Here is a 42595-nt window from a genome sequence, read left to right on the forward strand (position 1 = left end):
TTTTTTTGCGTGAAATTTAATAGCTCTATACTTTATTATAACTCTAAAAGAGCTTGTAACTGATTTAAACTAGCTACGGTATAGGTTGGCTTTATTCCGTCGGCTAATTGCTCACCAGGGTGTTGTAACCAGCAAGTATCAATACCTGCATTGTTGCCGCCAAGTATGTCACTTGCAGCAGTATCACCTACCATAAGTATCTCGCTTTTATCTGGGTTACCCATTAGCTCAAATGTGTGCTCGAAAATCGCTTTATTCGGTTTTGCTATACCAACAAGTTCAGATATAACTAACCATTCAAACATATCTTTTAAGGCAGTATGCTCAAGGCGTACGGTTTGTAAGCGGGCAAATCCGTTAGTAATAATACCTAATCTAGCATTTGGCTTAAGTTTATTTAAAAGCTCAATAGCACCAGGTAATGGCTCGCAAATTTGCGCCATAGAATCTAAAAAAGCATCGTTTAGCTCTTTTGCTGGCACATTAAGTTTTGAAGCCCACTCATTAAAGCGTGTTACTTGTAAGTAATCTGCGCTAATAGTGCCATTTTGATAATCAACCCACAGCTGCTTATTGGTTTTTTGATAATGAATATAATCGTCTTGGCTAAAATCTACGTTGTAAGCTTTAAACATGCGAGTCATGCCCGCTAAAATATCAAACCTAAATAAGGTTTCGTCTGCATCAAACAATACATAGTTGTACTTCATTAAACTTCCTAAATTAATTTGTTTGGCCGTATAGCTCAGGGTGTAAAAAAGGCGCCATAGCTAAAGTGAGTGCTTGTGTATAGGTACTTTCGCGCGTGGCATGATTGTTGGTAAGTAGACCAATAGCGCCACCTTTTTGTTTAACGTTGGTGGTATTAAATGCTTTGTCCATTACATCGCCAAGTTCTTCACCTTTAAGTAATGCATTATAAAGTACTTGGGGTAGAGGAAGGTTGCTGCTACGCCCTACAACTTGATTTAAGGCATTATCAATAACAACGTAAGCAAAGGTTGCTGCACCATAGCTAAATTGCTCTGCACCGCCTTCCATTGCAACGTAATAGTGAGCTTGGTGGTGCTTTTTGCAATAATTAACACGGTTTTGCGCGCCAATACGTGTTTCGTCTTCGCCAATAGGCTGATCGGGCACGCCTGAGGGAGCATTCACACCTTCACAGTCAATGATACATTCTGGAAAATACATAGTAAAAATATGTTTAGCGGCATTTATTTTTACAGGATTTTTAGAACCGACAATAATTTTTAATTGTTGTGACATGCTGATCTCACCTTGAGCAAAATCAGCAGTGTACGTGAGTTAGCTTTAACAAAAAAGAGTCGGTAATCAAATAGGTAAATCGAGTGGTGCTAGGTTTTCCAGTGCACGCTTTTTCAAAATAATATCTTTAATTAATGGGGTAAGCACAAGCTCCATAGCCAAGCCCATTTTACCGCCTGGTACTACAAGTGTATTTATACGAGACATAAAACTGCCTTCGATCATCCGTAAATAATAAGGAAAATCAACATCATCAATACCCCTAAAGCGAATAACTACAAAGCTTTCATCAAGAGATGGAATATCTTTGGCGCTAAATGGATTTGAGGTATCAACAGTAGGCACCCGCTGAAAATTAATATGGGTACGAGAAAACTGCGGGGTAATATGATTTATATAGTCATCCATACTGCGCACAATAGAGCCCATAACCGCTTCGCGAGAATGGCCTCGTTCGGATGTGTCGCGTATTAATTTTTGAATCCACTCAAGGTTAATAATTGGAACCATGCCTATTAATAAATCGACATGCTTTGCTACGTCTACATCTTGATCAACTACGCCGCCGTGTAACCCTTCATAAAACAATATATCAGTATTACTATCAAGGTCTTGCCAAGGAGTAAATGTACCCGGTAATTGATTATATGGGACGGCTTCATCAAAGGTGTGTAAGTATCGGCGTAACTTACCTTGGCCTGTTTCACTATAGTTTTCAAACAACGCTTCTAAAGCACCAAAGTCATTTGCTTCTCGGCCAAAGTAACTAATGTGTTTATTTTCTTGTTGTGCTTCACGTACTTTTTTATCCATTTCAGGGCGAGTGTAACGATGAAAGCTATCTCCTTCGATAAAAGCCGCTTCAATATTAAGGCTACGGAAAATATGTTTAATTGCATTGGTTGTGGTGGTTGTACCCGCACCAGACGAACCCGTAATCGCAATAATAGGATTTTTAGCTGACATGTTAATTCTCTTTTTTAGGACCAGGTTTTATAACCAGACTAAACTTAACATTATTTTAAGCCGTTTGGGTATCTTAAGAGTTGACTGACTTAGCTCAAGTGACGTCATCAGCAAATAACGTTATCATGAGGTGCTTAAAATTAAAACGAGAGAAAGCATGAAACTTATTAAACCATTACTTGGGATATTTTCTATAGCAGCGCTTAGCCCAATTATGGCGCAGGCTAGCATGCCAAAAAGCCAAGTATTACTTGCTGATTTAAATACGCCTTTCGGGGTACAAGTTAGTATAGTGAGTGATAAAAACAGTTATAACAACCAACCGCACTTAACAAGTACAGGTTTATACTTTACTCATGAGGTGATTGCAGATGAGCAAAGCCAAACCGATATTGCTTATTACGATTTAACATCAAAAAAAGTTATTAATATCAGTAACTCTCCCGTAAGCGAATATTCACCAACGGTTATGCCAAGTGGTGATGCAGTATCAGCGATTGTTGTAGAGGCAGATGGTAAGCAAAAACTGTGGCAATACCCACTCAAAAGCGAAGATGCACCAAGTCGTATTTTTGATTGGATTGAACCTGTTGGGTACCATGCATGGGGTGTTCAAAATGATTTAGTAATGTTTATTTTAGGAAAGCCTCATACTCTTCAATATACTTCTGTTGCACAAGCGAAGGGGAAAATAGCTGCCAGTAATATTGGCCGAACGCTTATTTATAACAACTCTACAGCTGCATTTTTATTTAGTTACACTAAAAACGAGCAACATATTTTAGCGAGTTTTAATCCACAGGATAAACAAGTTGAAGACCTACTAAGGTTACCTGCTCAAGTTCAAGATTTTATTTTGAAAGATGATGAAACTATCGCTTATGCTATTAAAAACCGCGTTTATCAGCGTAAACTTGATGGAAGTGATGAAGTATCGCAATGGCTTAATTTAAGCACCTACTGCGAAACAAATATAACAAGAATGAGTTACAACAATGAAAAACTCGCTTTTGTATGTGATATAACGCAGTAAAGCAGACAAATAAATTCAGATTTTATTGTGTGTATGCGTTAATCTAATACGCAAATTAACTAATAGGGATTACACGTGGCTTATAGTGCAGACGAGCTGACAGAACAGCTCATTAAATTACAGTGTAGAAGTAATTTTAAGATTAAAAATATTGCAGAGTACATGTTAGTAAACTCTAAAGAAGCATTTTATACCCACAGCGAAAGCGGCAAGGGTAAAATAGTAATTCGCCCAGCATTTGAGGTGTTTAGCGATGACTTTAGTGATATTGATGGCGTAACTCGTGCGCAAGGCTACTTTCATAGCAGCGAGATGACACGCTTTCCTACACGTATTTTTAAAAGTGCTCAGCCTATTCACTACGGTGTGGCGTTTAAAATAAATTCTGAGCAAGCAGCAAAAGACTTTATTGCTAAGCTAACGATGATTATTGGTAATTAATAAAGCAAAAATATAAACGTAAATATAAACGTAAAAAGCCGCTGAATTTATATTCAGCGGCTTTTGTGTTTTTATAGCTTAATAAACCTAAGGGTTACTTACTTTTTAAGAAGCTATTAACCGATTCAAGTTCACGTGTTTTAAGCGCAATACAATCGTTTGTGCTTTCTTCAAGCTTACTTAATGTACGAGCGTAACCGGCTACATCGGCTACTTTTTCGTTAAAAAAGGTCTTTGTTTTAGCTAAGCTTTCTGCATTACAACTCGCCGTTGTAAAGTACGGTAAGTTAGGAATAAAGAAAGGCGGTAAGCTTGCTGTTACTTTATCGTAGTTACTGAAAACCCAGTCAATAAATAACGCTTGGCGCTCATCTGTATAACTTTGACCTGACAAAATAGTACGCATGTCAGATGCAGTTACTTCATCCGTTAAGCTATAAGCTAATACCGCTTTTTGTAATTCAGGTTTGCCAAAAAAGCCCATTGCAGCAAGCATGTTAGTGCGTACTTGTGGATCTTTCGTTGTTTTAAACGTTGTCATGAATTGATCAAGCAGCGCTTTGTCACCATGAAAAGCAGCAAGAGTTAAGTACGTACCGGCTAAGTAAGGGTCTACTTTTTGTGGATCATTTAAATAAACTTGTGTTTGTTCTTTCGCTTTACTGATTACGTTTTGATCTTCACCATCAAAACCTAAGCGTGATACAACGGCCGCACGAAGTTGTGCAATAGCTCCGTCTTCTCCCGCTTTAGCTTCTAAACCATATTTTTTAGCTGCAGGCGTTACTGCATTACGAATAAATTCAGGCCATAGGTCTTTATTGCTATCGTCTTTAAAAGTACGTTGTTGCGATACTAAGTAACCTAGCGCGGTATTTGCTACGCGAGGGTGGCTATCGCTTACGAACACTTCAAGTGTTTGCATTAACTTAGCAGCAGATATAACACCAGCGTCAAGTAGTGCATCAGTAGCCGATAACAACGCTAAGCGTTCACGGTCACTCAGTACGCTTGGCGCCTTTTTAACAAGTGCGCTAAATTGTGCGTCATCCATTACCCAGCGGTAGTAGCCTAGTGCACCCTGATCTGGATAAATCCATTCTGGCTCAAAGTCTAAGTCTAGCGTTTGGCTTTGTTTATTAAGTAATACATTTGCTGTTTTTACTTTATCGCCAGCACCATATTTAATTGCAACCGGTACATTCCATAACTGCTCTGGCGCATCAACGCCTGCATTTACAAAGCGGCTTTGTGAAATAGTTACTTTGCTACCTTGTTGAGTTACTTTAACTAGTGGGAAAGAAGACTGTTCAATAAACGATTTTAAAACACTCGCTACGTCTTTATTTGATGCTTTACCAAGTGCTTCCCACAAATCTGCCGCTTCAGCATTTTTATATGAAAACTCTTTTAAGTAGCTTTGAATACCTTTTTGAAATGCATCTTCGCCAATCCAGTTTTCAACCATAGCAAGTACTGAGCTGCCTTTACTGTAAGCAAGACCTAAACCATCCATAATGTCAGCTTCGGTTTTAATTGGCTTACGAATAGGCTTGGTGCTTAGGCGTGCATCAAGTGCCATTACGTTGTTTTGTGGCAGGTCTAAGTGCGATTCAAACTCAGGGTTAAGCTGCTTAGTAATTTTTGCAGCCATCCAGCTAGCAAACGCTTCGTTTAACCATAAGTCGTTCCACCATTTCATGGTTACTAAGTTACCGTACCATTGGTGAGCAAGTTCGTGAGCAATAATTGATACATTACGTTGTTTTTTACTGCGTGTTGCGGCAGCTAAATCAACCAATAAAATATCTTCTCTGTAGGTCACTAAGCCTGAGTTTTCCATTGCGCCAAATGGAAACTCTGGTACCGCTACTGAGTCTAGTTTTTTGTAAACGTAAGGGATACCAAAATACGCTTCAAGTGCGCCCAGTACTTTTGGCATATTTTCTTTTGCGTATTGGGCTAAGTGAATTTTACCTTGAGGGGTAATTACACGTCCAGGAATTGGCATGCCTTTAATTTCTAATTCTTCAAACGGGCCAACAGCCATAGCTACTAGGTATGAAGGGATTGGCGGTGTTTTATCAAAAAAGTGTGTGGTCATATCGCCATTAACTGTTGTTTTTAACTCTGGCGTATTTGAATATACTTTTTGTGATGTAGGTGCCGTAATCGTTAACTGAAATGGAATTTTGTAACTTGGCTCATCAAAAACAGGAAATGCACGGCGTGCATCACTCATTTCAAATTGAGTAAATAAGTAAGGAGTGCCTTGGTCTAATGTTTTGTATAAACCAACACTTTGACGGTTATATGGCGCTGAAAAATCAACTTTAAGTGTGTATTTACCTGGTTGAATTTGCTCATCACAGCTAAATTTTACTTTACCTGTTTTAAGCATTTCATTGTTTAAATCACAGTTTTCATCACCAAGCAGTTGCGCCATTTTAACAGCGTAAGCTACGCCATTTAACTCAATGTATTTTGTTGGTTTTAGTACTTCTAGGGAAATCTCAGTCATCCCTGTGAATGTATCTTGGCTCGGGTCGAGTGTTAACGACACCTGTTGTGAACTTGGTTTTGCGAGTTTTTCAATAACGAATTCGTTAGCGTTTGCAGCACCCATTGCCAAAGCAACGCTCACTGTTAAGAGGCTTTTAAGAAACATAGTGATCCCTAGATTGTTGTTGTTAGAAACTACCCTAAATAGGCTTTTTTATGCTCATATAATTAGGGGGTTAGATATCCTAACAGTTTTTTTAAATAGAGTAATTGATTATAACGGTGACTTTAAGGGGAAATAGTAACAAAGTTTGTCAGTGGCTTTCGCGCGTTATAAAACGCTGCCAATGCAGGTGTGAGTTAATAATACGTATTTGTTGGATAACGGTATTTAATAAGTGGGTATCGCTAAACACATCGTATGGATACTCGTTAAAACCCATCAAGTAATTAAAAGCGTCTTTAGAGTTAGCTTGTAGGGCGTATATACGCACTTGTTGCTCAAAGTTAAGACGAAGACTGCTTATTGCTGTTTTCATACCGAGTTGATCTACGTTTGGTATATCACATTTTTGCAGATAACCGGCTCGCTCACCTTCGCCTGAAAACCAAATGCGGACTTTTTCACTGTACCTGCCAGTTTTAGCCGGTAAGTCGAACATTAATCGGTGCTGGTTTTGCGATTTGATGAACGTTATATATTCATTAAATCCAGCATTTATAAGTGCTTGATGTACAGGAACTAAGCGAGGTTTTATTTTACCGTGGGTATGAAAATTAAAGCATAAGACGTTTTTTTCAAGGGACAGATCATCAAGCGTTAAATAACCAATCTCATCGCTATAAGCACCACTATAATATGCAATTAAAGGGAGCCAAAAATGCCAGTGTTTTGGTTGCTCTCGTGCAACTTTAAAATCACCGTATATATATCCATTATAAAGAGTGTGCAGTTCCATGGCTGAAAAGGGCCGGCGACCAAGATGGGTTTTCAACGTAATACCTTGAAAATAATGATGTGTTTTATTTTATACCCAACTAGCAGTAGATGCTAGTCGGGTTTTATCCGCTTTTAGAGTAAAGCGTATAAAGTATTATTCACTCAATGCGCGAGCTAAACCTGTAGGTTCAATTTCTGCACATACTTGGTCGTCATTCCAATTGATACCAACAAGTGCGTTATCTTCATTTAAGTCTTCAACCCATGCATCTAAAAATTCATCAAGGTTGATTTCTACTGGGCTGTAATCTTTCCACTCTTCTTTACACTGTGCTTTAGCTGCTGCTTCACTTTCCCAAAGCAGTAGTACGTCAGTTTCGTCAAATTGGTTAGAATCGCACACTACAAAGCCATTATCTTCTGCACCAAGTGCCCAAATTACTTCGCTAACACGTACTTTTTCTACGAAGTTAACTAGTTGTGATTCAATTTCGATATCGCTCATGTGTTTACCCTTTTAAATTAGTGACGAGGATTGGTGTCTATTGCTGCTTGGCGCTCGTCATATTGCTTATGAAAAGCAACAAGCGCTGAATGCTGACTAAAGTCAGCTAATTCGCGAAAGCAAATCCAATCAAGCAGGCAGTATAAACTGATGTTGAGGTATTCACAGCTTTTAAATTCTTCATCGCTTAAATGGGTATTTAAAAAGCTTAATGTTTGTTCAATACGTTCGTTTTGCAGATTAAAAAATAATTTATCGCTTTTGGTGTCAAATCCAGAACGTTTACATAACACCATTTCTACTAACGAATCGTTACAAGCATTTATAGTCGTAAGTAAGTGCTCTTGAGGCCACGTTAGTTTTGGCTGACCTGTTTTTTCAAGTAAATAACGCAATATAGAATTAGAGTCACTAAGAGTTAAGTCGCCATCTACCAGTATTGGGATTTTTCGAGCTGGATTTTTACTGGCCATAGTAGGGCGATCTTGCTCAGAAAATATATCGAGACTTACAAGCTCTAGTTTGCAGCTGTTTTGTTGTGCCCAAATTCTAATGCGGCGCACGTAAGGTGAAGGTACAGAACCAATTAATTGCATAATTACTCCATAAAAAAGCCGCATAAGCGGCTTTTATCAAATGTTACTTACAGTACAGTTAAATTTATTCTGAACGGCTAGTAACTTCAAGTAAATGATAACCAAATTGAGTTTGCACAGGGCCTTGTACTTGATTAATTGGCGCAGAAAACACAACTTTATCAAACTCTGGAACCATCATACCAGGGCCAAACTCACCAAGAGCACCGCCATCCTGACCTGAAGGACAATTAGAATGTGCTTTTGCTAGTTCAGCAAAGTCTTCGCCTTGCTCAATTTTTGTTTTTAAGTCTAAGCATTGTGCTTCACTGTCTACAAGTATATGTCGTGCGCTTGCTACTGTCATAAAATCTCCCGAGTATAGTGTGGTGTTTTTTTAACCGAATTGAAATATCATTCTAGTTAGTTTCAACTAATTGTACCAGTATAAACTTATTTATCAGAAAACGCAGTTTCAATTGCAGTAATCATTTGCTCTGAATTAGGTGCCACTTTACTGTTAAACCGTAAAACTGTTTTACGATCAGCAGACACTAAGTATTTATAAAAGTTCCAATTTGGAGAGCTAGTTTGCTCATTCAAATATTTAAAAATTGGATTTGCTTCGCTACCACGAACTTTGCTGGTGGCAAACATGGGAAAAGTTACACCATAATTTACAAAGCATACTTTCGCTGTTTCTTTTTCATTGTCTTCTTCTTGAAAAAAGTCATCAGAGGGGAACCCTAATACGACTAAACCTTGCTCTTTGTATTGTTGATATAGCGCTTCAAGGCCTTTAAATTGATATGTAAAACCACAATTACTTGCCGTGTTTACTATTAACAAAGGTTTATTTTTAAATTGGCACAAGTTAATGGATTCTTTTGAGCGAAGCTTTCGTATATCTACATTGGTAAAATCTTGGCAGTCCTGTGTAGAGATTTTATTTATGATTGATGGTGTTTGAGCTTGAAGGGGAGCATTAATAAGTAAAGCCGTTAAACCTATTATAATTATTTTAAGCATTACATTACCTAAACTTTACGATTGTTTGATTGGATAATCATACGCTAATATGGAACAAATTGATCAACCCTCTAATGACCTATGACAATCCGTTTAGCAACTATTAATGATCTTAATGAAATTGTAGCCATTTACAACGAAACTATTGCAGGGCGAATGGTAACTGCAGATACGCAAGAAGTGAGCGTTGACGAAAAGCGTGACTGGTTTAATAGCCACAACGATAAAAGGCCTATTTACGTTTACTGCGAAAATAACCAAGTACTTGCATGGGTAAGTTATAAATCGTTTTATGGGCGCCCAGCTTACGACGGCACAGTAGAAATGAGCATTTACATTACCAGTAAAGCGCAAGGTAAAGGGCTTGGTAAAAAGCTAATGATATTTGCTCAAACACAAGCTAAGCAATTAAATATTAAAGTATTACTCGGCTTTATTTTTAGTCATAACTTACCGAGTGTTAAATTGTTTAAGCATTTTGATTTTGCAATATGGGGTGAGTTGCCAAGCGTTGCCATAATGGATGATAAGGCGTATAGCCTTACTATTTTTGGAAAACATCTGGAATAAATTATTTTTCATAATGTTGTAATATTTTTTTACAAAATAAGACGAAGGGTTTATGCCAATTAAATAAAAATAGTCTACGCTATTAACATATTAAGTTTATTAATTTGAAGTGTAGCTTGATGATTCGAAAAATATTAATTGTTGATAGTAGCAGTGTCATCGCAATGCGTGTGAAAGTGCTTTTAGAATTAATAGGATGTGAAGTCGAATTAATTCATTTCAGCATGCTAGACATGTATACCAATATAGGCGACTACGACTTAGTTGTTGTTGCCCATGGTGTGCCTGTTGATTCTATAAAACCGCTTGTTAGCCAAGTAGCGCAAGAGCGTTTTATGCTGCTTGCTCCAAAAGCAGAAAGTGGTGAGCAACTAACTGCGTTTAGTGAGCTAAATCATGTTGCGCCTGACGCAACCGTGATCTACCCGTTTTTTTCTAATAAAGAAATTACTTCTCTTTTAGAGAGCCTACTAGAATTAGGCTCTAATCATATTTTGCAATTACCCGCTATTTTACTCGTCGATCATGTTCCTGAGCGCCTCGAAAAAATGAAAAACAGCTTGATAGGTGCTCATATCGAGACCCATACAGCAACCACCTCTGCAGAAGCTTTAGAAATTACGAAAGAAAAGCAAATCGATATACTGATAAGTGATTTTGTTTTAGATGACGGAACCGGTTTAGAAATTTTTTCAAACTTAAAAATAATGCAACCACATTGCCGTTGCTTATTATTTACCTCACGTCCCGATCAAGTTTCAATGATTGAAGCTATTCGTCAAGGTGTAGAAGACGTACTTATTAAGCCATTGAACGACAGCTCATTATTACAATCAATACATAAACTGTGGCAAACAGAGCTATTAAAACGCCATAACGCAGAACTCGTCGAAAGGCTACAAGATACAGTTGATGCCCTGATTGAAAAAGACAGCCTACTTCAGGTTATTTATAAGCATACGCCCGATGCAATTATGTTGTTTGAGAAATGCGGTAGAGTGATAGAAGCTAATGATGCTTGTTTAAAACTATTTAACTTACCGTTTAACGAACTAGAAGGTAAATCAGTATTTAGCTTTTTAGATGATGATTCAACGTTAGGTATTAAAAATAAAATTTCGACATTAAATAGTAATCGCCAATTTAGCTGCGACTTACGTTTATCTAAAACTGCAGGGGGATATATACCGTTAGTGGGATCTTTTAATGAAATAGATCACCATGGCGAAATAGCACTTGCCGTAATATTTAAAAATGTAACCCACCTCAAGCAAAAAGAAGATTTACTACTTGAAGCAAAAGATATCCTTGAAGAGCAAGTAAGAGCGCGTACTTCACAACTCGAGCACGCTAAAAACGTCGCTGAGGCTGCAAACTTAAGTAAATCAGAGTTTTTAGCAAACATGTCGCATGAACTTCGAACACCTATGCACTCTATTTTAAGCTTTTCACGTTTTGGTTTAAGCAAGCTAGAAACTGGAGATTTTGCAAAAGAGAAACTCATTAAATACCTATCGCGAATAGAGAGTAGTGGTGAGCGTTTACTGTCGTTACTAAATAATTTACTCGACCTATCTAAGCTAGATGTGGGTAAGTTTCCATTTAATCCTCGTCCATATAATTTAGCGAACATTATAAAAACAAGTATTGATGATGTATCTGGTACGGCAATGGAAAAAGAAATTGAGGTTGTATTTACCGCGCAGCCATTACCTGTAATTGCGCAATGTGATGAAGAGCAAATAAATCAGTTACTTCGAAACGTATTAGGTAATGCACTTAAATTTAGCGAACCCAAAAGTAAAATACGGGTAAATTTAGAGTCAGATAATAAGCTTGCTACTATAGAGGTTACCGATAATGGGGTCGGTATACCAGAAGATGAGCTGGAACATATTTTTACTAAGTTTGTACAAAGCAGCAAAACAAATAGCGGTGCCGGTGGTACCGGATTGGGCCTTGCATTGTGTAGAGAGTTTGTGTCTTTACATCAAGGTGAGATCACTGCACGTAACAACGAAAATGGTGGTGCAACTATATCTATACAGGTGCCATTAGAAATAAATCTAGATGATCATTTGGCTGAAGATCAATTTATACAACACAGTAATTAATTGTTTTTTGGCAAGCCAAGTAACTTTTTTGAGAATTTGAATGGATGATAAATTATGGCCTTAACTAAAATACTTGCCGTTGATGACGAACCCTTTAACCTTGAAATTATTGAGGAAATTTTAGAGGAGCTTGATTTTGAATTACAAGTAGCAACGAGTGGTCCTGAGTGTTTAAACATGGTTGAAGGCTATATGCCTCAGGTTATATTGCTCGACGTAAGTATGCCGCAAATGAACGGCTATGAAGTATGTAAGGCACTTAAAGCAAACCCAAATACAGCACACATTATTGTTATGTTTGTGTCTGCTCGTGGCACAGTTGAAGAGCGCATGGAAGGCTACTCGGTTGGTGCAGAAGACTATATTGTAAAACCCTTTGGCCATGATGAACTTAAGTCAAAGCTTAAAAATTTAAACCAAGTACTTGTTGAAAAACAAAGCCTTGAAAAGCAAGTTGAAGATGCTACATCAACTGCATTTAATGCCATGGCTAACAGCAGTGAAATGGGGCAGATAGTTAACTACGTTGAAAACATAGGCTTTATTAACGACCCTCAAGAGCTAGGTAAAGCGCTTATAGATTGCCTACAATCTTTTGATTTGCAAAGTAATGTTGAGTTTAGAGAGAACGATGAAATTAGTCACTTTGCATTAAGTGGCGTGTGTTCACCTATTGTGGTGGAGCTATTTGAAATGCTTAAAAACAAAGGGCGTTTACATGAATTTTCGCATCGAATTTTAGTTAACTATGAATTGATTAGCTTACTTATTTTAAATATGCCCGATCACGATCCAGATAAACACGGGCGTATACGCGACCACGTATGTTTTATTGTCAGTGTTACCGAGCAGCAGCTACGCGCCATCATGACTAAGAAAATGCTTGAATCACAACAAGCAAAACTTAATGCCGTAGCAAGTACAGTTCACAGTAAGTTTCATGGCTTAATTAGCTTATTGAATGACAACCGTCAAAACAACGAAAAAGTGTTTAAACAGTTACAAGAAGAGCTCGAAGAACGTATCCCATCAATGGGGTTAGATGAAGATCAGGAGGTGTTTATTTATAAAAAAGTAGATGAAACTATCCAAAACTCAGTGGCCAGAGAGGAGTCTGTTAAAAAGGTAAAAGCAGCTTTTGCTGAAATTGAGCAAGACCTGTCATTGCTTTTAAAGAGCTAAATATACTTAATCAAATAATGTTACTTTAAGGCTTACTCCAACTGCATTATGCATCTCTGGGTAAGCCTTTTTCTACGATTCTGATTAACCTAGCCGTTTTACGAATTTGTAATCGTTGTTTATCGTTTTGTTGAGCAAGCGCCCATTCAATATGTTCTAAAACAAGCTCGCTGCATATTTGGCTTTTATCTTGTAAGGCATGAATAATAGCCGGGCTAAACTCTGCATTACCTAAACCGACCGCTATATTACGTAACCAACGTTCGTGACCTATGCGGCGAATAGGGCTGCCTTCGGTATTTTTTAAAAATGTAGGCTCATCCCAAGCAAATAGCTCAAGTAAATCTTTATTTTTTAATTGAGTACGGGGATGAAAGTCATTTTCATCCGTTATTTGTCCATAACGATTCCAAGGGCATACCAACTGGCAATCATCACAACCATAGATACGGTTGCCTAATAAAGTTCGGTATTGTTCGGGTATAGGGCCTTGGTGTTCTATCGTTAAGTACGATATGCATTTACGTGCATCAACAACGTAAGGCTCTACAATTGCACCTGTTGGGCAAAGAGTAATACAAGCAACACATTTTCCGCAGCCTTCAAACGTGTTCTCTGCATCTATTGGTAGGGGTAAATCAATAAATAGCTCGCCTAAAAAAAACCATGATCCTGCTTCTTGATTAATTAATAACGAATGCTTACCGCGCCACCCTAAACCGGCTTTTTCGGCAAGTTGACGCTCAAGTACCGGGGCTGAATCTACAAAGGGCCTAAAGCCATATTCGCCAATTTCTTGCTCTATTTTTTGGCCAAGTTTTTTTAAACGATTACGCATTAATTTATGGTAATCACGACCCAGTGCATAACGACTTATGTATGCTTTTTCTTTATTTTTTAAGGTTTTTGCAAAGCCAGCATCGGGAGGGAGATAATTCATTTTTACGGATATAACACGCTGTGTACCAGGTACTAATTCAGCAGGGCGAGCGCGTTTCATGCCGTGAGCAGCCATATAATCCATCGAGCCGTGGTAGCCAGCATCAAGCCAGCGTTGCAATTGGGCTTCGTGCTTAGATAGGTCAATATCAGTAATACCTACTTCGCTAAAACCAAGCTCTTGCCCCCAGGTTTTTATTTGTAGGGCTAATTTTTCATAGTCTGGGGTAGGGTTGCTCACACACTTCACACACTTAAATTAATAGCTGCGTAATTTACCATATTTCTCTGAGCCCGAAAACGCTTCTTAGCGCACGAAGCGCTTTAACTGTTGTTGGGTCTGTAAGCTTAACTGTTGAGATTGCTCGCTATCGGCTAATGCCGTATCTATTTGCTGTTTAGCTTGCTCACCTAAAGCTACTATTTGCTCTACCGATTGGTGAGTATTAGTTTGAGTGCCCTCAAGCATATGTACAGCACTGGCTATTTGTTGTAGTTGCTGTTGGTTGTGCTCAAACTCACTAAGCATTTTTGTAAAACCCTCACAGGTTGCACTAATTGAGCTTTGTGCATTATTGGAGTGAGTCATTAATTGCTCTGACTCTTTATTTGTTTCATTTACTAGCTCATTCATTTGAGTAATAAAGTCGCTTATTTGCCTAGTTGCGCCACTTACCTTTATTGAAAGTGTGCGTACTTCGTCTGCAACTACGGCAAACCCTCTGCCAGCTTCACCCGCTCTAGCTGCTTCTATTGCGGCGTTAAGGGCTAACAAATTAGTTTGATCAGAAAACTCTTCAACCATTTTTAAAATACTACGAATGTTTTCACTGTTCTCTTTCAGTCCCGCAATTGTATTTGAAAAGCTACCTAGCATATTAGTAATAAGTTTAACCTGCTTTACTAAAGCAGCGAGCTCTGATGCAGATAGTTTTACAAAGTTAAGGTGTTCATTATTAACGTTATGCACGCTATCTGTATTATTTACTATGTTTTGTAAGCTTTGGGTTATTTGCATACTGGCATTAATAATACTGTGGCTTAACTGTATTTGTTGCTCGCTTGATTGCTCAGTATTTTTCATCGATTCAGTGACTTGTATATTACTGTGTGCACTAGCTTGAGCACTGTTATATGTTGTGCTGAGTAACTCACTTAAATGGGCAGTAAATATATTATATTGTGTACTTAAATCTTTAAATTCGTCATACGAAAAGTGAGGAAGTTTTGCTGCTAAATTTGCATCTTGTTGGTTTATTTTTATCAAAGTATCGCGCATAGCAGTAACAGGGCGAACAATTAAAAAACGCATATAAAAAAGAGTAAAAATAAAACCAGATATAATAACAAGCGTAAGCAGCCAAAATAGCCCTGTGCTTTGCTGTTGTTCGCTTAAACTCTGATGCAGCCAAAATAATGTAATTGCTTGGAACAATAATACAAAACTTAAATTACCGATTATTTTACGCGTTAACGTAAAAAAGAATGTTTGCTCTATATAGTTATAAATTTTCATAAAACTACTCATTATGCTTAAGCCCTACGATTCTTATTTTAGTTAGGGAGGTGTAAGTTAGCTTCTTTGTAACGATAACAAGTAAGCTTTGGTTCGCGCTGGGTAATTTGTAAAAATTCCGTCTATGCCATACTCCAGCATTAGCGCTATATCTTGTTCTCTATCGACCGTATAAGCATAAATCTTTAAGCCTCTTTTTTTTGCATCATCGGCAAAAGCCTTATTTATAAAGGTTTTATCTGCATGTACGCTATAAGCGTTTAAATCACTTGCAAACTTTGCATAGTTAATTGGAATAGAAGAAGTAAGGGCGCCTATTTTAAGCCATGGTAGCTTGCTTTTAAGCCACTGTAGTTGATGATGATCAAACGATGATACTAAAATATTTGCTTTCGATATTTTGTTAGCTTCAATATTTTCTTCAAGTTGAGCCACAAACCTTTCTAGTTCAAACGTATGTTTAAGCTCAATATTTAATAAAGATTTATTGTTATTCCAATCAAACAGCTGCTGAAGAGTGGGAATTTTTTCACCATTTCCAGCATCAAGTTTAGAGAGTTCATGTGCCGTAAAGTTACTCACCCTACCTTTACCGCTGGTGGTTCTATCGAGCCATGAGTCGTGTATTACCATGTAATCATCGATGGAACTTTGAATATCTACTTCAATACCATCAACACCTACTTTTAACGCTTCTAAAATAGCGCTTTTGGTGTTTTCAGGAAAATCCCCACTGGCACCACGGTGTGCAAATACTTTCATTGTCGAGCCTTTTTAGTGATTGACCACGTTTCAAAACAAGCGGCACTAACAATAAGTGCTCCACCAACTAACGTCATAACAGTAGGACGTTCATGAATAATTACTATAGCCAGTATGGTGCCATAAAGTGGTTGCAAGCAAGAAATTAACCCTGCGGTTGCCGCTGATAAATGCTTTAAACTTGCTGCAAATAATGAATGAGGTGTAGCCGTAAAAATAACACCCGCTATGGCAATTAAAATTAGGTCGTGATTACTAACCTCATATACCGGCACTTCTATAAATGCGCACAGCATAATGCTTGCCACTAAGGTTTGATAAAACATAGTTTGCGGGCCACCATATTGGCTAAAGTAGCGCTTATGGGTAATGTTTCTGATTGAAAAAAACAATGCCGATATAACACCTGTTATTACACCTAAGGTTACATCGTCGCCTAAGTTTGCACTTGGTACTAATAAGTAAATACCTAAAACAACCACCGCTGCACTTATTATATCTTTTGCTTTTGGCCTGCTTTTATTAAATAAGGGTTCTAAAAACACCGTCATTACGGGATAGCTAAAAAATGCCAGCATTCCAATAGTTATACCGGCCATTTGCATACCAGCAAAATAGGTAACCCAGTGAATACCCACCGCAACACCTAAAAATAATGCAATAAGGTAGTCTTTAGGCTTGTTTAGTTTAATTTGTTTTTTCTGAAAATACAGCATGGCTAAAATAGCCATTCCTGCAATTGCTGTTCTGTAAACGGTAATATCTAAAGCATTTAAACCAATAAGCTTGGCAAATAGAGCGGTTCCGCCAAAAAGTAATACCGCTATGTGCAAATAAATTAAACTTTGCTGCTGAGATTGCATTTAGTTTCCTTGTTGTACTTTTTGAACATATTAACATTGCTTAAAAATTCTTAAGATGAATTTTTTTATCGCATGACAAATGTCACAAAAGTTGATGACACTTCACACTCTTATTATTTTTGTACGCTGGCATAGTTACCTTACTCAACAGGGGATAATTATGAATTCTTTAATTTTAATCAGCTTAACTATTAATGAAGTGCTAGAGGCGTTAAGTTTTACGATTACGTACGCAGATTGCTTTATGCTGGCATGCATTTTTATGTTATTTATATTTATTAATAAAAATAGTCCTATAAGTAAAAATAATATGCCTGAGGTATTAGTATGAGCTCGCTTAACTCCTTTTCTCAACAAAGTGATAAAGGTTTTTGGAAATATGGGCATTTAATTTTTACAGGCTTTTATTTACTCCCACTAATAATTAATTTTGCGAGCTTTACTGCTAACCAAATAACGATGTCTTTAGCCTTTTATGTTGCTTTTATTCTTCTATATGTAAAAGCAATAAACTGTAAAAGTGCAGGGGTGACCAAGTTGTTTGTAGCCATGCTATTAATTTGTTTTTGCGCCACGTTTTACACCACAGGTACTCCTACTTTATTTGGCTTTGCAGCGTACGTAGCAGGCTATGCATACAGTTACCATCAAAGAATTTATGCTGCACTCGCGATTATATCTATGGTTTTATTAAGCGCATATATTGGTGATATAGGGAAGGTGCAATACTTTTTAGCCGTTGCTTTGATTTTATGTGCAGCCTTATTTAGTTACGGTATTGCAGCTAAAAGAGAGAGCCTGTACAAAAAACGTGAGCAAGAAAACGCTAACCAATTAGAGCAATTAGCAGCAATTGCTGAGCGTGAACGGATAGCCCGCGACTTGCACGATATTTTAGGTCACTCATTGTCATCTATTGCTTTAAAAGCTGAGCTTGCCAATAAATTAAACCAAGGCGAGCGTTACGCTCAAGCAAATAGCGAAATTGCACAAGTGGCCGATCTGGCAAGGCAGTTACTCAGTGATGTAAGAAGCGCCGTTAGTGATTTAAAACAGCTTAACCTTGTTAGCCAAGTAGCACAGTTAAAACAAAGATTAATAGAACAAGACTTTAACGTTTCATTTAATGTAGTTTTAAATACTCTACCCGCTAAAGTAGAGGGCATCGCAGGCCTTATAATTAAAGAAGCCGTTACCAATTTGCTACGTCATAGCAGCACAAAAAATTGCGAAATAAATATAGAACAAACAGCGCAGCAGCTACTCATTACCGTTATTGATCGTGCACCGTGCTCTACATTAAATTCGGGCAATGGCCTAAATGGTATTAAAGAGCGAGCAGAGCAACTAAATGGCAGTGCAGCATTTACCTGTGGCGATAATTTTACTTTAACAGTAGTGCTGCCAATTACAGCTAAGGATTTATAATGATCAGAGTGTATTTAGTGGAAGATCAAGCGCTTGTGCGCGACGCAGTAGCAGCATTGTTAGGGCTTGATTTTAATATTGAGATTATTGGGCAAGCAAGTAACGGGCAAGATGCACTCAATGCAATTGAAGCGCTTGATAGTGATTTACATCCCGATATAATTTTAACTGATATAGAAATGCCGACCATGAATGGTATAGAGCTTAGCGAAAAAATAGCCGCTAAGTTCCCTGCTATAAAAATGGTTATTATGACCACATTTTCTCGTGCAGGTTATATTAGGCGAGCGCTTACGGCAGGTGTTAAAGGTTTTATTTTAAAAGAAGCACCCAGTGAAGAGCTAATAAATGCGCTTAAAAAAGTAATGCAGGGGCAAAAAGTGATAGACCCAGAGCTTGCTATTAATGCATTGGACGACGCAGATCCACTTACCGATAAAGAACGCAAAGCACTTAAACTTGCAAGCGACGGCCTTAAAACAAGCGACATAGCCAGGCAGTTATTTATAAGCGAAGGTACTACACGTAATTATTTATCAGACGCTATTGCTAAGCTAAACGCCACTAACCGTATAGATGCTGCGCGTATAGCTAAACAAAAAGGATGGCTTTAAATAGTGGGTTTATAAATTATAAGCAAAGTATTACTATGATATGTAAAAGTAACGAACAGCGTTTAAAACTAGCTTAAAAAGCGTTAAAAGAGGGTTTAATGGCAAATCTAATAGAACTAACAACTAAAAATAACACCGCTATACTCACCATGAATACCGCTGAAAACCGTCACAATCCAGCGTTTTTGGCCGAGTTTAATTTACACCTTGACCACATTGAAGCAGATCAAAATATTAAATCAGTTATTTTAACGTCCTCGAGTGACAAAAACTGGTCATTGGGTGTCGACCTTCAATGGATGTCCAATCCAAGTATTTTACCTGCAGCTATTTCTGACTTTATGATTCAAATAAGTGACTTGTTTAAGCGCATAGTTACTTTTCCTATGCCTATTATTGCTGCGTTAAACGGGCATACCTATGGCAATGGTTCGGTGCTTGCGTGTGCGTGCGATTTTAGATTTATGAAGTCAGATAAAGGCTTCTTTTGTTTTCCTGAAGTGGACGTAATGGTGCCGTTTGTACCGTCGATGTTTCCTATAATTAATAAAGCTATTTCGCAAACATTCTTTAATCGTTTAGCTATGTCAGGAGAGCGTGTTGGTGCACAGCAGTTGCTAGACAATAAAGTGGTTGAAGCTGTGTTTGCAAATAACGACGAACTACAAGCGGGTGCACTTGAGTTTGCCCAGCAGTTTAATAAAAACCGCTGGATTTACGCTCAAAATAAATCACAAATGAATAAGCAGATTTTACTTACGATGAAAGAAGAAGACCCAAGCTTTATTGATAATATAAGCAAACTGCTGTGGGAAAATCTACAAAAAAAATAGTATAAGTTTTAGTATTGCTACTAGATGAAAACACTTTGCAGTTAAGGGGTCGTTAAGCCCCATTGCGCTAGATTTTTAAACTATACAGCAAGATAAACAGCAAGGTAAAAGTGCTTTCTTAAAAGTTTAATCGCTTTTACCTGTCTCATTATAACTATATGGGTTAAAATACCTACATAACCAACTAACAAGATAGTGAATGTCAAACCAAGATCCAAATCTCAGTCGAGAACAAGAAAAGTACGAAAACCCAGTCCCTAGTCGTGAGTTTATACTTACTCACCTTCAAGAGCGTTCAAAACCTGCTAACTACGCGCAATTATGTGAAGAACTAGCAGTAAACGATGACGAACGCCAAATAGCATTTAAACGCCGCCTTCGCGCTATGGAGCGTGACGGACAGCTGTATTTTAATAAATTTAAATGCTATGCCCTAATTGACGAAGCCGGTTTAACCAAAGGCAAAGTAATAGGCCACAGAGACGGTTTTGGCTTTTTAGAAGTTGAAGGCGAGAGTAAAGATTGGTTTATTGCTAAGCACCAAATGAATATGGTGTTACATGGCGACATTGTACTAGCTAAAGGCACTAAACGTGGCTCTGGCTCAAAATGCGATGCACGTATTATAAAAGTGCTTACTAACGAGCGCGCGCCAATTGTTGGCCGTTACTTTGTAGAGCATGGTGTTGCCGTTGTGGTAGCTGAAGACCCGCGCATAACGCAAGATATAATGATTTTACCAGGCAACGAAAACGGTGCCCGCCATAACCAAATGGTGCAGGTTAAAATCACTCAAAATCCAAGCCGTAACATGAACGCGGTAGGTAAAATTATTGATGTACTTGGTGAGCATTTAGCCCCAGGTATGGAAATTGAAGTCGCACTGCGCAATCACGATATCCCACATGTATGGCCAGAAGAAGTTGAAGCACAAGTTGCTCACCTAGGTGAGTTTGTTGAAGACGCTGACAAAAAAGGCCGCGTAGATTTACGTGACTTACCACTTGTAACCATTGATGGCGAAGACGCTCGCGACTTTGATGACGCCGTGTACTGTGAACCTAAAAAATCGGGTGGCTGGCGCTTATGGGTTGCCATTGCCGATGTATCGCATTACGTAGGAATGAACACGCCGCTTAACAAAGAAGCAATTTTGCGTGGTAACTCAGTGTATTTTCCTGAGCAAGTAATTCCGATGCTACCAAAAGTGCTTTCTAACGGATTATGTTCGCTTAATCCAAAAGTAGATCGCTTATGTATGGTTGCCGAAATGACCGTATCGAGCGCGGGTAAACTTTCGGGCTATAAGTTTTACGAAGCGATAATGAACTCGCATGCACGTTTAACTTACACCAAAGTAAATGCCATTTTACAAAACGACGAAAAACTACGCGAAGAATACTCAGCCGTAGTGCCACATTTAACTGACTTACAGCAAATGTATATGGCACTTAAAGCTGCACGCCAAGACCGTGGTGCCATTGAGTTTGAAACCCTAGAAACACGTTTTGTATTTAACGCTCAGCGTAAAATAGAATCAATAGTGCCTGTTATTCGTAACGATGCGCACAAACTAATTGAAGAATGTATGATTTTAGCCAACGTATCGGCGGCTAAAATTCTTGAAAAGCACGAAGCAAGCGCGCTTTATCGTGTGCATGACGAACCAGACAGCGAAAAACTAGGTAACTTTACTAAGTTTTTAGGCGAGTTAGGTATCGAAAGCACATTAAGCGACGAGCCAACACCAAAAGAAATAACCCAAGTATTAGCGCGACTAGGTGACCGCCCAGAAGCCGAGCTTATTCAAACTATGCTACTGCGTTCAATGAAACAAGCTGTATATCAGCCAGATAACATTGGTCACTTTGGTTTAGCGTTATCGGCTTATGCGCACTTTACATCGCCAATACGTCGTTACCCAGATTTAGTAGTACATCGTGCTATTAAAGCAGTTATAAAAGCACAAGGTCAGCAAACGTCTGGCGAATACGCTTATACCGACGACGAAGTTGATCAACTTGGTGAGCAGTGTTCTACCACAGAGCGCCGCGCCGATGATGCAACTCGCGAAGTAGCGGATTGGCTTAAATGTGAGTTTATGCAAGATCACGTAGGTGACGAGTTTGACGGTGTTATTTCATCGGTCACTAACTTTGGTTTGTTTATTCGTTTAGACGATTTACAAATTGATGGGCTTATTCATGTTACTAATTTAGGCGACGAGTTTTTTGCGCATGATGCTGCAAAACACACCCTAATAGGTGAGCACTCTCACAAAGTTTATCGCCTTGGCGATAAAGTAACAGTAAAAGTTGCGTCGGTTAGTTTAGACGATCGCCGTATCAACTTAACGCTTAAAGGCGATGTTGCACAAGACAGATACTCACGTCGTCGTGCGCCAAAAAAAGGTTCAGGTAAATCTGAGCATGCGCCAGCAAGTGTGCGTTCGCAATTAAAAGCAGGCAAAGTACCGGGTAAAAAGTCGCACAGCGATGACAAACCAAAAGGTAAAAAAAAGCCAGCAAATAAAGATAAAGGCAAGCCTGCAAATAAGTCTGCAACTAAACCCGCAGATAAAAAAGCAGCAGACACTGCCGTAAAGAAAAAGCCTAAGAAGAAGGCAGTTAAAAAGCCTAAAAGAGCTGGCAAAAATGCCCGTAAAAGTACTAGCCCAGGAGCAGATAATACGTGAGTAATGAATTAATTTTTGGCTTTCACTCTGTTGAAGCAATTTTAGAAAGCGAGCCAGAGCGCTTTGTAGAAATTTACGCCCTTAAAGGTCGTGACGACAAACGCTCAACTCCGATTATTGATGAAGCACGTAAGTTTGGTATTTCAGTACAGTTTATGCAGCGTAAAGCCCTTGATAGCAAATCAAAGGGTGAGCAGCATCAAGGTATTATTGCCAACGTAAAAGCAGCGCCAACGTTTAACGAAAAAGATCTTGATGCGATCATCGCTCGTGAAGACACACCGTTTTTACTTGTGCTTGATGGTATTACCGATCCGCATAACTTAGGCGCATGTCTACGTAGTGCTGACGCTGCAGGTGTTCACGCTATAATTGTACCTAAAGATCGCTCTGCCAAGCTTAACGGCACAGCACGTAAAGTAGCTTGTGGCGCAGCCGAAACAGTACCGCTTATTCAAGTGACTAACCTTGCACGTACGCTTCGCGAAATTAAAGATGCAGGCGTATGGGTTGTAGGTACTGCTGGCGAAACTGATAACCACGTATTTGATGCAAGCTTAACGGGCCCAATGGCGATTGTTATGGGCGCAGAAGGCGAGGGCATGCGACGCCTAACGCGTGAGCATTGCGATATGCTCGTTAAAATCCCAATGGCGGGTACTGTTTCAAGCTTAAACGTATCGGTAGCCACGGGTATTTGTTTGTTTGAAGTATTGCGCCAACGTAACGCAAATAACTAATACCTAATAAATAATACCTAATTTAAATTAAGTATTAAAAAGCCGAGATTGAAATTCAATCTCGGCTTTTTTGTGTCTGTAATTTACGCTTTTAACTTTGCACCAATTGTACTGAATTGATGCTCTATCATAGCGATAGGAAAATAACCCTATAGCAAGACAAAAATAACGAAATATAGTTGTTCTTATATGAGTTATTTTTAACGTAGCTAGTGAACCATTTCTCCTATACAAAGCGCAGGTAAACGGTTTAATAACAAGGCAATAATTTAGATGTGTAGTGTTCTTACATAAAAAATTATTAACGCTGTTAGTGAACCGTTTATCTCATACAAAGCGCAGGTAAACGGTTTAATAACAAGGCAATAATTTAGATGTGTAGTGTTCTTACATAAAAAATTATTAACGTAGGTAGTGAACCGTTTAACCAGCTTTAAGCTTAAAAGCTATAAGTGTAGCCCATCTGTACAGTACGTGGCTTACCTGGTTGAATGCCACCGTTTGAACGGTTAGCAACGTATGTTTTATCAAACAAGTTATCAACGCTTAGGTATACTTTTTGATTTTCATCGATTAAGTATTTAGCAGCTAAATCCCATACTACGCGGCTATCAATTGCGTTTAAGCCCGACTGCGTTAAGTTAGCATGCGCGTCAGATACGTAACGTATTTGGCTGTTAACTACAAACGCAGAAAACTCAGCACCTAACGATAACGCTACTTGGTTTTCTGGTACGTAAGGCATTGCATCGCCTTTTTCTACCGTGCCCCAAATTTCTGAATCAAAATCGTTTTTAAACTCAGAGTCTGTGTAGGTATACGTTAATTTAACTGGGAACATAGCTGTATCAGTTGCAAACGTACGTGCTGCACTAAATTCAAAGCCCGCTACTTCTACTTCACCGTAGTTGTATTGGTCGCCAATGTTGTCGTCGCTACAACCAACCGCTGCAGTACAGTTACCGTGCATGTTGTTGTAGTCAGAGTAAAACGCAATTACTTCACCGCTAAAGCCATCCATATTAAAGCGAGAGCCAAACTCAATGTTTACACTTTCTTCTTCTTCTTGGTCAGCATTACCTGGTGCTGCTGGTGCATAACCTTTTTGAATGCCCGCAAGTAGCGTTACGTTTTCGTTAAGCGTGTAAGTAGCACCTAACGACGGAACTAAAATTTCAGTGTCGTTCGACACATCTTTAGTTAAACCGTTGCTGCGTGTTGGATCTGATTTAGACCACTCTTCACGCGTAATAGTAATGTCTTCATAACGAAGGCCTGCACTTACTACTAATGCATCAATTGTCCACTCGTCTTGAATAAACAAGGTACTTGCTTCTGCGCTATCTACACGGTTGCTGTCAGAGCCCGGAACGCCTTGCTCTGTAAGCGTTAAGCTTAGGTCTTGATTAAGCGTGTATTTGTCTTCCCATTGAAAACGATCCATTTCGTCTTCGTGGTAACGTACGCCAACAGTTACATAGTGATCGCCTGCAGGAATATGTAATTCAGACTGAATACCTTTAGCTTGGTAATCGCGGTTATTAGCTTTAATACCAATACCTTCAATACCTTCGCTTGTCGGGTTTGCTTCAAATTCACTGTATTGCTCAAGGTAGCTTTCGCTTACTTTGCTGGCTTTATACCAGTTACGATGAAAATCGTTTAAGTAAGCCGTAGCTAAAAACTCATAGCCATCACCAAAACGGTACGCGTAGTTAAGTTGGTATGCGTTGTGGCGAGTATTCATTTCATCGTTTTGCGATGCAGCATAACGACGGTAAGGACTTTCTTGATAGTCTTCGTCAGTTAAGCCCATGTATGTTTCGTCTGATGTTTCGTCAGAGTACTTAATTTTTAGCTCAAGATTATGCGCATCGTTTTGACCAAACGTATGACCAAACTTTAATAGTAAATCTGTTTTTTCAAAGCCGGTGTTGTCATTACCTACTGGCAGCTCTTTAAAGCCGTCTGCGCCGTAAGTAAATACTTCAATTAAGCCTGCTGTGTTGTTTTTTTCTTTACCGAAGTAAGCGTGACCTTTGTAGTAACCATCACCACCAAGGGCAGCATCTACCATACCCTTTGAGCTATTTGGCTCAGTAGGTAAGCTGCGCGAAAGTAAGTTTAAAACACCGCCCGTAGTACGCGGGCCATACTTAACTGATGCCGCGCCTTTTAATACTTCAATAGACTCCATACGACCCGTAGTAGGGAAGTAGTAAGCAGATGGTGCTGAATATGGTGCTGGTGCAACCAATACACCGTCTTCCATTACTGATATTTTATCGTTACGGCCAGTACCTGTGCCGCGCATACCAATATTAGGACGAAGGCCGTAGCCGTCTTCTTCTTGCACGTAAACGCCCGGAACAGACGCTAAAACGCGAGAAATATCAGTAAATTTGAATTTTTGAAGTTCTTCATCAGAAATAAACGTAGCCGAACCAGGAATATCGTTAATTGCTTGTTCTGAGCCAATAACGGTAATTTGTTCAAAGCGTTGTTCTTTATTGCTGGTGTCTTTTGCTATTGCAGTAGCACTAAAAGACAAAGCAACCGCAGTTGCTAGGGTAGATACTAAAAACTTAGGGTTCATTGTGTTCCTAATCATGTCAATTATCTTAATTGGCGTAATTTGAACACGTTAACGAATACGAATCAATGTTATTAAGTATTTAATTATTCAGTTTAATAGAACTAAAAGCACCTACTTATGCAACTTTGTTAACTAAATTGTTTCTTTTGTATTACTTTGTAATTGCTTTACTCGTTATAAAGTTTTGATTAGCTATAACCTAAACGTAGCGCTATAAACTCCGCGAGCTTATCTACTGCATGATCAGATTCACCCGAACTTTTAATTAAACTAATACCAATATTACCAAGAGTGGGTAAATGTTTGGTTTGAACTTGATAGTTAAGCTCACTCGGTACTGTGCTTTTAGCAAGTACGGTAATACCTAAGCCTTCTTTTAATGCAGCAATAAGGCCGGTTAAATCGGCGTTGCTATATACAATTCGGTATTTTATGCCCGCACTTTTTAATGCATCAATTGCGCGGCGACGATAAATACACCCCTCTGGTGCGGTAACTAGCGTAACCACGTCGTTTTGCGCAAGTGACAGGTCGCCCACCCACACCAGCTCGTCTTGCATAAAAATAGGAAACTTATCAGAGTTAAGTCGCTCATTTAGCGCAAGTACTAAATCGAACTGATCTTGGCGAGAAGCCGAAAGTAAATGTTTACTTAAACGCGACTTAACTTCTAACGACACCTCAGGGTAGAGCGCCACAAAGTCGCCAATAATAGAAGGTAAAATACGCGCAGCAAATTCGCTCGGGATACCCAAGCGCACTTTACCTGCGATGTTTTCTGATGTGAACTGCTGCAAAATAGCATCGTTGTGTTGCATCATTTGTTTTGCCATAGGCAATAATAGCTCGCCGTACTGGTTTAATACTTGGCGCTGTCCTTGTTTTTTAAATAGTTTATAGCCAAGCACGTCTTCTAAGCGCTTTATTTGCAAACTTACAGCAGGTTGCGACAGGCCAAGTAAATCGCCTGCTTTAGCAAAGCCGCCTATTTCAACTACCATCACAAAAGTACGTAAACCATCTGTTGATATGTTTTTCATATTTAAAATTACAATTTATATAGCTATATATATAAGTATTATTTATCAATTGATAAAAAATTACAATTTGTTGTTGGTAGGCGTGGGCAATATACTTTTGTAATCGAAAATACACAGGTGTTTGTTATGACTTTTAACCCAATAATGTTTGCCCGCCACAGCAACGCAAGTAGTGCGGTTACTAATGCTTTGCAAACTAACAACAATCACGTTGTAATGGATTTTAGCGGCACCGAAACCAGTGTATTTTTAAGCACTATTTTAGGGCTCGATTTAACTAAGCTTACCGCCAGCGGTTTAGGCTTAAAAGGCACGCTTGATGGCGACTATAATTCTGACTACAGCTTTGCTGTTTATTACTTTAGCGAAACCGCCTTTAGATTTGTACTGCCACATAACGCAAGCCTTCAACTACAAGCACTTATAAACGAGCAACAGCTACGTTTTGATATTGATTATGTAGTACGCACCGACCTAGCAAGCTTTATTTTAAGTGGCGACAACGCGTTTGATACTCTAGTAAATGCTTTTAAATTAACACCAGGTTTGCGCCTTTCTGACGCGCAACTATGCTACGGTACGCAAAGTGGTGATGTATTTATTACCGCCATTGATAAAAACGACGAACAACACTTTGTATTAGTCGCTAAACAACAAGAATTACAAAAATGGCAAAGCTACATGCAAGCGCAAGGTTTTGCACTTATGCATAGTGAAGCCGCATAACGAATACAAACAACAGGTGAACATAACAATGTTTACCTGTTTTTAATTGCGATTAAGCAATTAAAGTCTATTTAAGCCACGCCCTAAACAGGGTTAATTTAAACGTGAAGGAATGTTATGACTTCTAAAACTGTACTACATGCTAAGCACCTAGAAGCGGGCGCTAAAATGGTTGATTTTCATGGCTGGGAAATGCCAATCAACTACGGCTCACAAATAGAAGAACACAATAGCGTACGTACCGACGCAGGTATGTTTGATGTATCACACATGACTATTGTTGATATTAAAGGGCCTCAAGCACAAGCATTTTTACGTAAGCTAGTAGCTAACGACGTTGCAAAATTAACCGTACCAGGTAAAGCGCTTTACACAGGCATGCTTAACGAGCAAGGCGGTGTAATAGACGACTTAATTATTTATTTCTTTAGCGAAACCTTTTACCGCCTAGTTGTTAACTCAGCAACGCGCGAAAAAGACCTAGCGCATTTAGCTAACGTATCGAGCGACTTTGACGTAACGGTTACAGAGCGCCCTGAGTTTGCAATGATTGCAGTACAAGGCCCTAACGCTAAAGCAAAAACAGCCACTCTTTTAAATGCCGAGCAACAAGCAGCTGTTGAAGGTATGAAGCCGTTTTTTGGTGTTCAAGTAGGTGATTTATTTATTGCCACAACGGGTTATACTGGCGAAGACGGTTACGAAATAGTAGTACCGAACGACCAAGCAGCCGATTTATGGCAACAACTGCTAGACGCAGGGGTTAAGCCTGCTGGTTTAGGTGCACGCGACACGCTACGTTTAGAAGCAGGTATGAACCTTTACGGCCTAGATATGGACGAAAGCGTATCACCACTTGCAGCTAACATGGCATGGACCATTGCATGGGAACCAGAAGATCGCGACTTTATTGGCCGTGATGTACTTGTTAAGCAACGCGCAGAAAAAAGCACTGACAAACTAGTTGGCTTAGTGTTTGAAGAAAAAGGCGTTTTGCGTAGCGGTTCTAAAGTAATTGTTGACGGTGGGATAGGTATTATTACTTCTGGTACTTTTTCACCAACACTTGGTTTTAGTGTAGCCCTTGCACGTGTACCACGTTCAACAGGCGATACAGCTCAAGTAGAAATGCGTAAAAAATTAGTAAACGTTAAAGTAGTAAAGCCTAGCTTTGTACGTAACGGAAAATCAATAATTTAAATAATTTGGTTATACCAATCACAATAATTATTGTGATTGGTATCCTCCCAATATAAACCAAAGGACAAATAAAATGAGCAACATTCCTAGCGAGTTAAAATACGCACCTTCACACGAGTGGGTTCGTAACGAGGGCGACGGTACATTTACTGTTGGTATTTCTGAGCATGCACAAGAACTTCTTGGCGACATGGTATTTGTTGAATTACCAGAAGTTGGCGACGAAGTAGACGCTGGCGAAGACTGTGCAGTAGCAGAGTCGGTTAAAGCAGCATCAGACATTTACGCACCAATTAGTGGCGAAATTGTTGCTATTAACGAAGAGCTTGAAGATTCACCTGAAACAGTAAACAACGACGCTTACGGCGACGGTTGGTTATTCCGTATTAAAGCATCTGACGAGTCTGAGCTAGACAACTTATTAGACGCTGAAGGTTACTCGCACACTATCGACGAAGAATAATCATTTTTTGAAGATAACTAAAAGCCCCGTTTAATGTATAAAAATGGGGCTTTTATGATTTTACAGCATACAACCCCATACTGAGTGAGCTGTTAAATCATCAAATATTTTAATTAATGCTAGTTACCCATTAGCATTTAGGATCATAGGAATCTGGATTCATGTCAAACGCCAAATCTCTTGAAGAACTAGAGCAAAAGCAAGATTTTATTCGCCGCCATATTGGGCCAAGCCCAGCACAAGTAAGCGATATGCTAAGTGCTTTAGAAGTATCGAGTGTGCAAGAGCTCATTGACCAAACTGTACCGGCTAGCATTCGTCTAGAACAACCGCTAACAGTTGGCGAAAGCCGTACTGAAGTTGAAACACTAAGCTACCTAAAATCAGTAGCCAGCAAAAATAAAGTTTTCAAATCGTACATTGGCCAAGGCTACCACCCAACTAACGTACCGCACGTAATTTTACGTAACGTACTAGAAAATCCAGGTTGGTATACAGCGTACACACCGTATCAGCCAGAGATTGCACAAGGGCGTTTAGAATCATTATTAAACTTCCAGACTATGACCCTAGATTTAACTGGTCTTGATTTAGCAAGTGCATCACTACTTGACGAATCAACAGCGGCTGCAGAGGCTATGGGCCTTGCAAAACGCGTATCAAAAGCTAAAAAAGCCAATGCCTTTTTTATTGCCGACGACGTACACACACAAACAATCGACGTAGTAACAACGCGTGCCGAGCAGTTTGGTTTTGAAATAATTGTAGGTAAAGCAGAAGATGCCGTAAATCACGACATTTTTGGCGCATTGTTCCAATACCCAACTACATCAGGCGAAGTGGTAGATATAACTGACCTAATTGCTGGCGTACAAAGCAAAAAGGCCATTGCCTGTGTTGCTGCTGACATAATGAGTTTATTACTATTAAAAGCACCGGGTAAATTAGGCGCAGACGTAGTACTTGGTTCGGCTCAACGTTTTGGCGTACCTATGGGTTACGGCGGTCCACACGCTGCATTTTTTGCAACACGTGACGCATACAAGCGTTCATTACCAGGTCGTATTATTGGTGTATCTAAAGACCGTTTAGGTAACGACGCACTACGTATGGCAATGCAAACGCGCGAACAACATATTCGCCGCGACAAAGCCAACTCAAACATTTGTACAGCGCAGGTATTACTTGCCAACATGGCAGCGTTTTACGCGGTGTACCACGGCCCACAAGGCTTAAAAACTATCGCGCAGCGTATACATCGCTTTGCTGATATTTTAGCAAGTGGTCTTAAAGCTAAAGGCATCGCACTTAAGCACAGCACGTGGTTTGATACGCTAACAGTAGTAAGCGACAGCAAAAACGACGTAACAGCACGTGCAATTGCAAAAGGCGTAAACTTTGCTACAAACCACGAAGGCGAGTACTCAATTTCGGTATCAGAGACAACAACACGTGCCGATGTAGCTGAGTTATTCGATATTATTTTAGGCGAAGGCCATGGCCTAAGTGTTGACGCTATTGCAGCCGACGTTGAAGCAAATGGCAGCGAGTCAATTCCTGCAAGTTTAGTACGTGACGACGAAGTACTAACGCATCCAAACTTTAACAGCTACCATAGCGAAACAGACATGCTTCGCTACATTAAGCGACTAGAAAGCAAAGACTTATCGCTTAATCACTCAATGATCTCGTTAGGCTCATGTACCATGAAACTAAACGCGACTGCTGAGATGATCCCAATTACGTGGCCTGAATTTGCAAACCTTCACCCATTCTGCCCGCTAGATCAAGCAGAGGGTTACCAAATAATGATTGGCGAGCTACACGACTGGCTAGTAAACATTACTGGTTACGATGCAGTATCACTTCAGCCAAACTCTGGCGCGCAAGGTGAATACGCAGGCTTAATCGCGATTCGTAAATACCACGAGTCACGCGGTGACGCACACCGTAATGTATGTTTAATCCCAAGCTCTGCGCACGGTACTAACCCTGCATCAGCGCAAATGGCAAGCATGAAAATTGTGGTAGTTAACTGCGATAAAAACGGTAACGTAGACATGGTTGACCTTAAAGCGAAAGCTGAGGAAGTGTCTGAAAACTTATCGTGTATTATGATCACATACCCGTCTACGCATGGCGTATACGAAGAAACAATTCGCGAAATTTGTGACATTATTCATGAGCACGGCGGCCAAGTTTACATGGACGGCGCAAACATGAACGCGCAAGTTGGCGTAACAAGCCCAGGCTTTATTGGCTCAGACGTATCGCACTTAAACTTGCATAAAACGTTTTGTATTCCACACGGCGGCGGCGGTCCAGGTGTTGGCCCAATTGGTGTTAAATCGCACCTTGCGCCATTTATGCCAAACCACAGCGTAATTAACGTACCAGGTACTAACATTGGTAACGGTGCGGTATCGGCAGCGCCTTACGGCTCAGCCGCTATTTTACCTATTTCATGGGCTTACATCACCATGATGGGTTCAGAGGGCTTAAAACAAGCGACTGAAATGGCAATTGTTAATGCTAACTACTTAACGCATGAGCTAAGCAAGCACTTCCCAATTTTATACCGTGGTCGTAACAACCGTGTTGCTCACGAATGTATTGTTGACTTACGCCCACTTAAAGAGCTATCAGGCATTACTGAAATGGACGTAGCTAAGCGCCTGCAAGATTACGGCTTCCATTCACCAACTATGTCGTTCCCAGTAGCTGGCACATTAATGATTGAGCCAACTGAGTCTGAATCAAAAGGTGAGATTGACCGCTTTATCGAAGCAATGGTGTCAATTAAAGGCGAAATTGAAAAAGTAATCTCTGGCGAATGGTCAATCGAAAACAATCCGCTAGTGTTTGCACCGCATACACAAGGCGACGTATTAGGTAACGAATGGGACCGCGCGTACGACCGTTTTTACGCTGCATTCCCAGTGCCTGCAGTGGCTAAAAACAAGTTCTGGCCAACCGTTACACGTATTGATGACGTATACGGCGACCGTAACTTAGTATGTTCATGCCCAGCGGTTGAGACTTATCGCGACTAAGAGCAGAGACTAATTTTTGAACTTTAATGGGAAGTAAGTTCTATTATAGTTTGGGAATTTATCAAAATTATAAAAGCCGTTGCAGCAATGCAACGGCTTTTTTGTGTGTGGTGATAAGCCATAAATTATATGGGCGTAGGTTGGGAAGAGTGAAACGAAGCCCAACAAGTCCCAAATATACTTACTCGCTCAAAAGCCAAGAGTATGTGTTATTTATTGTAGGCGTTTAGCTTGCTGACGCGTTGATTGTTAAATCAAAATTCGGTATCCCTTAAATAAAATTGCACGTATGTAGCCTTTGGGCTACAATGGTTTTATGAAATATCGTATTAAGAAAACCAACGAGTTCGATAAATGGCTTAAAAAGCTCAAAGATCGTCAAGCTTTTATGGCAATAGCTAAACGTATTACACGTGCCATAAATGGAAACTTTGGCGATAGTGAATCTGTTGGTGGTGGCATATCTGAAATGCGAATTTTCGTAGGGAAAGGCTATCGTGTTTATTACATAATTAGAGGCGGTGAAGTTATTTTACTACTCAATGGTGGACACAAAGGTACACAAGGTAAAGACATTACCAAAGCAAAAGCCCTTTTAAGAGAATTGGAGTAATTATTATGGCGCTACAAACATCAGATTTTAACCCGTTTGACTATATGGAAACACAGCAAGAAATTAATACATTTTTAGAAGAGTGTTTAGCTGATGATGATCCAAATACCTTTATTGAAGCACTTGGCTTATTAGTTAAAAAGCATGGCGTGAGTGATATTGCTAAAGCAACGGGGTTAAACCGTGAAAGCTTATATAAAGCAGTTAACGGTAAAACTAAACCACGTTGGGAAACTATTTTTAAAGTGATGAAAGCACTTAACTTTCGCCTTACAACACAAGTTGCATAGGCTAGGTAGAGTGAAACGAAACCCAACAATTCACAAATATACTTACTCGCTCAAAAACCAAGAGTATGTGTTATTTATTGTAGGCGTTTAGCTTGCTTACGCGCGGGCGGCAGCCCGAATAAGTATTTGAATAGGTGTTTGAGGTTATCATCACCGATAACGTGAATACGTTTGGCACTTTTTAAAGATTAGAAACCTTATTCAAGGTTTTGTCGCGCTGGCTTGGTGAGCCAAAGAGGGGCTATAGATTTTTAAATTTTACTCTGCTGCAAGTAATTCATCCTTGAAGCTGGGTTACTGTCGGCATCCATGCCTTCACTTCCTCATACTGCGAAGCTGCGCTTCGGTTATTCGTCACCTCTCAGCGCCACCCGAGCATCACGCTTGATCCTTCAATGCACAATTGATGTGAACGTAAACGCCATGAAAGCACATCCATGTGCAAGCATGGCTTTCATTTCATCCATGAAATGCATTACTCATCAATTGCTTATTTTCAGGGCGTGATGACGGGGGAAGGGTGTTAAACGTGAGGTTGGTGTTTGGTCTTGGCAAGAAACAAGACCTGCACCTCTCTGTAGTTCCTCTAGGCTGGGTAGAGTGTAACGAAACTCAGCAAATCCTAAATATACTTATTCGCTCAAAAGCTAAGAGTATGTGTTATTAGTTATAGGCGTTTAGCTTGCTGACGCGCGGGCGGCAGCCCGAATGAGTATTTAAATAGGTGTTTGAGGTTTATCATCACCGATAATGTGAATACGTTTGGCACTTCTAGAAATTAAAAAACCTTATTCAAGGTTTTGTCGCACTGGCGACGGCAGCCAAAGAGGGGCTGCCGCTGGTCCCTCTCTGGACACTCTCAGCGCACCCGAGCATCACGCTTAATCCTTCAAACCACAATTGATGTGAATGTAAACGCCATGAAAGCACATCCATGTGCAAGCATGGCTTTCATTTCATCCATGAAATGCATTACTCATCAATTGCTTATTTTCAGGGCGTGATGACGTGGGAGGGTGTTAAACGTGAGATTGGTGTTTGGTCTTGGCTTATAAAAATAGGAATGACTAAAGTAATTTTTGATATTTGCACAGTTTTATATTCAGCTAGTGTTAACTTATTGCTTTTTAAACACCTTTTTACCTGTTAATATTTATTTTTTAAAAACCTATGTTTTAAGGAAGTCATATGGCAGAAAGTGGGCTCATTACATTTTTTGAAGTTACAGAGTGCGGACTACATAAACTTGAAAAAATAAATACACTTAACGGGAAAACTAAAAATAAATATAATCATGTTAGTGGCGGGCTTACTGAAACTATAAATGAGGTTGCTAAGTGGGTTGCAGATGTAGGGAAGGACAGCTTTAAAAATACATTACCTTGGGATGCAGATTCTAACCCTAATAGAGAAAGAGTTTATTGCGCAGATTTTTTTCAAGATGAAAAGTCTGGTGATGCATTATTTGTATTTTGCAAAGCCTTAGAAAATGGCGATGATTCATTAAATGGCTTTGTGGAAGATGCTAAGTTTGGGGATAAAGCCGGAAGTGTAGTAAGGGTTGATAAACAAGTCAAAGGTAAAAAATTAATTTATGCAAAGCCAATGTATTATTGGTTTATTCCTCGTCTTGGGCTCATTGCGAGTATTAAATTTCCCCATTCTGTTGCTGCAACAGATTTGATTACTGACTACTTTAAGCGGTGTATAGATAATTTTATCCCTAATGAATGTAAGAGAGTTACTCAGTACCAACAAGATGCACCTAATGGAAAAGAAGTGACTGTAAAAAGAGTTAGATATAACGATGCTAATGACAATGAGATGACTTACTTATTTAGAGCTTGCAAAAAAGAGCTTAACATTAAAAATGTAAGTTTGAAGTATCTCGCTGATAACATAACTCACCTTGTTGTACGAGATACTATTTCTTATAAAAAAGAAATAGAAGAAGATGGTCTGTTTTCTTTTTTTAATAAGATAAAGAAGAAACAACCAAAGTTAAAAAGAGATCAAGAGGTAGAAATAATTGAACCAACACGTTTGGATGAGCATCAATTGAAAGGTATAATGGAAGTGCAAGTCGAGGAGCATGTAACCTCTGGCTGGAACAATGTTGGTTTTAGGCTTAATGATGAAGATTCTACAAAGTGGTTTAATAGCTATGTTGCAAGAAAGCATATAAAATTAGATTGTATTAAAGTCTGCGATACTTATTTCCAAGCTATTGATGTATTCGATTGCTTAGATGCTCAAAGAGAAAAGCTGTTAGTTGACTTTGAAGAAACTGCTAAATTAGCTTAAGGTTAAAATATGGATGCTTTTATTTGGACATTAAAACAAGTTGCTTTCTTAATAATAGGTATTGCTGTTGCTGCTACTTTTAGTGATACAGTTGCAGTTTCAAAGTTTTCACCAGTATTGGCCACTCTTCAGAATATTTCAGCCGCTGTTTTTACACTTGCAGGAATTTGGGTTGCGTATCTATACCCCGAAGCTATAACTGCCTTAGCTAACCCCAAAAAAGTAAAGCTTTTAGAAGGGATTGAGGCAACACAAAGAATCAAAATGCTCGTTTTGACTATATTTACTTCAGCTTTTGTTCTTATTTGGATTTTAATGCTGAACACACTAAAACCTATATTTGAGTCATTTATATTTGTTAAAGAATATTCATATTGGTTTAAATTATTTTATTTTGGTTTTATTTTATACTTAGTGCTTAATCAGGTTTGGTCGGTGCTTAGGATTATGGGTGCGAATATCGACTTTATTCATAGTCTAAGTTACAGGAAGACAGAGCAAGAAATTCAGGATAAGTTAAATAAATAATAGGGTGTCAGTATCCGTGATCCCACTTTCGAAATATAAAAAACTCATCCATTAGAAAGTTCCGGTCAAGCAGGCTACTGTTTTTGCTTGACCTTTTTATTCAAAACTAAGCGTTCTTATTATTTAAACTCAATTTAAATATGACTACGCACATAGTCATGACGTCGATTGGTGTGAATATGAATCGTGGCTTGAATAAAGAACGCCATATAAATTAGTCCCTTGGCTTGCCCCACAGTTATCGTTTAGCGCCAGTATCAGCCCAAACTACAAATATCTTGAAATTATACTTTTAAGCTCTATAATTACGCGTAACAACACCCCTCCCGCTACCCGTAAGCTCAGCGCCCTGCGAGGGGTTAATTATTTCTATAGCATGATAAAAGGATTTAGCCTTCATGCAGTTCCCTAAAGCCCCCATAACATTTGCGCAGCAAGTCGACTTACTAGAAGATCGCGGGCTAGTAATTAATGATAAAGAATCAGCAGCCTTTTATCTTAGCCATATCAATTATTACAGGCTAGGCACTTATTGGTGGTCGTTTATTGAAGATCATCAAAACCATACTTTTAAGTCTGCTACTACGTTTGAGCAAGTGTTAAATCTGTATTCTTTCGATAGAGAATTAAGACTGTTACTACTTGATGCCATTGAGCGAATAGAAGTTTCTCTGCGAACTCAGTGGGCATATCATTTAGCAAAAAAGCATGGTTCACATGCACATTTAAATCCTACTGCATTTACTTCTAAATTTAATCATAATGACTTCGTTAGTAATATTTGTGCTGAAATTCAACGAACGTCAGATACAAATATAAAAAAGCAAAATCACAAATATAATGAAGAAACACCCGCTATTTGGATTATTGCTGAAGTAATGAGCTTCGGCTGGCTTTCAAGAAGTTATGATGCAATAGGGCGACGAGCGCTAAAAAATGATATTGCAGATTCATATAAAGTAAAAGAAACAATACTTTCATCTTTTTTACACCACATAACGACGGTGCGTAATATCTGTGCCCACCACAGCCGTTTATACAACCGAGATTTTACATTTACCATGAAGCTGCCAACAAATGGCGACAGTGTTTTACTTAATAGTTTTAGTGATACAGCTAAGCAGTTATACAACACACTCGTTATGTGTGCTTATTTTATGGATTTAATTAGCCCTAATCACCATTGGAAACAAAAGTTAGCTAGCTTGATTGAGGTGTATAATATTGATGTAACCGAAATGGGCTTCCCTGAAAATTGGAAAACGTTACCTATCTGGAATAGCATTAAATAAACTAAGAGCTAATTAAGCCCTCAGTTAACTGTAAAAACCAGAGGCACTATATTTTTATTACACATCAAGTACTTAGGTTTTTAGTTTGTTACTCATTGAGTTAATTACTTTGACGAGACCACGGCGAGCAGAGTTTAATAATGCGTTTACCATGTGATTAACCGTGGAGAGTGCGTGAGAAAATAAAGGGCAATATTATTGCCCTTTTTACGCGCTTAAATTGGTCGTTATAAACTATAGCGCGACTAAGCTTTGCGCTAGCATTGCCTTTATTTGTTTTACTATTTTAGCTTCTGTTTCAGGTTCGAATTGTTGTATTCGTGGAGTATGGATATGCCCTGTAGGTATACTTGAATTAAGCGCATCGCGCAGGCGAATACTTCGGTACGATATTTCGTTGGATAGGTAACCACCGCCGCCGCCATTAACCGCAATACTATTTTTAAGCTCGCCGTACGAACCCGCTTTATAGGTTTTTTCAAGCGTGGTGACTTCGTGATTGTCGATAACTTTATAAGGGCCTTTGGCTTGTTGCATGTAAGTTACAGGCAAGCTAAATTTTACAAACTCGTTGCCCGGGAGTGGTCGGCCATTAAGCTTTGGTATTACTGGGCTTGTTTGCGTTCCACCATACACAATATTGGCATTATCGGGGGCGGTTACACTGCGGCGTTTACCCGGAAAGTGCTCTAAATCAAATTCTGTTCTGCCCATACTTACGGTTACTACCATGTCTACATTATTAAGTGCGTAGTAGGGGGCAAGTAGCGACTCTATTATACCTTCATCAAAGTCTTCGTAGCGTACAGGCACCATAACGGTGTTAATTTCTGCGCTTATGCCGTTGTAATTAATAACTTGGCCGTCGAGTAATAACGCTGCAACACCTGAGGGGTTACTTTGGTTTATGTTTTTATCGAGTAAAAAAGGGTCAAAGCCCGTTAGTAATATTTTTTTAGTGCTGCCTGATGAAAAAGCAAGATCGGTACGGCCTCTGCTGCCTTCCTCAAGTAGGGTTAGTAAAGTATTTAGTTGAGCCTGCGTAATTGAAAATTTAGGCGATGTTGTGCGTATTACTTTGCTTGAAAGCAGGCGTGCCCAGTAAAGCTCTCGGTCGTCGTAGTTATTGGTTTTTACTATGCGTTGTTTTGCGTTTTCCCACAGTTCAAAACTAAAGTTTTGTACTAATATTTTTGCACTTTTAAAGTCGTTTAATTCTTTAAATTGCTGTTCAAAACTTGATACTTGTGGGGTAAATGCATTTAAAACATTTGGCATTGCTGATTGTGCTTTGTTGATACGCTGTTCTTCAACAGTTAAAGGATTACTTAAAGCAGCGAATGAAGAGGCAATTAAGCTGGTCGCTAATAATACTTTGATCATAATACTCCTAAGATAAAGCTATTGTTTTATGTGTAATTTACTATCCTACTATTGCTAACTTAGGGCAACCAATTAACGTTGAATCGACTGAAATTTGCTTTTGCCGTGCATTAGTATTGTTTAACGGCCAATTAGTATCACCGGCTAATAAAAATCCCTGAGTCAAAAATTGATCTTTATAGGTTCTACTTTAAGCTCTAATAAAAGTAAAAAGCCGTTATAGGAATGCAACGGCTTTTCATTATGGTTTTATGCGCTTCGGCTACACGAGCGAAAGGCCTTATATCCCTTTAAAACCCTCTATTAATCGTCAGGTCCTTTTAAGGTAAACACTAAATGTTTACGCATATCTTTTAAAATCACGCCCTTTTTAAGCATTGCGCCGCTTAAGCGTTTTTGCCACTTTAATAAGTCAGGCTCTGCGGCCGCTAAGGCTTGCTCGTTTTCAAACTGAAAGCACAGCAGTAGTGTACTTGGAAATAAGTGGTATTCCACATCAAACCAGCATTGCAGCATGCCTGGGAGCTCAGCGCGGCCTTGTTCTTCTAATTTTTCAGCAGTATTAAGTACAAGTGCTTGCTGCTTTATTTGCACTGCAGAGAGTTTTTTCATTATTAAAATCCAAGTTAGCGGCTAAAAAATGCAGCCGGAATGCGTGCATTATACGCAAGCTTGTAGGCAGGCAACAACTTTGAAAGAGAGTTAATGTTTAATAGGTTAATGTTCAATAGAGTGTATCTGTTTAAAATCTAGGGGTCTTGTTGGAAGGCGCCTTTGGCTTTTTCAACCTACGTAGGTTGAATAAGCGGCGCAGCCGTGCCATCCGACATTTTAAATTTAACCACAGAACCCCTTTTTAGATATTAATTTTAACGCGTGTTTTAACTCAATGATAAAAAACCTTATTCAAGGTGTTTGCCAGGTTGCTTGCAACAACTAAGGAGTAGCTGTCGCAAGCCGCTCTTAGAGCCTCACCGCATTACGCTTAATACTTATAAGAGGTATCAATCGGGTCGGTTTATTTAGATCGGCGCTTGTCTAGCACATAACGTACGGCCATTCTTGCAACACCCGCACCAATACCTGAGACCACTGCCCATGTAACGGCCTCTTTAAGATCAGTTTCTTCGCTTGGTCTATCTTTTGGTGCTGGTTCGTTGGTAACCTTTTCCCACGATTTTTGTAAAGTTTTCCTTGTTAACATACCTGCTGATGCAGCGGCCAGACCTATACCTATCGTCGTAATTAGCTGTTTATTACTCATATTACCCTCGATTATTTAGTTGTAGCGTGAGTTATCAATATGTAACTCTTTAAGTAAGAACAGTAGTACCAGCAATTTACATACCGATAGGTTGAGGAGCTTTTAAATTAGGGCGTTTTGTATTTGTGCAAATTAGTCGTTTAAAACCACGCTCACACACAAGCTAAATAATCAATGTAGAGCGTGCACAACCCTACTTGAAATATTTTTTAGATATTAACCCTGCAATTTAACTTACCTTCTAGCCGGCTTATCGCACTCATTGTTGTACAGATAGTAAACACTTTTATCCTATGCTTTAATATTAAAAACAAGGGAGGGCGTTATGAGTAAAAATAGATTTTTATTTAATAAATACGTTGCGGTAATGGCTGTGTCGGGCACTTTGGCTGCACCGCTACCAGTGCTGAGCAACGATAGGGGGCCGCTAGTTGAGCAGCTTTGTGCTAGTTGCCATAGTTTAACTAACCTTGAGCGCAGCGCGGGTTATAGTCAGCAGGACTGGCAAACATTAATAAGCTATATGGTTGATACGGGCGCAGATACTGCGCTTAATAAAGATATAAGCGCTTATTTAGCTGAGCATTATCCTGTTAATACCAAGCGCGAATCTAAGGTTGTTACGGGCGATTTAAAGCTTAGCTTTAAGTACTGGCAAGTGCTTACGCTTGGGCAGCGCGCTCGCGATCCGGTACAAGGTAAAAACGGACTTATTTGGTGGGTTGGCCAGTGGGGTAATATTTTAGGTAGGTTAGACCCTAAAACCGGCGATATGAAAGAGTACACACTGCCAAGTGGTACCTATGCGCACAGTGTGTCGCTTGATAAAAATCAAACTCCTTGGTTTTTAGGGAATAAAAATGGCACGGTTGGATATTTAGATTTAAAAACCGAAAAATTTAAAGTATATAAAATGCCCGATAAAAACGCCCGCGACCCGCATACCGGTGTATTTGACGAGGCAGGTATATTTTGGTTTACCCTCCAACACAGTAATATGATTGGCAAGCTAGACCCTACAACTGGCGATATTAAACTCGCTACTTTACCCACTAAAGGCTCACGGCCATATGGTATTAAGCTTGATTCAAACGGGTCACCGTGGGTCTCGTGTAATGGTAGTAACTGTTTGGTTAAAGTTGATAAAAGCTCTATGGAGCTTAGCGAAATTAAACTCCCGGGTGCTAAAACGCATGCAAGGCGACTTGCCATTACGCCTGACGATATGGTTTTTTATGTGAACTCTGGCATGGGTAAACTTGGCCGCTATAACCCAAAAACCAAGAAGATCACCCAGTGGGATAATCCCAGCGGTGAAAACAGCCACCCGTATGCAATTGAATATGCAGATAACGCTATTTGGTTTAACGAGTCAGCTAAACGCCCTGAAACCTTAGTAAGGTTCGACCTTAATACCGAAACCATGCAAAGCTGGCAAATTCCGAGTAAAGAGGGGGTTTACTCAGGTTTAATTAGGCATATGCGCATGGGGAATAACGGGCTGATTATTCACCAAACAGCGACTAACCAATTAGCTGAAATTACATGGTCTAAGTAATAATTTTAATTAATATATTTATATTAAAAACGGCATACCGCTTGTTAGTAAGTTTGTTTATGTAGATAGGATTTTTTTACAAAATTTAGCAATTTTTACTCTAATAATAAGAGTGTTAGTACTGGGGTGTGTTTTATCTTTTTGATTTTAAATGATAATTTACTTGGTTTGAGTTTTGCTTGGTAGTAAGTGTATTTTCTTAAATAAATAAATAAAGGAGTTATTATGAGTACCGTTATTACTGGGTTATTCGAAAGTGCATCACAAGCAACACTCGCAATTTATAGATTAGAAGCTTTAGGTATTAATGAAGCTGATATTAGTATTGTAGCCAACGACTCATACGCAAAGGAAGATTTTGCTGTAGACGAAGGTACTAAAGCTGCCGAGGGCGGCATTATAGGCGCGGCTTCAGGTGGTATTCTTGCTGCAATTATTGGCGGATTTACTGCCGTAGGGACTGTAGCAACAGGTGGTACGGGCTTATTAGTTGCCGGTCCATTAGTCGCTGCATTTGCTGCTGGTGGAGCAGGCGCTGCAGTAGGTGGTACTTTAGGTGCCGCAGTTGGTGCGTTTATCCCCGAGCACGAAATTAAGTACTACGAAGACGCCATTGAAAAAGGCTCTATATTAATTGGTATTAAGTACGATAGTGACAACAAAAACGCTATTGAAGAAATACTTAACAATGCAGGCGCAAGTAACGTTTCTACAGCGTAATGCTAGCTAATTAGTTTCAAAATTAATAAAAAAGGTGAAACTTAGTTTC

The 42595-nt window shown here is 39.2% G+C and carries 39 protein-coding genes; 21 read left to right on the forward strand and 18 right to left on the reverse strand.

Annotated features, from left to right (window positions below):
• Positions 1-35: 35 nt before the first annotated feature.
• From yjjG to P20429_RS18630, 3 genes are all read right to left on the reverse strand, one after another.
• Complete coding sequence (yjjG, locus tag P20429_RS18640) at positions 36-710, reverse strand: pyrimidine 5'-nucleotidase (protein ID WP_007579902.1); 675 nt, start codon at positions 708-710, stop codon at positions 36-38.
• Positions 711-723: 13 nt separating this feature from the next.
• Positions 724-1269, reverse strand: coding sequence for an inosine/xanthosine triphosphatase (gene yjjX, locus P20429_RS18635; RefSeq protein WP_007579903.1), 546 nt, complete (start codon positions 1267-1269; stop codon positions 724-726).
• Positions 1270-1335: 66 nt separating this feature from the next.
• Positions 1336-2235, reverse strand: coding sequence for a phosphoribulokinase (locus P20429_RS18630; RefSeq protein ID WP_007579904.1), 900 nt, complete (start codon positions 2233-2235; stop codon positions 1336-1338).
• A 157-nt stretch (positions 2236-2392) separates the two neighbouring features.
• Here P20429_RS18630 and P20429_RS18625 point away from each other — a divergent pair, with 157 nt between their 5' ends.
• Entirely contained in the window at positions 2393-3268 is an 876-nt protein-coding gene (locus P20429_RS18625; protein ID WP_007579905.1) for a hypothetical protein, read from the forward strand.
• Positions 3269-3343: 75 nt separating this feature from the next.
• Positions 3344-3709, forward strand: coding sequence for a hypothetical protein (locus tag P20429_RS18620; protein ID WP_007579906.1), 366 nt, complete (start codon positions 3344-3346; stop codon positions 3707-3709).
• A 94-nt stretch (positions 3710-3803) separates the two neighbouring features.
• Here the strand turns inward: P20429_RS18620 and P20429_RS18615 are convergent, their stop codons facing one another.
• The 6 genes from P20429_RS18615 to P20429_RS18590 all read right to left on the reverse strand — a co-directional run bounded on the left by P20429_RS18615 (position 3804) and on the right by P20429_RS18590 (position 9260).
• Positions 3804-6377 (reverse strand): M1 family metallopeptidase, encoded by a 2574-nt coding sequence (locus tag P20429_RS18615; RefSeq protein ID WP_007579907.1) that lies wholly within the window; start codon positions 6375-6377, stop codon positions 3804-3806.
• A 148-nt stretch (positions 6378-6525) separates the two neighbouring features.
• Positions 6526-7206 carry a hypothetical protein gene (locus tag P20429_RS18610; RefSeq protein ID WP_033026184.1) on the reverse strand — a complete coding sequence of 227 codons (681 nt, stop codon included), beginning with the start codon at positions 7204-7206 and terminating at the stop codon, positions 6526-6528.
• Between the two features lie 99 nt (positions 7207-7305).
• Positions 7306-7656 (reverse strand): DUF2750 domain-containing protein, encoded by a 351-nt coding sequence (locus P20429_RS18605; RefSeq protein WP_007579911.1) that lies wholly within the window; start codon positions 7654-7656, stop codon positions 7306-7308.
• A 17-nt stretch (positions 7657-7673) separates the two neighbouring features.
• Positions 7674-8252 carry a glutathione S-transferase family protein gene (locus tag P20429_RS18600; RefSeq protein ID WP_007579913.1) on the reverse strand — a complete coding sequence of 193 codons (579 nt, stop codon included), beginning with the start codon at positions 8250-8252 and terminating at the stop codon, positions 7674-7676.
• A gap of 64 nt (positions 8253-8316) precedes the next feature.
• Positions 8317-8598 (reverse strand): peptidylprolyl isomerase, encoded by a 282-nt coding sequence (locus P20429_RS18595; RefSeq protein ID WP_002958009.1) that lies wholly within the window; start codon positions 8596-8598, stop codon positions 8317-8319.
• Between the two features lie 86 nt (positions 8599-8684).
• Complete coding sequence (locus P20429_RS18590; RefSeq protein ID WP_007579915.1) at positions 8685-9260, reverse strand: glutathione peroxidase; 576 nt, start codon at positions 9258-9260, stop codon at positions 8685-8687.
• An 81-nt stretch (positions 9261-9341) separates the two neighbouring features.
• Between P20429_RS18590 and P20429_RS18585 the strand changes: the two genes are divergently transcribed.
• From P20429_RS18585 to P20429_RS18575, 3 genes are all read left to right on the forward strand, one after another.
• Positions 9342-9830 (forward strand): GNAT family N-acetyltransferase, encoded by a 489-nt coding sequence (locus tag P20429_RS18585; RefSeq protein WP_007579917.1) that lies wholly within the window; start codon positions 9342-9344, stop codon positions 9828-9830.
• A 119-nt stretch (positions 9831-9949) separates the two neighbouring features.
• Positions 9950-11944 carry an ATP-binding protein gene (locus tag P20429_RS18580; protein WP_033026187.1) on the forward strand — a complete coding sequence of 665 codons (1995 nt, stop codon included), beginning with the start codon at positions 9950-9952 and terminating at the stop codon, positions 11942-11944.
• A gap of 54 nt (positions 11945-11998) precedes the next feature.
• Entirely contained in the window at positions 11999-13126 is a 1128-nt protein-coding gene (locus P20429_RS18575) for a PleD family two-component system response regulator (protein ID WP_007579920.1), read from the forward strand.
• 46 nt (positions 13127-13172) lie between these two features.
• Here P20429_RS18575 and queG read toward each other — a convergent pair whose 3' ends face one another.
• The 4 genes from queG to P20429_RS18555 all read right to left on the reverse strand — a co-directional run bounded on the left by queG (position 13173) and on the right by P20429_RS18555 (position 17206).
• Complete coding sequence (gene queG / locus P20429_RS18570) at positions 13173-14306, reverse strand: tRNA epoxyqueuosine(34) reductase QueG (RefSeq protein ID WP_007579922.1); 1134 nt, start codon at positions 14304-14306, stop codon at positions 13173-13175.
• Positions 14307-14372: 66 nt separating this feature from the next.
• Positions 14373-15593: a methyl-accepting chemotaxis protein gene (locus P20429_RS18565; RefSeq protein ID WP_007579924.1), complete on the reverse strand. Its 1221-nt coding sequence runs from the start codon at positions 15591-15593 to the stop codon at positions 14373-14375.
• A gap of 45 nt (positions 15594-15638) precedes the next feature.
• A complete protein-coding gene (locus P20429_RS18560; protein WP_007579927.1) occupies positions 15639-16343 on the reverse strand; it encodes a glycerophosphodiester phosphodiesterase family protein in 705 nt (234 codons plus the stop codon).
• Positions 16340-17206, reverse strand: a complete 867-nt coding sequence (locus P20429_RS18555) for a DMT family transporter (RefSeq protein ID WP_007579930.1) — start codon at positions 17204-17206, stop codon at positions 16340-16342. Before P20429_RS18555 ends, P20429_RS18560 begins: the two co-directional genes overlap by 4 nt.
• A 327-nt stretch (positions 17207-17533) precedes the next feature.
• Between P20429_RS18555 and P20429_RS18550 the strand changes: the two genes are divergently transcribed.
• From P20429_RS18550 to rlmB, 5 genes are all read left to right on the forward strand, one after another.
• Positions 17534-18634 (forward strand): sensor histidine kinase, encoded by a 1101-nt coding sequence (locus P20429_RS18550; RefSeq protein WP_007579934.1) that lies wholly within the window; start codon positions 17534-17536, stop codon positions 18632-18634.
• Positions 18634-19248 carry a DNA-binding response regulator gene (locus P20429_RS18545; RefSeq protein WP_007579935.1) on the forward strand — a complete coding sequence of 205 codons (615 nt, stop codon included), beginning with the start codon at positions 18634-18636 and terminating at the stop codon, positions 19246-19248. Before P20429_RS18550 ends, P20429_RS18545 begins: the two co-directional genes overlap by 1 nt.
• Positions 19249-19346: 98 nt before the next feature.
• Positions 19347-20081, forward strand: a complete 735-nt coding sequence (locus P20429_RS18540) for an enoyl-CoA hydratase/isomerase family protein (protein WP_007579936.1) — start codon at positions 19347-19349, stop codon at positions 20079-20081.
• A 199-nt stretch (positions 20082-20280) separates the two neighbouring features.
• Positions 20281-22776 carry a ribonuclease R gene (rnr, locus tag P20429_RS18535; protein WP_007579938.1) on the forward strand — a complete coding sequence of 832 codons (2496 nt, stop codon included), beginning with the start codon at positions 20281-20283 and terminating at the stop codon, positions 22774-22776.
• On the forward strand, positions 22773-23516 hold the full coding sequence (gene rlmB, locus P20429_RS18530; protein WP_007378377.1) for a 23S rRNA (guanosine(2251)-2'-O)-methyltransferase RlmB: 744 nt from the start codon (positions 22773-22775) through the stop codon (positions 23514-23516). The genes rnr and rlmB overlap by 4 nt, the downstream gene beginning before the upstream one ends.
• A gap of 439 nt (positions 23517-23955) precedes the next feature.
• On the opposite strand, the gene P20429_RS18525 is transcribed toward rlmB, so the two are convergent.
• A complete protein-coding gene (locus P20429_RS18525; protein WP_007579939.1) occupies positions 23956-26112 on the reverse strand; it encodes a TonB-dependent receptor domain-containing protein in 2157 nt (718 codons plus the stop codon).
• A gap of 188 nt (positions 26113-26300) precedes the next feature.
• On the reverse strand, positions 26301-27152 hold the full coding sequence (locus P20429_RS18520) for a LysR family transcriptional regulator (protein ID WP_007579940.1): 852 nt from the start codon (positions 27150-27152) through the stop codon (positions 26301-26303).
• Positions 27153-27278: 126 nt separating this feature from the next.
• Here P20429_RS18520 and P20429_RS18515 point away from each other — a divergent pair, with 126 nt between their 5' ends.
• The 9 genes from P20429_RS18515 to P20429_RS18470 all read left to right on the forward strand — a co-directional run bounded on the left by P20429_RS18515 (position 27279) and on the right by P20429_RS18470 (position 37621).
• Positions 27279-27878, forward strand: coding sequence for a hypothetical protein (locus tag P20429_RS18515; protein ID WP_007579942.1), 600 nt, complete (start codon positions 27279-27281; stop codon positions 27876-27878).
• 117 nt (positions 27879-27995) lie between these two features.
• The gene (gene gcvT, locus P20429_RS18510; RefSeq protein ID WP_007579945.1) at positions 27996-29078 is read left to right on the forward strand and encodes a glycine cleavage system aminomethyltransferase GcvT; all 1083 of its coding nucleotides are present in this window, start codon (positions 27996-27998) and stop codon (positions 29076-29078) included.
• A gap of 73 nt (positions 29079-29151) precedes the next feature.
• Positions 29152-29541 (forward strand): glycine cleavage system protein GcvH, encoded by a 390-nt coding sequence (gene gcvH / locus P20429_RS18505; protein WP_002958029.1) that lies wholly within the window; start codon positions 29152-29154, stop codon positions 29539-29541.
• A 161-nt stretch (positions 29542-29702) separates the two neighbouring features.
• Entirely contained in the window at positions 29703-32594 is a 2892-nt protein-coding gene (gene gcvP / locus P20429_RS18500; protein ID WP_007579948.1) for an aminomethyl-transferring glycine dehydrogenase, read from the forward strand.
• Positions 32595-32910: 316 nt separating this feature from the next.
• Positions 32911-33207, forward strand: a complete 297-nt coding sequence (locus P20429_RS18495; RefSeq protein WP_007579950.1) for a type II toxin-antitoxin system RelE/ParE family toxin — start codon at positions 32911-32913, stop codon at positions 33205-33207.
• A 5-nt stretch (positions 33208-33212) separates the two neighbouring features.
• A complete protein-coding gene (locus P20429_RS18490; RefSeq protein WP_007579952.1) occupies positions 33213-33497 on the forward strand; it encodes an addiction module antidote protein in 285 nt (94 codons plus the stop codon).
• A 1188-nt stretch (positions 33498-34685) separates the two neighbouring features.
• Positions 34686-35801, forward strand: coding sequence for a hypothetical protein (locus P20429_RS18480; protein ID WP_007579956.1), 1116 nt, complete (start codon positions 34686-34688; stop codon positions 35799-35801).
• A gap of 9 nt (positions 35802-35810) precedes the next feature.
• Positions 35811-36329 carry a hypothetical protein gene (locus tag P20429_RS18475; protein ID WP_007579957.1) on the forward strand — a complete coding sequence of 173 codons (519 nt, stop codon included), beginning with the start codon at positions 35811-35813 and terminating at the stop codon, positions 36327-36329.
• A gap of 398 nt (positions 36330-36727) precedes the next feature.
• Complete coding sequence (locus P20429_RS18470; RefSeq protein ID WP_007579958.1) at positions 36728-37621, forward strand: Abi family protein; 894 nt, start codon at positions 36728-36730, stop codon at positions 37619-37621.
• Positions 37622-37855: 234 nt separating this feature from the next.
• Here the strand turns inward: P20429_RS18470 and P20429_RS18465 are convergent, their stop codons facing one another.
• The 3 genes from P20429_RS18465 to P20429_RS18455 all read right to left on the reverse strand — a co-directional run bounded on the left by P20429_RS18465 (position 37856) and on the right by P20429_RS18455 (position 40268).
• The gene (locus tag P20429_RS18465) at positions 37856-39004 is read right to left on the reverse strand and encodes a hypothetical protein (RefSeq protein WP_007579959.1); all 1149 of its coding nucleotides are present in this window, start codon (positions 39002-39004) and stop codon (positions 37856-37858) included.
• 303 nt (positions 39005-39307) lie between these two features.
• Positions 39308-39616, reverse strand: coding sequence for a hypothetical protein (locus tag P20429_RS18460; protein WP_007579961.1), 309 nt, complete (start codon positions 39614-39616; stop codon positions 39308-39310).
• 406 nt (positions 39617-40022) lie between these two features.
• Positions 40023-40268 (reverse strand): DUF4235 domain-containing protein, encoded by a 246-nt coding sequence (locus P20429_RS18455; protein WP_002958040.1) that lies wholly within the window; start codon positions 40266-40268, stop codon positions 40023-40025.
• Between the two features lie 325 nt (positions 40269-40593).
• On the opposite strand from P20429_RS18455, the gene P20429_RS18450 reads away from it, so the two are divergent.
• Positions 40594-41826 carry a hypothetical protein gene (locus P20429_RS18450; protein ID WP_007579963.1) on the forward strand — a complete coding sequence of 411 codons (1233 nt, stop codon included), beginning with the start codon at positions 40594-40596 and terminating at the stop codon, positions 41824-41826.
• Positions 41827-42051: 225 nt separating this feature from the next.
• Positions 42052-42546 carry a hypothetical protein gene (locus P20429_RS18445; RefSeq protein ID WP_007378461.1) on the forward strand — a complete coding sequence of 165 codons (495 nt, stop codon included), beginning with the start codon at positions 42052-42054 and terminating at the stop codon, positions 42544-42546.
• The last annotated feature ends 49 nt before the right edge of the window (positions 42547-42595 follow it).

Origin of the sequence: Pseudoalteromonas sp. BSi20429 (assembly GCF_000238895.1) — a bacterium.
GTDB lineage: Bacteria > Pseudomonadota > Gammaproteobacteria > Enterobacterales > Alteromonadaceae > Pseudoalteromonas > Pseudoalteromonas arctica.

Excerpts from the sequence above, each read along its gene's own strand:
- yjjG (WP_007579902.1), bottom strand. The coding sequence starts at position 710 with ATGAAGTACAACTATGTATTGTTTGATGCAGACGAAACCTTATTTAGG.
- yjjX (WP_007579903.1), bottom strand. The coding sequence starts at position 1,269 with ATGTCACAACAATTAAAAATTATTGTCGGTTCTAAAAATCCTGTAAAA.
- P20429_RS18630 (WP_007579904.1), bottom strand. The coding sequence starts at position 2,235 with ATGTCAGCTAAAAATCCTATTATTGCGATTACGGGTTCGTCTGGTGCG.
- P20429_RS18625 (WP_007579905.1), top strand. The coding sequence starts at position 2,393 with ATGAAACTTATTAAACCATTACTTGGGATATTTTCTATAGCAGCGCTT.
- P20429_RS18615 (WP_007579907.1), bottom strand. The coding sequence starts at position 6,377 with ATGTTTCTTAAAAGCCTCTTAACAGTGAGCGTTGCTTTGGCAATGGGT.
- P20429_RS18605 (WP_007579911.1), bottom strand. The coding sequence starts at position 7,656 with ATGAGCGATATCGAAATTGAATCACAACTAGTTAACTTCGTAGAAAAA.
- P20429_RS18600 (WP_007579913.1), bottom strand. The coding sequence starts at position 8,252 with ATGCAATTAATTGGTTCTGTACCTTCACCTTACGTGCGCCGCATTAGA.
- P20429_RS18595 (WP_002958009.1), bottom strand. The coding sequence starts at position 8,598 with ATGACAGTAGCAAGCGCACGACATATACTTGTAGACAGTGAAGCACAA.
- P20429_RS18590 (WP_007579915.1), bottom strand. The coding sequence starts at position 9,260 with ATGCTTAAAATAATTATAATAGGTTTAACGGCTTTACTTATTAATGCT.
- P20429_RS18585 (WP_007579917.1), top strand. The coding sequence starts at position 9,342 with ATGACAATCCGTTTAGCAACTATTAATGATCTTAATGAAATTGTAGCC.
- P20429_RS18580 (WP_033026187.1), top strand. The coding sequence starts at position 9,950 with ATGATTCGAAAAATATTAATTGTTGATAGTAGCAGTGTCATCGCAATG.
- P20429_RS18575 (WP_007579920.1), top strand. The coding sequence starts at position 11,999 with ATGGCCTTAACTAAAATACTTGCCGTTGATGACGAACCCTTTAACCTT.
- P20429_RS18565 (WP_007579924.1), bottom strand. The coding sequence starts at position 15,593 with ATGAGTAGTTTTATGAAAATTTATAACTATATAGAGCAAACATTCTTT.
- P20429_RS18560 (WP_007579927.1), bottom strand. The coding sequence starts at position 16,343 with ATGAAAGTATTTGCACACCGTGGTGCCAGTGGGGATTTTCCTGAAAAC.
- P20429_RS18555 (WP_007579930.1), bottom strand. The coding sequence starts at position 17,206 with ATGCAATCTCAGCAGCAAAGTTTAATTTATTTGCACATAGCGGTATTA.
- P20429_RS18550 (WP_007579934.1), top strand. The coding sequence starts at position 17,534 with ATGAGCTCGCTTAACTCCTTTTCTCAACAAAGTGATAAAGGTTTTTGG.
- P20429_RS18545 (WP_007579935.1), top strand. The coding sequence starts at position 18,634 with ATGATCAGAGTGTATTTAGTGGAAGATCAAGCGCTTGTGCGCGACGCA.
- P20429_RS18540 (WP_007579936.1), top strand. The coding sequence starts at position 19,347 with ATGGCAAATCTAATAGAACTAACAACTAAAAATAACACCGCTATACTC.
- rnr (WP_007579938.1), top strand. The coding sequence starts at position 20,281 with ATGTCAAACCAAGATCCAAATCTCAGTCGAGAACAAGAAAAGTACGAA.
- P20429_RS18525 (WP_007579939.1), bottom strand. The coding sequence starts at position 26,112 with ATGAACCCTAAGTTTTTAGTATCTACCCTAGCAACTGCGGTTGCTTTG.
- P20429_RS18520 (WP_007579940.1), bottom strand. The coding sequence starts at position 27,152 with ATGAAAAACATATCAACAGATGGTTTACGTACTTTTGTGATGGTAGTT.
- P20429_RS18515 (WP_007579942.1), top strand. The coding sequence starts at position 27,279 with ATGACTTTTAACCCAATAATGTTTGCCCGCCACAGCAACGCAAGTAGT.
- gcvT (WP_007579945.1), top strand. The coding sequence starts at position 27,996 with ATGACTTCTAAAACTGTACTACATGCTAAGCACCTAGAAGCGGGCGCT.
- gcvH (WP_002958029.1), top strand. The coding sequence starts at position 29,152 with ATGAGCAACATTCCTAGCGAGTTAAAATACGCACCTTCACACGAGTGG.
- gcvP (WP_007579948.1), top strand. The coding sequence starts at position 29,703 with ATGTCAAACGCCAAATCTCTTGAAGAACTAGAGCAAAAGCAAGATTTT.
- P20429_RS18495 (WP_007579950.1), top strand. The coding sequence starts at position 32,911 with ATGAAATATCGTATTAAGAAAACCAACGAGTTCGATAAATGGCTTAAA.
- P20429_RS18490 (WP_007579952.1), top strand. The coding sequence starts at position 33,213 with ATGGCGCTACAAACATCAGATTTTAACCCGTTTGACTATATGGAAACA.
- P20429_RS18480 (WP_007579956.1), top strand. The coding sequence starts at position 34,686 with ATGGCAGAAAGTGGGCTCATTACATTTTTTGAAGTTACAGAGTGCGGA.
- P20429_RS18475 (WP_007579957.1), top strand. The coding sequence starts at position 35,811 with ATGGATGCTTTTATTTGGACATTAAAACAAGTTGCTTTCTTAATAATA.
- P20429_RS18470 (WP_007579958.1), top strand. The coding sequence starts at position 36,728 with ATGCAGTTCCCTAAAGCCCCCATAACATTTGCGCAGCAAGTCGACTTA.
- P20429_RS18465 (WP_007579959.1), bottom strand. The coding sequence starts at position 39,004 with ATGATCAAAGTATTATTAGCGACCAGCTTAATTGCCTCTTCATTCGCT.
- P20429_RS18460 (WP_007579961.1), bottom strand. The coding sequence starts at position 39,616 with ATGAAAAAACTCTCTGCAGTGCAAATAAAGCAGCAAGCACTTGTACTT.
- P20429_RS18455 (WP_002958040.1), bottom strand. The coding sequence starts at position 40,268 with ATGAGTAATAAACAGCTAATTACGACGATAGGTATAGGTCTGGCCGCT.
- P20429_RS18450 (WP_007579963.1), top strand. The coding sequence starts at position 40,594 with ATGAGTAAAAATAGATTTTTATTTAATAAATACGTTGCGGTAATGGCT.
- P20429_RS18445 (WP_007378461.1), top strand. The coding sequence starts at position 42,052 with ATGAGTACCGTTATTACTGGGTTATTCGAAAGTGCATCACAAGCAACA.